Raw genomic sequence first — 41,710 nt, forward strand, 5'->3', positions numbered from 1 at the left:
GCCCTCGTACTGGACGTACTTGGATCTGTGCCTGGTGCGGTGAGAGTGCGTGCATGGCGTCGCAGGGCAGACGGGAATTTGACGACAGGGCCTAGTGGATCACGGCCTTCACCAACGATGAGAACACCACCGTCGGTCCGGCAACCGCGTTTCGGCTGAGGTCCTGGCGGAGCGGCTGCTGGAGGCATTGCCGTAGGCGGCAGACGCCCCCCGGGAGGAGAGCTCGCACTTGACCTGCCGAGTGGGAACGGCTGCGGCCGTCAAGACGTGCAGGCTGTCGGGTCCAACTGCACGATCTTTGCGGACGGACCCTGGGCAGCCATGGTGAGAGGCGGGCTGGGCCGATCGGCGTAACGATGAGGGCGGAGGTGTTTTCGAATGCCCAGCGGTGACGTGCTCGTACTCGTCGATGAGAGTGGCCGGGTGATCGAGTGGGGGCGTCCGGCCGAGGAGCTGTTCGGTTGGTCCGCCGAAGAGGCCGTCGGCCGGTCCGTGACCGCACTCATGCGTGAGTTCGCCGCTGACGGCGAATGGCGGGGGAAAAAGTTCTCGGATGCGACCGCGGTACTGGTCAAGCCGGTATTGCGAGGTACCTCCGTGGTGTGGCAGATGCGCACAGCGGGGGACACCATGTCGGGGCAGGATCCGGCGATCTTGAAGGCCGTGTTCACCCATTCCCCGGTGGGACTGCACGTCCTCGACAATCAGCTGCGAGTGGTCCGCATGAGCGGCGCCACCGGCGGGATGCACGACACGCCAGTGAGACACCTGCTGGGCAAGCACTTCACCGAGGCGTGTGAACTCGCAGACCCCGAGGAGGAAACCGCCGTGGCGCAAAGGGTCCTGGAGACCGGAGAACCGGTCGTGAACCGGATCGTCCAGCGCATCAAGGCACCAGGCCGGCCCGCGCGCCGTATCCACTCCGTCTCCTACTTCCGAGTGGAGGAATCTCACGGCAATGTGGTCGGACTGGTGGCATTCACGGTCGACATCACCGAGCGAGAGAACGCACAGAACCGCCTGGCCCTCCTGGACACGGTCCGCACACGAGTGGGGCACCGGCTGAACGTGATGGATGTCTGCCGGGAGCTGGTGGAGGCGGTAGTGCCCGCCTTCGCCGGCATCGCCGACGTCGACGTGATCGAAGACGTCGTCCGCGGAGAGGACCCTCCCCTGGTACCCGTCCACCGGGACGTTCCACTGCGCCGAGCAGCATTCCAAGGCCGAATCGTGGGTCACCCGCTCGGAGCCGTACGTCCCCTGCCGGTCGGCACCCCCTTCTCGGACGTGCTGTCCGACCTTCGGCCGCGTCTCGTGGCGATCGAGGAGGGCAGCTCGTGGCTGGCCGCCGACCCGGCCCGAGGCGACGTCATCAGGCGATCCGGTGCCCACTCCCTGATCGTGGCACCGCTGGCGTTGCGCGGTCATGCCCTGGGCGTGGTCAACTTCTACCGCCACCAGCAAGAAGACCCCTTCGAAGAGGAGGACGTCGCGCTGGCGTCCGCCGTGTGCGCCCATGCCGCGCTCTGCATCGACAACGCCCGTCAGTTCATGCGCGAGTGGATCATCGCGCGAACCGTCCAGCGCAGACTTCTCCCGCACCAACCAGCCACACATGCCACCGTGGAGATCTCCCAACTGCACCTTCCCGCTCCGGAGGGCGGCGGCGCGTGGTCCGACGCGATCGCGCTGCCCGGTGCACGGACCGCGCTGATAGTTGGCGACGTGGCAGGGCAAGGCATCACCGCAGCCATCACGATGGGACTCCTACGGACGGCCGTCCATACTCTCGCCGCCTTGGACCTGCAGCCCGACGAGTTGCTGGCCCGCCTCAGCGACACCACAGCCCGTCTCGTGGCCGCGCGCGCAACGCTTCCTCCCATGGATCCCCTCAACCGCGAGCCGTTCACCGCCAGCTGCATCATCGCGATCTACGACCCGGTCGATCTCACCTGCACCATCGCCCGCGCCGGCCTCCCCAAGCCGGTTGCGGTCCTTCCCGACGGCACCTCGGCGAGCTTGTCCGTTCCACCAGGCCCCCAACTCGCCGAAACAGGAAACGCCCCATTCCCCGCGACCACCGTCGACCTCCCCGAAGGAAGCACTCTGGCGATGGGCACGGCCGCGATCGCGGACGCGGTCCTGGCGCCATCCGGTCCGCTGCGCCCGCTCCTGGACGGCGCCGGCACAAGGCGCCTGCCGGACCTGTGCGACGACATCGCGCACGCGCTCGCAGACGACCACCCGACCGGCGAGACACAGATGCTGCTCGCCCGCACGAAGGCGCTTCCCCAGGATCGGATACTGACCCGCGCCCTGCCTGCGGACCCCGAGGCCGCCCCGATCGCCCGCGCAGCGGCCCGCCGCCAACTGGAAGCCTGGGGCATAGACGAGGATACGGCGTTCACCACCGAGCTCATCGTCAGTGAGCTCGTCGGCAACGCTGTCCGCTACGGCGCCCCGCCCCTGCAACTTCGCCTCGTCCTCGAGCGGAAGCTCACCTGCGAGGTCAGCGACACCGCGACCAGCGCTCCGCAGGTGAAACATGCCCGCACCATCGACGAGACAGGCCGAGGGCTGTTCATCATCGCGAGCGTCGCGGAACAGTGGGGCACCCGCTATCAAAACCAGGGAAAGACCGTCTGGGCAGAGCAGCCGACAGGGGTGTCTGCAGAGCGCCGGAACGGTGCCGAGCGTCCTACGTGAGCGCGGCAGGGGCTGCCTGCCACGCCGGCCGGCTCGGCGAAAAGGCCGCAATACGATGGAAAAGAATCGTTTGCGTCATTGCTCAAGGATTGTCAGGGAGCGGCAGATGGACACCTGGGACGAATTCCTTCGCTGGGCCACCCCATCGGCTCTTCTGACGCCAGAGGGCACCATCCACTCCCTCAACGCCCCGATGGCCGCGACGCTGGGCAGGCAGGCGAAGCAGTGCGTAGGTTACGACTTTGTCGGCTTGCTGCCCGAAACCCAGCGAGCCTCGGCCGAGAGCCTGCTGATACACGGGGCCACGACGAAGACGGTCGCGATGCGTGTGCTGGAGTTCTCCGGACCGGACAGAGCGTCCGTGGTCAGCCTCATCGAGGCCCGGCCAGTGAAGGATCCCGCAAGTCGCGAGCGGCTGGTGTGGGTGCACTCGGTGGACGCGCGAAATGACCCGGGCGGGCTGCTGATCCCGTTCCGGCTGGCGGCCGCAGCCGCGGACCTCGGCCTGTGGATGTACGCACCCCGGATGCACCGGCTGGACTGGCTGGGTGGCGCACCCGCACTGGCCTCGCTGTTCCCGCATGCCTCGACGTCCTTGGCCAGAGTGGTCCGGAGAGTCCACCCAGGCGACCGGGAGACCCTGAGACGGCTCGTGCGCTCGACCGCAGCCCAGTCCCCCTGGATCAGCCTGCGGTTCCGTACCGAGAACGATAGGTGGGACCACATCGCCTGCCAGATCCGTCGGATCCAGCTGGGCTATGGCGGCCCTGAACAGGTCTTCGGGGTGATCCGCGACGACACCCTGCTCGAGGAGGGCCGACAGAAAGCGCTGGCCACGCTGGCTGCCGAGCGGCAGCGTGCCGACGAGATCGCCGCCTTCTCCGCCGCCCTGATCCGCGCCGCCACCGAGCAGGAACTGCAGCAGGTCGTCCTGACACGGGTCGCCGCGACTTTCGGCGGCACGGGCGCCATGCTCACCCTCCTCGACAATGAAACGGGGCTCCTGCACGCCTCCTCCGATGCCAGGGTCGACCCGCGGCAGATCGACGCCATGGAAGGCCTGTCTCTGGCTGAACCGCAACCGCTGACCTGTGCGATCCGAACCGGCACGCCGCAGTTCATCTCCAACCGCGAGGAACTCATACGCGAGTGGCCGCAGGCAGCCAGTGTTCTGCGGCTTGGCTCCTTCACCGCCATATCGATCGCCCCCCTCAGTCCGGTCGGCGACCAGCCGCTCGGGGCCTGGGCGGTGACCTACGACCACGAGCACCACTCATCCCCGGACGAACGTGCCCTCATGAGTACTCTGGCCGACCTGGCAGGCCAGGCACTCAGGCGCATCCGATTGCAGCAGGCCCGCGTCGAGCTGGCCGCGGCACTCCAGCAGAGCATGCTGCCCACGCTGCCCGATCATCTCCCGGGCCTGGAGGTCGCCGCTCGCTACCGGCCCAGCCGCGACGGGCTCGACATCGGCGGGGACTGGTACGACGCCTTCGTGATGCCCGGCGGTGCGGTGGCCCTGGAGATCGGCGACAGCCAAGGGCACGACGTGGATGCCGCTGCCTTCATGGGACAGGTACGCACCTCCATCCGCGCGATCGCCCCACACGAACCGGCGCCGGCAACCGTGCTGACGCGCACCAACGAACTGCTCGTCACCATGAACGCGGCACGATTCGCCAGCTGCACCATGCTGTACGTCGGTCCACGCGAAGGGCAGGTCACCGGCACCAGCGCGGGTCATGTGCCGTTGCTCTGCCTACGCGAGGACGGCAGCAGCGACATCCGCGAGCTGCCGGGCGGTCCGGTGCTGGGAGTCCTGTCAGGCACCGACTACCTCGAGGAGACCTTCACCCTGGAGGAGGGCACCGCTCTGGTCATGGTCACCGACGGTGTGGTCGAAGGGCCGGGCCTGACGCTGGACGCAGGCCTGGAGCGGACCGGAACACTGGCCGCCCAAGCCCTCCACGACGGGCTGAACGCCGAGGCGATCGCTGACCGAATCCTCGACGCCGCGGTCGCGGTGGACCACCTCGACGACGTGGCCGTGCTGGTCATCAGGCGCACCTGACGGCGCCCTTCGCCGGTTGTCGCCGGCGTTCCGGTCGGTTCTTCTTCGGCTTGTTTCTTGCGAGGAACCCCGGGCGTTTACGCCCGGGAGCAATCGCACCCTTGGTGGGGCGGCGTGGAGCGCCGCCGTGTCGTGGCGGCGGAGCCGCTGATGGTTCACCCGGGACGTTTCCGGTTCTCGATGTATTCCTCGATGACCGTGAGGGCTGGGCCGCCTGCCGAGGCGGCGAAGTAGGACGGGGACCAGAAATCGCCGCCCCACAGGTAGCGGCGGATGTGGTCGGGGAATTCCTGGCGCAAGCGGCGTGCGGAGACGCCTTTGAGTGAGCCGACCAGCCGGGACAGAGCGATCTTGGGCGGGCAGTGGACCAGCAGGTGCACATGGCCCTTCGCGCCGTTGAACTCGTGGAGCTCAGCGCCGAAATCCGCGCACACGTCCCGCATGATCTCCTCGCAGCGCGTGAGGATCTCGTCGGTGAACGGACCACGCCGGTACTTCGGGGTGAAGACCAAGTGCGCGTGCAGGGAGGAGACGACGCTGCGTCCCCCGCGACCTCGGTCTGACCCCGCAACCGCGCTGGCACCTCGTCCCGTCGGGACCGGACACCCGGATCAGCCAGCACGTCGCGGTGCGCGAGGCGGTGACCGCCGCCTACGGCAGGCCCGACGCGCTCGCGGAAGGTGCTGGCCGTCGGGGTGAGCAACACCCCGGCCCGGGTGATCGCCCGCTCCCAGGCCATGGTCTGACGCCCGCGCGGGTCCCCCTCGCCTGGGTGCTGCGCCAAGGGCTCCTGCCGGTGCTCGGCACGCGCACCGTCGCCCGTTGCACGACAACCTCGGCGCACTCGCCGTACGCCTCGACGGCAAGCAGCTCGAACGGCTCGACGCCGCCACCCGGGTCCGCCGCGAGTACCCCTACGACTTCCTGCACGACCGCCGCGCCGCGCTCGCGCCACCGGAACCAGAACAGGGGCATCAGGAACGCTGAACACCGGTGGCGTTTACGGAACGCCGAGTTCGAACAAGGCGTACCCCGCGTATGAGCCGGAGGCGAGCGCGGCGATTGCGAGGACGGTGCACAGCACCGGCGTGCTGAGCCGGCGCATGGCGACGGCGCACGGGATGAACAGGGGGAAGGCCGGGAGAAGGTAGCGGGAGATGTTGCCGAAGATCTGCTGGCTTCCCAGGACGAGCGCGATCGTCAGGAGGGTGTGGACGACCAGGACCGCGGGCGGCCGGAGCCGGAGCAGCAGGGGCAGGAGGATCAGGGCCAGCAGGACCGTGCCGACACCGATGAGGTCTTCGTAGGGGTAGGCGAAGAGGTAGTCGAAGTGGCCCACCGGGAGGGACGTGAACACGTCGAGGGTGTGTTTGCCGTAGTCGAACGTGTGGGCCCAGGCGCCTTCCTGGAGCTTGAAGTACCCGCTGTAGTCGCCCATCCGGTGTCCCACCCAGCCGAGGTAGCCGAACAGGCCGAGGGGGGCGATCGCCACGGCGACCAGCGGGCGCAGAACCGTGGACCGATGCCTCTTACCGTCCGGGCCGGGGGCGTCTCCCCAGCGGCGGACCTCCCGCCGTTGCCGGTGTATGGCCAGCAGCGCCGCGACGGTGAGCGCCGCGATCAGCGCGGTGGCCGTCGGACGAGTGAGACCCGTGGCGCAGGTCAGGATGCCGGCGGCGAGCCAGCGGTGGCGCATGACGGCGTAACAGGCCCAGGCTGCGAGGGCGACGTAGAGGGACTCCGAGTAGCCCGACCACTCCATGCCGGATCCGGGCCACACCGCCCAGAGGCCGGCTGCGGCCAGCCCGGCCCGCCGACCGCCGATCCGTGCGGTGACGGCGTGGATCGCCAGGGCCGCGACGAACGAGGCGGTGACCGAGACCAGCAGGCCGGCGCCGAACAGACCCAGGCCGGTGCAGGAGGAGACCACCCGCATCAGGGCCGGGTACAGCGGGAAGAACGCCGCGGAGTTGCCCTCGATGGTGATCAGGCCGCCCGCACCGGGTACCGGGACGAGCGCGGGGTGGTAGCCGTGCGCGGCGATCTGCTGGTACCACCAGCCGTCCCACGTGGCCAGGACGTCCCAGGCGTGGGCGCCGCCGCCGAAGCGGGGGTGCTTCTTGCGGAAGTCTCCGGAGGAGTCCAGCAGGTACATGAAGACGCAGAAGCCGATGAGCTTCAGCGCACCGTACAGCGCGAGCATCGGACCGTGGTGCTCGGCCGCCCGGCACAGTCGCGCCCACCGTTGGCGGGCGGCGGAGGCGAGGGAGGTGAGGGAGGGAGAGGGGGCGGGGGGCGAGCCGGTGTCGTACGAGGGTTCCGTGGCGGGCGAACGGCCTTCTGTGTGGGGCCCGTTGCTCTCGTACGACGGAGCGTTCGCGAGGCTCGGCTCGTTCATCGGGACTCGGCTCCTGTTCCGTTGCCTCGGGGGGCGGCGGTGAACACCCAGGCCCGCAGGAGCAGAAAGCGCAGCAGTGTCGCGACCAGATTGGCGACGACGAGCACCGCGACTTCCGTGGGCCGCGCGGGCCCCGGCACCCAGCGGTGCAGCGCGGCGAGCGAGCCGCTGGTGAGCGCCAGGCCGAGGCCGAAGACAGCAAGGCCCTTGACCTGCTGGCGCAGCGCGCCTCCCCGCCCGCGCAGCCCGAAGGTGAGGCGCCGGTTCGCGGCCGTGTTCGCGACGGCGCAGACCAGCAGCGCCCACGCGTTGGCGCCCTGCGGCCCCGCCACCGGGCGCAGGGCCGAGTAGAGGAGGACGTACCCGACCGTGCTCACCACGCCGACGGCACCGAAGCGCAGCAACTGGGCGGCCAGTGGGCCCGGTGGATCACCTCCGGTGGCGCGCCGCAGCCCTGCCGTCGGGAGCGTGCCGCGGGCGAGCGACCTGCCGATCCTGACGATGCCGCGCAGGTCGGCCACAGCCGTCGAGACCAGATCGACCCGGCTGTCGGGGTCGTCCACCCAGTCGACGGGCACCTCGTGGATGCGTAGCCCGGCCCGCTCGGCGATCACCAGCAGCTCGGTGTCGAAGAACCACTCCGAGTCCTCCACCAGGGGCAGCAGCCGCTCGGCGACGTCACGCCGGACCGCTTTGAAGCCGCACTGCGCGTCGGAGAAGCCGACGGCGAGGGTGGAACGCAGCAGGACGTTGTAGCAACGGGAGATGATCTCCCGTTTGGGACCCCGTATCACCCGGGAACCGCGGGCCAGGCGGGTGCCGATGGCTATGTCGGAGTGGCCGGAGATCAACGGGGCGACCAGCGGGAGCAGCGCGTTCAGTTCGGTGGACAGGTCCACGTCCAGGTAGGCCAGCACCGGGGCGCGCGAGCGCGACCAGGCGACGCGCAGGGCTCGGCCGCGCCCCTTCTCGACCAGCCGTATCCACTCGGCCTCCGGCAGTTCGGCGGCCAGCCGGGCCGCGATCCGCGGGGTGTCGTCGGTGCTGGCGTTGTCGGCGACGGTGATGCGGAACGGGTACGGGAACGTCTCGCGCAGGTGCGCGTGCAGCCGCCGCACACTCGGCTCCAGATCCGTCTCCTCGTTGAACACGGGGACGACCACGTCCAGTACGGGTTCCGGGTGGTCCGCCGGCAGCGGCAGCCGGAGCGGCAGTCGGTCCATGGGCAGTCCCGTCGCAAGGTTCGTCGGAGCGGACCGAACGGTCTTGGTCATGGTTCATCCAGGTTTCTGTGCTGTCGCAGGGCATGCCGGAGGTGCTCACGGCGGAGCTGCGATGAGGGAGTAGGGATAGCGGAGTAGCAATGAGGAAATAGGGCGCGGTGCGGAAGTTCAGTGGGGGAGTGGGCAGGACGGTGGTGCGGTTCGGCGGCGAGCGAGCGTGGCTAACCGGTGACGGTCGCGCTGATGAACGAGGAGGGCTGGAGTGTCGTAGTCGGTGGCGACGACGGCGTGATGTTCCCGCTCGGCGTGGCCGGGATGGTGGCCGGTGGACTGGCGGTAGCGGTCCCGGAGGGAGCCGTGGCTACCGAGTTCGAACTCTCCGTCGAGCTCCCTGTCGTGACAGGTGCCGTGGGCGTGGTGGGGGCCGACTCGGTGGAGCTTCCGCTGGAGGGTCGGGTCGGGGACGGCGTGATGGTGAGGGAGGAGAGGCCGGTTGAGGGCCGCGGCACAGGGGCCTGGGGCTGGTCGCGGTCCGGTGCGTGCGGCAGCAGGAACAGACCGAGGCCGAGCCCGGCGGCCACCAGTACGGAGCCCACGGCCTTCTGCGCCGCGCGGACCCGGCGGCGCACGAGCACTCCCGTCCTGAGCCGGTCCTGGTGTGCGGGCTCAAAAGGGGTGTACTCCTGGGCGTCGCGCATCATCCGCGCCAGCTCCAGCTCGAAGTGATCCATGCTTCCCTTCACCCCACCGGCTCGATGACATCGCCCAGGATCTGACGCAGTCGCGCCACACCGCGTGACGCGTGGGACCGGGCGGTGCCCAGCGGGCATCCCAGTACTTCCGCGACCTGTTTCTCGGGCAGGTCCTGGTAGTAACGCAGCACCACGGCGGCCCGCTGCCGGGCCGGCAGTTGGGCGAGGGCAGCCTCCAGCCGCGACCGCTCCACCACGGCGGCGGACTCGTCCCCGGTCTGCGCCAGGTCGGGCAACTGCTCCACGGGCCGCTCGCCCCACCACCGCCGGCGGGCGGAACGGGCGGCTGCGCGTGCCAGGACCTTGCGTACGTACGCCTCGGGCGCCTCGTCCGCGACCTTCGGCCAGACGAACCAGAGCTTGACCAGGGCCTCCTGGAGCAGGTCCTCGGCGCGGTGCCGGTCACCTCCGCAGAGCAGACGGGCGAGGTGGAACAACGCCGACCAACGGGCCGCAACGAACCCGTCGAAACTCTCGGCCTGAGCCTGATCCATCCGCACCGTCCCCGCACTTGCCAGCTTCGTACACCTGGAGAAAGACGTTGGTGAGCACCTCGCTATGCACTTGCGGCACGTGATGCGGGTCACGTCCGGTGGGGAGGCCGCAGCGCGGGGCCGCCCCGACTTCCCGGCAATCCGGCCGGCAGGGCACGGATGCGGCGTGGTTGCCCGTCGTGCGGCCTGCGTACCGCGCCAACGGAGTGGAGCGGGACGCGTACTTGAAGGACGTCCATCGACGCGTGCCGGGCAGCATTCACCCAGTAGCCGTCACCTCACCTGCTCCATCCGGGAGTCAGACCAACTGTCGTCTCAGCCAGGAGTCGAGAGCCGCATAGTCGTGAACGGTCAGTCCCGGCGGGGATCGACCCGGTGGAGCAGGGCGTTCGCCGGGGGGTGAGCGGCGCCCCAGGCCCGATCGGTGTCGGTGACCTCGTCGTCGACCCAGACGAAGGGGCGCCCCGCCGCCCGTTCGGCAAGGGTGCGGGTCTTCCAGTGCGGTCCGTTCCACTCGTCCTGATCATCGACGTCGGACGGTTCTGGCCAGACCACCACGGCCAGCTGCGGCAGACCAATGAGCGGGGCGATGCAGTCAAGGCCCTCGGCGCGGAGAGCGGGATCTCGAAGTCGGAGGTCTCGCGGATCCGTGGCGGCCTCGACGGGGAGCTGGTCGCGTTCAAGGAACGGCTGCTAGACCACACCGTCTTCCCCTACGTCTTCCTGGACGCCACCTACTGCAAGGACCGGGTCAACCACCGAATCGTCTCGCAGGCCGTGGTCATCGCGACCGGCATCTCCGCCACCGGACACCCCGAGATCCTCGGTCCGATGGTCGGCGACAGTGGATCGAAGCCCTTCTGGACCAGGTTTTTGCGCTCCTTACGAGCCCGTGGCCTGGAGAACGTTCAGATGGTGATCTCCGACGGCCACAGCGGCCTGGTCGCCGCGATCGGCACCGTCTTCCTCGGCGCGGCCCGGCGAAGGTGCCGGGTTCACTTCGTCCGAGACGTCCTCGGCGTGATCGACAAGGGTCAAGACGATGCTGCCGGCGTCCGCGACGGACATCACCGCATTCGCGGACTTCCCGCCGGCGCACTGGAAGAAGATCTGGAGCACCAATCAGCTGGAACGGCTGAACCGGGAGATCGAGCGCCGAGCCGACGTCGTCCAGGTCTTCCCCAACCCGGCGGCCCTGGACCGGCTCGCCGCTGCGGTCCTGGCCGAACTCCACGACGAATGGCAGGTCTTTGACCGCCGCTGCCTATCGGAAGCCTCCATGGCCCAACCGTTCGCCGACAAACCGAACGACACCGCCGAGCAGGTCGACTCAGCTAAGCCCTGTCAACTCGACCAGTGACTGCACCACTCGCCGGGACACGATCCATCGAACGGTTCAAGGCAAGAGGCATGGGCCGGATATTGCTCGGGCGCCGCGCCGAACGGGATCAGCGGTCCGTCGACATCGAGAAACGGCAGCGGAGGCTGCGGAGAGCCGGTCACGGCGCACGAGAGCGGCAGACCACAACGGGGACCGGACCTGAGCCGGGTCAGGCCTGGGCCGCTATGGATGATTCCGATCCGATCGAGGTCTGCCGGTCGTCCGTCAGAGGGAAGCAGGCTCACGATCAGGTGTCCCTGAGTTCCCGCACTCCAAACCGTGGATACGTTGCGTGCGCAGCCGGCAGGCGGGCCTCGGTCATGCCACGGCCCCATGGAGTACCGCACGAGAGCGGACACGGAATGGCAATCCCATGCATCAGAACGGCCGCACGTCTGGCCCTGTGTGCCGTCATCGCGACCGCCTGGCCATTGGTGCCGCTGTCTGCCGAAGCGAACGCGTCGCACGAGCTGGTGGTCCCCAACTACCCCACGATCCAGGCCGCGGTCGACGCCGCCCAGCCCGGGGACCGGATCCGTGACATCCGGGGCGCCGGTACGTACCTTCGAGCGCTGCGGCTTCACCGCCAAGGCGACCTTCCGGCCGTAGAACCGCGGTCGGCCGGGTCTCGCGAGGTCGGGCGGTGCCTAGTTGCTTGCAAGGTGTCGGATGGCTTGTCGGGATACTCGAGGGCGTGGCGGGATAGAGGCTCTGTGTCGTTCAAGCTTCGGAGGCTGTGATGATCGTCCCGTTCGGGGTCCGTGATTTCCTGGACCGTGCCGTCACTGTGTATGCCGACCGGGCTGGTGTGGTCGACGAGCCGGACCAGCCGGCCGAGGTCTGGGAGGGACTGACGTACGGGCGGGTGGGGGAGTTGGCGCGAGCTCAGGCTGCCGGGCTGGATGCGCTGGGCGTGCCGCTGGGCGCTCGGGTGGCGGTGGTCTCGCCGAACAGCGCACGGCTTCTGACGTCGTTCTTCGGCGTCAGCGGCTACGGGCGGGTGCTGGTCCCGGTCAACTTCCGCCTGACGGCGGACGAGGTGAGCTACATCGTCGGTCACTCGGGGGCAGATGTGCTCCTTGTCGATCCGGAGTTGACGGAGCGTCTGGCCGGTGTCAGCTGCAGGCACCGTTTCACGCTCGGGGCCGCCGCCGACGCCGAGCTGTACCGCTTCGGCACCGCCCCGCAGGTCTGGGAGCCGGACGAGAACGCCACCGCGACCATCAACTACACCAGTGGTACGACGGCCCGTCCCAAGGGGGTGCAGATCACCCATCGCAACATCTGGGTGAACGCGGTCACCTTCGCGTTGCACGCCGGCGTGACGGACCGGGACGTGTATCTGCACACACTGCCGATGTTCCATGCCAACGGGTGGGGCATGCCGTTCGCGATGTCGGCCCTGGGCGTGCGACAGATCGTGCTGCGCAAGGTGGACGGGGCCGAGATCCTGCGCCGGGTGGCCGAGCACGGTGTGACGGTGATGTGCGCGGCGCCTGCGGTCGTGGGGGCGGTACTGGCGGCCGCCGAGTCCTGGGAGGGAGAGATCCCCGGCCGCGATCGGGTGCGGATCATCGTTGCGGGCGCTCCGCCGCCGACCCGGACGGTCGCGCGTGTGGAGTCGGAACTGGGGTGGGAGTTCATTCAGATCTACGGCCTGACCGAGACCTCGCCGCTGCTGACCGTCAACCGTGCCCGCTCCGAATGGGACGACCTCGGCGCTGCGGAGCGGGCGGAGAAGCTGGTGCGGGCCGGTGCTCCCGCCCTGGGCGTGACACTCAGGACGGATGCCGAGGGTGAGGTTCTCGCGCGCTCGAATGTGGTTCTGGAAGGGTATTGGGAGCAGCCGGAGGAGAGTGCGCGAGCGTTGTCCGGGGGGTGGTTCCATACGGGGGACGGGGGGTCTATCGGTGAGTACGGCCATCTGACGATCAGTGACCGTAAGAAGGACGTGATCATCACGGGCGGGGAGAACGTCTCGTCGATCGAGGTGGAGGACGTGCTCTTCAGCCATCCTGCGGTTGCCGAGGTCGCGGTGATCGGGGTGCCTGACGAGAAGTGGGGCGAGACCGTGAAGGCGCTGGTGGTTCTCGCTCCCGGCGCGCGGGTGACGCAGGACGAGCTGATCCAGTTCTGCAAGGAGCGTCTTGCCGGCTTCAAGGCGCCGACTTCGGTGGAGTTCCGGGAGGAGTTGGCGCGTACGGCGACCGGAAAGCTCCAGAAGTACAAGTTGCGGGAGCCGTATTGGGAGGGCCGCGAGCGGGGCATTGGCTGATCTGTCTGCCGGGTGGGTGCCGATGCTGGTGGTGAGGTGTTCGGTGACGTAGATGGCGGGGATCGGCTGCCGCCGCCGCTGCCGGCCCTTGAGCGGCCCGGCATCCGCGGACGCAAGGGTCGCAGGGGCGGTCGTCCGCCGGGCTTCAACTGTGAGTCCTACAAGCAGCGGAACACCGTCGAACGATGCTCAACCGCCTGAATCAGTGGCGCGGCCTGGCCACCCGCTACGAGAACACCGCCACAGTGTTTCGCGCTGGACTTTACGGGTGGAGAACGGCGTACGAGAGGCATCGGCGCTGGTCGGCGGACGGCACATGGGACAAGCACTTCGAGGCCGTCCTCGCGAACGCTGACGCGGAAGGCCGTATCGACTGGTCGACGGTGATGGTGGGCGTGGACTCCACCTCCTGCCGGGCCCACCAGCACGTTGCGGGAGCGCGCAAGTCAGCCCGCGGGTGCCAGCGAAGGACGCACGCTCGGCAGCACCGCCCCGACGAGGGATTGGGACATTCCCGGGGCGGCCTCACCTGCAAGATTCCACCTCGTCGGGGAAGGCGGATGCCGCCCGCAGGTCCTGCTGCTGACGCCGGGCGAGCGGGGCGACGCCCCCGCTCGTATCCGTCCTGGAACGCATTCGTATTGGTCGGCTCGGCGGCGGGCCCGCCGCAAGACACACGGCCCTCGCGGGGGAAGACCCACCGGGTGCCCCGGTAAGGCGATCTACAAGCGCGGCAACGAAGTGGAACGCACCATCAACGCGCTCAAGAACTCCCGGGCCGTGGCCGCGCGGTTCGACAGGCGCGTCTACGTCTTTCACGGCGCCGTCGCCGTCACGGCGATCCCTGTTCTGGCTCCGGGCGTGATGGACTGCACGGCGCCCTCAGCAGGCCGGCGTCTTCTGAGTGGCCTGACGCGTCACGCCAAGCTTCCGTGCCGTATCGGCCTTCGACACATCCTGCTCGATGAGGCCCTGCATCAAGTCACGCCGCTCGGCGGCGAACTGCTGGACCAGGAAGACACGCCGGACTGAGCCTAGGGGGTGGGCCGGCGGATCGTGGCTCGGGTGATCGTCAGACGTGCACTGGTGCCCGCTCGTCCAAGAGGCCTTCGCTTCGCAGATCGTCCCAGACCCGAGCTGGGATCTTCGCATCGAACGCCGAGATGTTGCGGCGTACTTCGTCGGCGGTACGCATGCCGACCACGATGCCCGAGACGGCTGGGTGGCGGAGCGGAAAGGCCATCGCCAGCTCCGGGAGCGTCACACCGTGTGTTTCGCAGACATCGGCGATGCGATGCGCGCGCTCCAGCATCCGCGGCGCGGCGGGCGCGTAGTCGAAGGTGGCACCTTCGGCGGGTCGGGCCGTGGCGAGCAGCCCGGAGTTGAAGATCGACGCCGCGAGTACCGAGACCCCCCGGTCCGTGCAGGCAGGCAGCAGTTCGTCGAGGGCGCTCTGGTCCAGAAGCGTGTAGCGGCCGGAGAGCATGACTACATCGACGTCCGACTCCTCGACCAGCCGGGTCAGTTTGCCGGGGTGGTACATCCCCGCACCGATCGCGCCCACCACCCCCTGGGCGCGTAGTTCGGCGAGGGCCGGACAGCCTTCGCGCAACGCATCCTCGAAATGCTTCTCAGCGTCGTGCAGGAACAGCACGTCGATTCGGTCGACGCCTGTCCGCCCGAGCGAGTCCTCCACACTGCGCAGAACACCGTCCCGCGTGAAGTCCCACACTCGACGGTGTGTGGCGGGCACCATGAAGCTCTCGTCCATCCGGCCCGCCGGGTCCTGCGGGACCAGCAGCCGGCCGACCTTCGTCGACAGTGTCACCTCCTCACGCGGCTTGCCGCGCAACAGACCACCGGTGCGGCGCTCGGAGTGTCCGATGCCGTAATGCGGAGAGGTGTCGAAGTAGCGGATCCCGCTGTCCCAGGCAGCCTCAAGGGCTCCCGCGGCGGTCTCGTCGTCCAGCGGCGCGAAGAGTCCCCCGAGCGGTCCGCCACCGAAACCCAGTTCCGTGACCTGCACCTTGCTCTTCCCAAGCCGGTTTCGCCTCATCCACCGTTCCCCTCATGTCGCTGGTGACGCGACCATCCTTCCGTGACCCGTGCCACCTTCCCAAGGGGATTGGCAGGCTTGCGGTCCGCTGCGCGGCAACCGTGCTGGTCGCGGCCATCAACGAGGGGATATGACTGGCCCCGCCACGCGCCCGGTCGCTGACCTCGGCCCTCATGAACCAGCGACAGCAGAAGAAGCTCCCCCATCATCTCTTCGAAGCAATTCCGGTGGGTGACACCGCCCGCGTGAAGGCGGTTCTGAGGGCTGGGGCCGACCCAGAACGAGCCGGCAGCGAGGGCATCACCCCGCTCTACGAGGCATCCGTGAACGGGGAAGCGGAGATCGCCCGCCTGCTCCTGGCGGCCGGGGCCTCCCCGGACACCGAGAGCAGCGGACTCGGCGCGGACGGCACACCCCTGTGCGCAGCCGCATGCTGGGGGCACACCGCGACAGTGCGCGAACTGTTGGCGCACGGCGCCGATCCGAATCTCCGAGAAGATCACGGCACAGGCTGGTCCCCACTGGACTGGGCGCTCAACGGCCCTCATCCCGAAACTGCCGGTCTCCTCACCATCGCGGGCGCGACGCCCAGCGGGAGAACCCGTCTCGGTGTGTAGGTGGTCTCGGGCGTAAACCGCCGATGAGCGGGCGGTGGTCGCGACACTCGTTCTGATGGGGTATCAGGCGCTTCAGGAGGCAGGCCAGAGCCTGGCGGCTCGACGATTCGGCGGGCCGGGCTCAGGCACAGGTCCTCAGGAATTCGATGAGCGCCGCGTTCACCTCGGCCGGGCGTTCCTGCTGAGTCCAGTGTCCGCAGCCGGTCAGTTTGAGGGGCTTGTGCCAGAGGTTGGGCATGAGGTCGGGGAGGCGCTCGATGAGTTCGGGAGTGCCGGGGAACGCCGGGACCAAGTCGCGGTCGCCGTAGATGTACAGGGCGGGCCGGGTGACGACGGCACCGTGCCAGGGAGCGGTCAGTTCCCAGTTGCGGTCGAGGTTGCGGTACCAGTTGAGGGCCCCGGTGAACCCTGTGGAGAAACTCTCGGTGAGCGCGTCGAGATCGTCCTCGGTGAACCACTCCGGCAGTACCTCGGGGTCCGGCATGGTGGCGAGCCAGCCCCGCTCGGGGTCGACCAGTGGCTGCTTGCCCTCGCGGGCGCCCGGAGCGTCGCCGGAGGCCGAATAGAAGAACTTTCGCAACGCGGTGCGGGTGTCCTTGGCGAACTCGGCGTCGGCGACACCAGGGCGGTTGAAGTAGTTCCAGTAGAAGCGGCCTTCGAACCTCTTCTCCATGGCGGCCAGCGGAGGCTCCGTCCCCCGGAACGGGGGCGGCACGCTCAGGCCGGCCACCCCGAGCACCATGTCCGGTCGCAGCAGCGCGGTGTGCCAGGCGACCGGCGCGCCCCAGTCGTGCCCGACGACGTACGCCTTCTCCTCGCCCAGGGCCTGGATCAGTCCGACGACGTCGCCGACCAGGTGGAGGATGGTGTACGCGTCGACGTCGTCGGGATGGTCGCTGCGTCCGTATCCGCGCTGGTCGGGGGCGACCACCCGGAAGCCCGCATCGGCCAGAGGGCCGAACTGGTGGTGCCAGGAGTGCCATGACTCGGGGAAGCCGTGCAGGAGGACTACCAGGGGGCCGTCGCCTTGCTCGGCGATGTGCAGCCGAACGCCGTTCACGTCAACCATTCGATGCTCAACCATGTGCACAAGCGTACGTGCCGTGATCTTCCGGCTGGGCCTACCCGCAGCCCGCCTCGCTCGTGTCGCTGGCAGCCGACGGAGCGACTCGGATGGGAGGCCTGGTCTCTACCGGCCGCGCTGCATATGGTGCTTGCCGATCCAGCCAGCCACGCAGGGGATGTGGGGACGGCGGCCAAGGGAATGCCGACAGTGCAGCCGAGGGATCTTCGAAGATTGCGCTGCGGGGCGAGGCCAAGAGAGGATGTTCTCCTGATCCAGGGGGCAGACCCCAAGACGGCGTGGCTCAGGATGCAGCGGCTACCTTGCCGGCGACCACGCCCACAACAACTCCGAGCCCGAGGACGGGCAGTTCCCCGTCCGAGCCATGGGTTGAAGCCCGTCTGCGTCTACCGGCAGACCAGCTCGGCAAGCAGGCCGGAACGGAGAAGGCGATCCTCGCTGCGCGCCGCGTATACCGCCTCATGCCGAAACGGAATGCCGACGCCGACGGCTACCGGCGGATGATGTGCCCTGCCGAAGCGGGCAACGCCCATTGCCCCATCTAGCCCCACCACGGACCGCGGCGTCCACCTCACCGTCGTCGACCCGCAGCCCACCCCAGGGGTTCGGTCAAAGGGTGCCGCCGGCAGATGAGTGTGCCCCCAAGGCCGAGGCGTTTCTTCGCGCTCTTCGCTTCGGTGGGTCAGGCGCCCGCTGGCGCCGCAGGCCGGCTCGGGCGGGGAACGAGGAGCGCTTCTCGCGCGCAGCGATGTCGATGTCAGGTATCGACAAGTACGTGTCTTTCGCCGGGCGGAGCGTGTCGGCGGCGGACGGCTTGGGTGCCGGTCCTGGGTTCTGCCACAATGCACGAAACGGAACCTCGCTCCGAAGATGATACGGAGCACCGTTCCGCTTCGCAAGTCTCAGGGAAGGATTTCCGCGGTGAACGACAGCGGTCAGAGCACGGGAAGCGCAGCGGGATCCATGCGCAAGGACGCCCGGCGTAATCGACAGACCTTGCTGGATGCGGCCGCCGCAGTCTTCGTCGCCTCGGGTGTAGAGGCGCCGGTACGCGACATCGCGGCCAAGGCCGGCGTCGGCATGGGCACGATCTACCGGCACTTCCCGACACGGGCGGATCTCATCATCGCGGTCTACCGTCACCAGGTCGACGCCTGCGCCGAGGCCGGCCCGGCCCTACTGGCGAGCTGCGCCACTCCTTACGCCGCGCTGGGGCAGTGGATCGACCTCTTCGTCGACTTCTTGGTCACCAAGCACGGACTCGCTGCCGTGCTGCAGCCCGACAACGCCGGTTTCGACACGCTGCACGCCTACTTCCTCGACCGGCTCGTCCCCGTGTGCGACGAACTGCTCGACGCCGCGGCCGATCGAGGCGAGATCCGCTCCGGCCTTGAGGGTCTTGAGCTGATGCGAGGCGTGGGCAACCTCTGCGTCGGTGCGGACAGTGATCCGCGCTACGACGCACGGCGACTGGTCGGCCTCCTCATCGCCGGACTGCGCCAGCCGCAGTGACGATCGGCAGGGCATCTGACACAGGGCGCTGACCGACTCCCTGCCGCGAAGGAGTCGCCGGCCCCCAAGTGGCTCTCTTGACCGAGGACTTCGGCATAGATGAGGCCATGGCGCTCAAGGCGTACGGAGTCACCCCAATGTTCGCCTTGTCGTCCTGGACGCGGACCCACTCGGGGTCCGCGTGTGTACCTCAAGCCATCCATCACGTACACATCCCGCCTCGTGGCGCCGTGTGCCACCTTGTGACCCGGGATGACGGAGTCGACGTCGACGCGCGAGGAAACGGCTCCGCAGCTGTCCTGGTCGTCTGGCTGCGGACATAACCGTCTGGACAGGCTTCAGAGGTTCTGTCCGTCGGAAGCCTCGATGTTCTGGGCAGTGATCCAGTGACTTTCCTTGGAGACCAAGGTGGCGATCGCCAGCCCGATGTCGTCGCGTTCACCGACCCGCCCGATTTCAGCTACTCAGCCGCTGCCACGGGCGGAAACGGCCGGTCACGTATCCGAAGAACAGCGTCGGCGGCGCGGACGAAGGCCGTCAAGTCTCGTTCCCGCGGGACCGTCGGCTTCGGTCAGGTCCTCGCGCGCCCGGCTGCCGAGTGCGACGGCGACCGCGTCGATGCGCGCCCACTGCGCGTGGGTGAGTTCGGGAATTGAATCCCGCGTGCCGGGATGCCTCACAGGTCGGTCGCCCGCTCATGGCGGGGCTCGTACAAGCCCACCTCACCGCCGCCCGGCAGACGGAACCTGGTCAGCCGCCCCCAGCGCGCGTCGGTGACTGGCTGTGTGAACTCCACTCCCTTCGCGGTCAGGCTCTTCACGGTTGCGTCGATGTCGTCGCACATCAGATAGAGCTCCTGTGTCTCCGGGCCGTCCGTGGGATGCACGGCGATCTCCGTAGGCGGAAGATGCATCCTGCTTTCTGCCTCCTGCTTCGGGCCCAGACGCCTCTGCCCAGGGCGTCTGCGCTGGGGGATGAGTGCGCCCGTGCCCTGATAACCGGCAAATGCCCGGCAGCCGTTGCGGTTTCCGGTCCCGGATGGGCACCTGCGTGCCGTCGAAGATGTACACGGTGTCCTTGCGTGGCCGGCGGGCTGGTGAGATCGCCAGCAACGGTGCCAAGTGGTCCAGGACGTGCTCGGCCGCGGACTTCGAAATCCCGAAGAAGGGCGCCACCTGCCGCCAGCCGCGATCTAGGGCCGCATCGGCAACGGCTCCGCCACTCGCGGGAACCAGCTCCGGTGCGACACGCGCTGCGTGCACCTCCGCCCCGCCAACCGACTTTGGCGACGGAACCATCCAGCTCCTGGACCGCGACACCACCGGATACGCGCACCATCGCGTCAACGACGCGCAGGACCTCCTGAGCAACGACGCGAACGCGGTGCGCGGATCGTGGAGCTGGCAGCCGCCACCCGGCAGGCACACTCCGCCCTTTGGCGTTTCCTTGCCGGGATCGACCTGGTGCCGTTGATCGAGTACGAGGCCGCCGTCTGCATTGGTGCTGGTGGCGACGCCGCCACCAGCACCAATGCCACGGCCTGCCACTGACGCTGGAACGAGATCACGGCCGCGTCGGCGAGCGGGCGCTCAATCCTGGGTCAGCCCTGCGGCGGCCGTCTTCTTGGTCTTGGCGCGAGTCGGTGCGCCCAGTGCCCAGAAGATCACGCCCGTGACGATGAAGACGGCCAGTGGCACCGCCTCCGTCAGCAGATAGGTCCAGCGCTCGCTGTAGCTCCAGCCGTCCGGTCGGAAGTCCGAGCTGAACCAGTCGAAGGGCGCGCCCGGGACCAGCAGTTGCACCGAGGCGAACAGGATCAGCAGCGTCAGCACGATCGTGATCGGCCAGGCAGCGGGAGCCCGGTAGGCACGCTCCACCTGCGGGTACTTGCGGCGGAGCACCGGCAGCGCCGGGAAGATGCCGAGGTAGCTGATGAGTGTCGTGGAGACGGCGAGTCCGAGCACGGCGCCGAAGAGCTTGCCCGCGTCACCACCGGTGAGCTGGTGGGCCAGGATCAGCACGCCGGTGGAGAGCACTCCGCTGAGCAGGTTGACCCGGACCGGCGTGCCGAACCGCTCGGAGATCACACCCAGGCCGCGGGGCGCGGCGCCGTCGTACCCGGAGACCGCCAGCGCACGGTCCGAGCCCATGATCCAGGTGACGCCCGAGGAGAGCACGGTCAGGATGAACATCACTGCGGCCAGATCGCCGAGCACGGTCCCGGCCCCGCTGAGGGTGACCGTGCCGTCGGAGGCGACGTGGCCGCCGTAGACGGTGAAAACCTGGCGGATGGCGTCGAGGAAGCCGCCGAGACCGGTGATGGCCTTGACCGGGAGGACCAGCAGGATGCCGAGAATCGGCAGGCCGTACAGCAGCACGCCGAGCCCGGCGGCGCGGAAGATGCCGTACGGGATGTCCTTCTGCGCGTCGGTCATCTCGTCGCCCGCGGTGTTGGGCAATTCGAAGCCGACGTAGTTGAACATCAGGACGGGGACCAGGCCGACGAAGCCGGCATACGTCGGGGAGAAGTCGCCGAAGCCGAAACCGTGCAGGCCGTGCTTGAAGGCGTAGATGACCACGGTGAGCGTGAACAGGCCGAGCAGCACGAAACGGGACCACGCCCCGGCGGTGGGGATCCACTTGCCGACATCGAAGGAGAGGATCGCCGCGAGCACGCCCACCCAGATGAATATCAGGGTGAAGACGTAGAAGGCGGGGGTGCTCAGGTCCTTGCCGTCATTGAAGAAGGTGGTGAACGCGGCGACGGCCGAGACGGAGAGAGTGCCGCCGAGCCAGACCGGATTGGTCACCCAGTAGAGGAAGTTGTTGACCGCTCCGGCCAGCCGCCCGAAGGCCCGGCTGGTCCAGATGTACGGGCCGCCCTCCTCCGCGAAGGCCGTGCCCAGTTCCGCGGTGAGCAGTGCTGACGGCACGAAAAAGATGACGGCCAGCACGATCAGCCAGGTGAACGCCTCCGCTCCGGAGGCGGCCACCGTACCGATGGTGTCGAGGCCGACGAGGGTGCAGACCAGGAAGAACAGGATGTCGAAGCGGCCGAAGTGTTTGCGGAGTTTGTTCCGCTCGGACTCCGCTGCGAGGGTGGTGGTGTCCACCTCGATTTTGGACAGACCAGCGGACACCCGGGCCTCCTGCAGATAAGCGTCGATATGTTCGGCACATGGTGTGTCGGTGTCCCGACGGGCGACAAGGGTTGAATCCCATTCTTGACCAAATCCCAAGTTCGGCACACCGCCGGAAACGCCTTCGAAATGTACTCGCTACGTTGCGGGGAAAGTCAGTGACAGTGTGAAGCGACCGCCCGAATCGTTCCGCCGACGGCGGAGTGCGATCCCGGCGGCCGCCGGCTCCACGCGGATGCCGTCCTGTCGGAATTGCGCGGACAACTCGGCGCAGTTCCTCGACCGAGGCGAAGTCGACAGTCAGATCGGGCGCGGGGATCTCGGCGGTAGGGCGTAACGGGCGCTCGGTCGCATTTCGACCCACTCTTGCTCGCGGTCCCAGAGCACCACCTCGCCATGTTGACCACTCAGTACGCCAAGCGGCTGAAGGACATTCGCGTCAACGCCGCAGGATCCCTGCTGTAGGGCAACCAACTTCAGTGGCCACAGCGGACCTCAGTCCGTCATCGCCCGCACCAGCCCGATCGACTGGTCCTGGATCCGGGTCCGTCCCCCTACCGCGGGGTGTCGTCGTATGCCAGGTTGCCGCCCAGTCCGCGGGATGCCTGGGCCTGGGCGAGCCCTGGGGGCCGCCGCGGGCCAGAGCCTTCTCACACACACCGCCGAGCCCGGGTCACCTTCGCAAGAGGACCTGAACCTGTTGGCCGACTGGGCCGCGGCTGACCAGGACATCGAGCGGTCCGCGCCGACCGACGACTCCGAGCCGGCCGAGCCGGCCGAGACACCCGACTGATCGACGGGCCGGGCGTGTCGGTTCGCGGGAGTCGTCAACGGCGGCTCACAGGTGCGGGCAGCCGTCCGCGCGGTCCTGTCGGTCACATGCGGAACGCGCCTGCCAACGTACTCGGCGACTTCCTGCGCGCCAGCCGTTCCCGCCTGGAACCGTTCCGACGTCGGGCTGCCCGTCGGCGGCGGCACCCGCAGGGTGAAGGGCCTGTGCCGGGACGAGGTCGCCGTGCTGGCGGGCGTGAGCGCCGACGACTACATCCGCCTGGACAGGGCCGCGAAACCAACCCCTCACCGCAGGTCGTCGACGCGCTCGGCAGGGCACTGCGCCTGGGCGCCGATGCGCGCACTCATCTGTTCCGCCTCGCCGGCATCAACCCCCGCACGAAGGCCGACAGCTTCCGCGACCAAGTACACCCCGCCCTGCTACGGCTGCTCGACGCCTTCCCGACGGCCGCGGCCTGCGTCATGGGTCCGGCGTTCGGCATCCTGGCCACCAACACCAACACCAACACCAACACCAACACCATCGCCGACGCCCTCCTGCCCCCTCCAAGGGGGAGACCAGCATGCCGCGGATCCTGTTCACTCACCCGCGGGCCCGCGAGGTCTTCCCCGACTGGCAGTTGATCACCAGCGCGACCGTGTACGCGCTGCACCTGAATGCGGGCCGGTTCAGCGGCGCCCCCGAAATCGGCGACCTGGTCCAGAGACGGAGCGAGGTCTTCCAAGATCAGCAGCGACCAAGCAGCAGAATTTGGAGAAGGCCTCGCGTGCGTGACGGTACTTGTGATCGAGGCGAAGACGGTCCGGGCTGCCAAAGCCGTCCAAGGCCATCCTCGACTCGGGCGCGCCGGCAAGGGTATGGGGGACTCGTCGATATGGGTGGGGCCGGATCGCGAGAGACGAAACGGGCGACCCGAGCCACTCGTTCGAAGGGCCGTGACACGAGGCGCATCAAGGACTCGGCATGGACGCGCGACGGCATTCTCCGCGCAGCGTCGCGACGGTTCACCGAAACGGGCCGGTAACCCTTCAGGAGATCGCGGACGATGCAGGTGTTACATCGGCCCTGGTCAATCGGTACTTTGTGTCCGAGCGAGCGCGCCTTGAGCTGGTGGCAGCCAGGGCTCGTACGGGCTGGACATGGGATCGGACAGAACTGCGCGAGCACCTCGCGGACGGAATCGTCGACTTATGGAAAGGCGCCGACGCGAGAGATCCCGCGCTGGCTCTTGTGCGGCACACCTGCCCACTGATGAGGGCGAGCAGGATTGGGCTCTCGCCGAGTTGAGCCTGGAGAGCCTCGGGACGTCACGTCAGCAGGTCGGCGGGACAGTAAGTACCGTACTCAGGCCGGAACCCGAGACGCAGAGGGGCGGTAGGCATGCCACCAGCCGCTGATTGGCTCTCGCTCCGGAACGGTGCGCCAGGCAGACTGACGATCCGATGCCGTACTTGAAGGAGTGGTGATGCAGGTAGCCGTGGTCACCTTCGACGGGTTCAACGAGCTCGACAGCTTCATCGCTTCCGCGCTGATCAACCGGTGCCGTAAGGACGGCTTGGAGGCCTTCATCACGACGCCGACGACGGTGGTCACATCGATGAACGGCGTCGAGGTGACCGGGCAGCGCCCGATGGAGTTCGTGACCGAAGCCGACGTCGTGCTGATCGGCAGCGGAGTGAAGACGCGAGACGTGGTCGCCGACGACCGGCTGATCTCCAGGCTGCCACTCGACCCTTCGCGACAGCTGATCGGTTCACAGTGCTCCGGCGCACTGGTGCTTGCGCGGCTCGGTCTGCTGGGCGGCATGCCGGTTTGCACGGACATGAAGAGCCGGCCCTTTGTCGAAGCCTGCGATGTCACCGTGCTGGACGCGCCGTTCCACGCAGAGGGGAACATCGCCACAGCGGGCGGTTGTCTGGCGTCCCAGTATCTCGCCACATGGGTGATCACCCGGACGCTCGGGGAGGACGCCGCGCGCGACGTCATCGGGTACGTGGCTCCGGTCAGCGAAAACCAGGAGACTGTCGAGCGCGCCATGCGTGCCGTCCACGCGGGCGAGGTCGTACTGGGCTGATGCCCCGCGATCAGGCAGCACCTGGCCGAGACATCGCTTTGACCTGCCTCTCGCGCCTGCGCCGCTACCCGCCACCGGTCGTTGTTCCAGGCCACAGCCACGAAATCGATGATCATCAGCCGGAACGGGCCGCCATGCAGCTACAGCTGCACCGCTGCCGCCGTCGACAGACAGAGAGGCGAGAAGCCCGCTGTGTACGCCGGCTTGATGCCATAGAGCGTCAATTGCTCGCAGGAGTCTTCCTCACCCTCCCGCCGTGACGGAAAGCTGGAGATTGTACGAGCGGGCGCTTCCAGGACCCTCCCGCTGCTGGGCCGGTTCGGCCACGCCCGCGTAGGTGTGCCCTCCTCGGGCGCGTTCGACCTGCCGGCCCACCGCCTCGCCGAGCGGCTGATGAGCTGCCGAGTTCGGTATGACGACTCCGGGGGCCGCCACGGTGTTGTGCGAGAGGCCGCCCGGGCCAAGACGCCCGAACAGGACGCCGCCCGCCTGAACCGACAACAGGGTGCCGTCGCGAGGATGACCTAAGCCTTCGCGCGTGCCGTTCGGACGGCGCCCTGACAGGTCGGCACCAGGGTCGTGAGAACGTCGACGGCCTCGCCGATACACCGGCAGGCGGTGGTACCTCGATGTCGAACCCGGTGGCGAGCTGGAGGTAGGTGTGGCCGCAGCGCAGCTGGCCAGGGCGAGCGAGCGGGGTCTCGCGGCCGGTGGTCAGGCGGTGCCATACGGGTGCCACGGTCGCGGTGACGGACGAACAGGTGGGCGGACACCAAGCGCAGGGTGGAGCTGGAACGTCGCTGCCGGGCGGGTGGACGAGCACACGAAGTCCCCGGTGGAGACGGGTTTCTTGATCGAAAACCCGTCTACCAGGGGATTCGCTGTCCTGTCAGCTCGACTGGCAAGCGCACGTGGGAGGTTACGAACCGCTCACGGGCCTACCCGGGAGTGGTGAAGCGGGCCCGCCACAGGTCGCGGAGCAATGCGATCTCGGCCATGTGATGGATGAATTCGAGGTTGGCCCCGGACAGCACGGCAATGTATGGGTCGTCGGGGTCGGAGGCGTACGGGTACTGCGAGAAGCCGACCTTGTCGAGCTGCTCGTCGGTGAGGGCGGCGACACTGTCGCGCCAGCGGTCGATCAGCGCCCAGAACCGCTCGAGTGCCACGGCGGCGGAGGGAGTGAAGTCGACCAGCGTTTTCGGTTCCTGCCGACGGTCACCGAAGGTCCACTCCCATCCCCCCGCGAAGTGGAAGTGCAGGTGCCCCAGCCGCCACGCGATGGTCGAGACCGGCGCTGAGTCGGGCTCCGGCATACCGCTGTGGGCGAGGATCTGCTCGACCCGCTCGGTACTCACGCTCCAGTCATCGGCGATCTTGGCGATGGTCATGCCGCCGGCGGCCTGCCGGGCAACCTCGGCGTACTCGCTCGCCGGGATGTCCGCCTCGCCCAAGTCGAGCACCCACTCGCCCGGCCCGAACGCCCTGGGCGTCGCCGCCTCGCCCCGGCGCCGGATCGACCAGCAACCAGGCACCGGCTCCCACAGGTACTCCTCGTCGCCGAGCCCCGTCAGCCGCACCTGGGCCATCTCCCTGGCCTGGTCGAACTGGTCGAGCAGCAAGCCCAAACGGTCGGTCCGCACGCCTTCAGTCTCCACGCATTGCTTCCCTTCGCCGTCGAGTCTCGTACTTCACTGCGCCCAGGCGGAAGTTAACGGCTCACCTCACGAGGTGCCACCGATTTCCTCGCCCACGAAACGGTGCAGCACCACCCGCATCACCGTACTCGTTCAGGCCGTCCCCGCTTGCTCAGCGATGACGACGAGGACTTCGTCATCGGGACGGCTATCGCCCGCCCGACCAAACTCGGCCGGCTCTTCACTCGTCGGTCGATCCGCAAACTCACCGCCTGGCTGCGCCGCGTCCACGGACGCGTGATCCGCATCGGCCGTGAGGCCTTACGGTGCCCGCGACGCCAAGCTTGACCGTGTCGGGTAGCTGCTGGAACGCATCCCGGACCGGGTCTTGGCCTTCGACGAGTTCGGGCCCCTGGGTATCCGGACCACCGCAGGCTCCTTCCGGGCCTGAGAGGGCAAGCCCGAACCGCCTGCCGGCGACTGACCGCCGTACCCACGGCATCCCGAGCTGCACCACGTTGGACAACGTCTGTGGATACGCCCCTGGGCGCGCCGGGATCCGGGCGCTTCGATGTGCAAGTGACGTTGGGTGGGCCGCAGCCATGTGGCTTGCCAACGACGTTGGGGTGGGGTTTGCACCCGTGCGGTTGGGCCGGTCAGCCGGACACCACGCCGAGACCGCGTCGAAGATCATGATTTCCGGAGCTGACAAGGCGAACAGGAAGGCGCGACCGTGCTCAGCAGGAACTCACCGGTCAAGGAAACCAGGGGGCTCACGGGGCGAACAGGGAGCGATACCGCCCATAGGCCTACGACGGAATGCCCGACACCGAGCTCTTCGCCCTTCTGCGGGAGATGGTGCTGCCGCTGTACGACGCGCATATGGGTATCGGCGCCGGTGACACCGGGGGCTTCGGGCAGAGTCGCCCCGGCACCATGATCCCCGGCCCCGGACTTGACCGGCAGGCCCAGGCGCTCGTCGAGCAGCGCGACCTCGCCGGCACGCGACTGCGGACCTTCGCGAACGGTCGCAACGGGTGCGCCCGGTTGCCCGACGGAACCAAGCCGCGGGTCACGTAGCACACGATCTCACTCGGAGGCCGCACGGTGGGCGACGCCGCAGGCGATTCAGGTCGTTTCGGCACGGAGAAGGGCGAGTCCCGCGCCGGCCGGACCGCTGGTACTGCGGCAAGGTGTATGACTGCTCCACCCATTCGCGCCGGCAACGGCCGCGGACGACGTAGTAGACCGCGCACGCGGACTCGCCGCCGAGGTTGGCGGCCCGCTCACGCCGACCGGGCCGCTCCGTGGAGAGTGTGTCCTGTTTCGAGCACGCGGAACACGCATCGTGGGGCCGCGCACGCTCCGCGAGTTGCCGTACAGGGTGCGTCTCACTCGGACAGGGGAACTCTGAACGAGCGTCAGCGGTCGCCCGCCCTCATCGGCCAGCTACTCGCCCCCGCCGTTGAGCCCGGGGCAGGTGCTCGTACGAGGGGTGGACGAGGATGCTGCTGCCACTACGGCGCGTGCCTGCCGGCACGCCGTGAGACGTGACCGGCAGGCACGCGCTGAGGTCGCGTCCCGCGAAGTGCTGTTACCACAGTGCTGTGGCCTCACGGAGTTCATGACTGTGCAGGGCAACGGGGCGGCGCAGCCACCTCCGTGCCGGATCGTGCTGCTGACGCCTGTGAGCAGCACGGACAGCCTGGACGTCGTCCCCGTGCCCCCACCTGAAGGGCTCGCATCGACCGAGCGAGCCGATGCACTACCCCATCAGGCCCGGCGCGATTCAGGCGTTCCTACCAAGTCACCGGCAGCTCCAGCGGGAACCGCCGGATCGTCTCCGTGTCCCACCGCACTTCCTCCGGCGGCACGGCAAGTCGCAGCCTGGGGAAGCGCTCCAAGAGGCGCCCGATCGCCACTTCCAGCTCCGCCATGGCCAAGGGCACCGCGATGCACCGGTGTCCGCCCCAGCCGAACGTCATGTGCGTCTGGTACGGCCGGTCGGGGTCGAGGACGTGCGGGTCCGGGAAGCGCTTCGGGTCACGGTTGGCCGTCAGGTACGACACGTGGACGAAGTCGCCCGCCCGGATCCGTACGCCGTCCAGCTCCACGTCCTCCAGGGCCATTCGGGGGATACCGACCCCCTTGCGGAACGGGATGTGGCGGAGCAACTCCTGCAGGACGTCAGTCAGGGTCTCCGGCCGACGCCTGACGTGTTCCATCAGCTCGGGACGCGTCAGGAGCAGGTATGCGATGTTGCTGATCTGGCATGTCGCCGTGTCCTGGCCGCTGAGTGTCAGCGTCAGTGCCATGACCGCCAGTTCCCTGTCGTCGAGCTGGTCCTCGCCGTCCCGCGCTGCGGCCATCGCGCTGATGAGGTCCTTGCCGGGGGAGTTCCGGCGCTGCTCGACGAGTTTGGCGAAGTAGGCCGTCAGATCGGCCTTGGCGCTCGCCGCGGCCTCTTTGCTGTCCGCGCCGACGACGAGCAGCTGGCGCACGGACTCCTGCATCTGGGGCCAGTCCTCCCGTTCGACGCCGAGGAGGTCCAGGATGGTGTCCTGGGGAAGCGGGTCGGAGAGGTGCTGAACCAGGTCCGCCGGCGAGCCGTCCTCCTCCATCTTGTCCAGCAGGACGTCCGCGAGCCAGGTGATCCGGCTCCGCATCCCGTCGACCTGCTGCTGGGTGAAGGCCTGCGACGCCAGCCGGCGGACGCGGCTGCTGTGCGGCGGGTCCATCACGTTGATCGATTCGGGCGAGACGATGGGCTCCGGAGTCAGCCGGGGGTAGTCGTGGCCGATGATGGCGGCCCGGCTGAGCCGGTGATCGGTGGTCACCTGCTTGACGGAGTCGAAGCCGGTGATCAGCCAGACGTCCGTGTCGCCGTAGGGAAGCCGGATACGTGCAGGGGAATCGCGGTCCATCAGGTCCGCGAGCGCAGGGTCGAACTCCAGGGCTTCGCTGAAGTCGAACGGGCAGATGTTTGTCTCGTTGTCCGCGGTCATCAGGCGGCTCCTCCGGGCATGGGTACGACGTTGGTGGTGTCCACAGCCCGGCGAATGGCCTTGGCGAGGGTGACGGCATCGCCGACGGCCCAGTAGTGGACGAAGAACAGGCGTGGCTCGTCGGTGCGGTTGTGGTGGTACCTCTCGACGAGTTCGACGCCACCGCGCGGCAGGGCCACGAGGGCGGGGCGGACCTCCTTGCCGATCATGACCGGGTCACCGCTGAGTGCGGCCCTTCCGCCGCCGAGCGGCTGGAAGTTGACGGAGGCGGTGGAGCCCGGTCCCGGAGGCAGGCTCACAGGGCCGTCGGCGACGGTCTCGCGGCGGACATCCGAAATGCTGCACTTCGCGCTCGGTGACCGCGGCGTCGCCCATCAAAAGCGTGCTGTGGTCCACGTAGCGGACGAAGGACAGGTGCGTGCCCAGGACTAGCGCACGGTTGATCCGGATGCCGCGAGAGAAGGCCGTGAGGCCCCGGCGCGGCAAGCGCGTGTGGTGCATGAACCGACTCAGGTCACCGGGCGGGCCGAGAGCCTCGCCCACGTCCGTCCGGTCCGCCAGTTCGGTCATTGCAGGTTCGGCCCGGGAGTGGGCCTCCGGCCCGGCGGACAGGGCGCGGGCCCCGGCAGGCACACTGGTGAGTACGGGCACAAGGGTCGCCGCGGCCGGCACATGGCGCCGGGACGTGGTGAGTCGGGAGCGGGTGTCCTGCTGTCGCTTGTCAGCCATGTCATATGCCTCCTTGCGCGATGGAAGCACAGGAGACCTCGTGGACCGTTGATCGGCACAGCTACATCCCGCCAGGTGGGCTAACTGGCTGCCGCCTATGGACCGCGGCTGTACAGCAGCTCGCCGCGCGAGACATCAAGGCAGTCCCCATCGGCGCCTGCCGGACATGCCGTGGTGGCCGAAGGGTGACGCGTCGCCGAGCGGTGTGGTCATGCGGACCGCGCGGATCCGCTCAGGATCGTGGCTGAAGACGCCTGTCTGCCCGCGTCCAGGCTGTCCGTGCCGCCGCCACGATTTCTACGACGAGGTCGCCCCGGGCGGGTGTAGGTGTGGCCGGCCTTCGTCGGCGACATGCGTCACCTGTATGACCTACGCGTGCGGGCCGGTCGCTGCCGCGCTTCAGTGGGAAGCGGCGCAGCCGTCCAACCCGCCCCAGCCGTACAGGCCCGCCGCTCGCCCTGAGCGACGAGGGAAGAAGGCCGCCCATGGTGGGGCGGGCGGGCGATCTCAGCGTGAACGATGTCGATGAGTTCGGGAGGAACTGCGGCTCGTTCCTCTCGCCCTGAGCAGCAGCCGCGCACTGGGTGAAGTGCTCCAGGCCGTCTGACTGGAAGATGCCGTCCAGGCCCCGGTGCCCCGGATGGCACACCAGGGAACAGGTAACCGTCAGCAGGTTCTGGGGGCGACAAGGCTTCGGTCTCCTGGCGCACGGTGCAGGTAGCGGCCGAGGCACACTCAGAACAAGCACCGTTGCAGTATCAGCGGGCGTCGATGAGTTCTCGCTCGGCATCGGTCCGTCCCCGAGCCCGGCCAAGTCCCGCGGGGACGGAGCCGGATTCTGCGGATCAGGCAATGGCGTCCCGGGGCGCCCCCTGCCGCGGTGAAACGATGCCCGACCCGGCCATCGACCCTACGGTGATGACATGACGGTGCTCAACGGTTGGAGGCGGCGAGGGCGAGCCCGTAGCCGCGCGGTCGACGCCTTGGGCGTGGCTGTGCTGTGCGTGCTGTCGGTCGTAGCTGCCTCGGTCGACCCGCACGAGCACGAGTTCGTGTTGCGCTGGTCCGCCGTGGTGCTGGCCGCCGTCGGCTGCTCGGCGTTGCTCTGGCGGCGCCGTCACCCGTTCGGAGTACTGGCCATCACCATTGGCTGCGGGGTGATGTTTCAGATGCTCGGCTTTCGGGAGAGCCCGCTGGTGACAAGCCCGGTTCTGGCGTCCATCTACAACGTGGCCCTGCGGACCGACCGGCGTACCGCCTGGACCGCGGCAGCTGTTTCGGCCGCCGTCCTGGTAGGCGCCGACGCGGTGTGGACCTCGAATTCGTGGCTGGACCCGGACAAGGCTGCGATGGTGGCCTGGACGGCCTTGCCGGCCGCCGTCGGGGACGGACTGCGCTCACGGCGCGCCTACGTGGCGGCCGTGGTGGAAAGGGCGGAGCACGCCGAGCGCACCCGCGAGCAGGAAGCACAGCAGCGAGTGGCGGCCGAACGCGTCCGGATCGCACGCGAGCTGCACGACATCGTCGCGCACCACATCGCCTTGATCAACGCTCAGGCAGGCGTCGCCGTCCACCTGGTGGACCAGCGCCCGGAACAAATCCTGACGGCTCTGGAGAACATCCGGGACACCAGCCGCTCCGCGCTGGACGAACTACGGGTGACCGTAGGCCTGCTGCGGCAGTCCGACGAGCCGGTCGCGCTCCGCGACCCGATGCCGGGCCTTGCGCAGGTACCAGCACTTCTGGCGTCGTTCGAACGCGCCGGGCTGGCCGTGAGCCACACGCGGCGGGGCACCACCGAACCGCTGGAGCCGGCGGTCGACCTGGCGGCATACCGCATCGTGCAGGAGTCCTTGACCAATGTGCGCAAGCACGCCGGGGCCGACCATGCCCGGCTGTTCCTGCACTACCACTGTGAACGGCTGACGATCACCGTCGAGGACGACGGGTGCGCCGGACCGCACGATCCTCACCCGGGGGCCGGTCACGGGCTGATCGGGATGCGTGAGCGGGCTTCCACGATAGGGGGCACGCTGTATGCCGGACCGCGCCCCGAGGGCGGTTTCTCAGTGACCGCGGAACTCCCGCTGCGCCCCAGTCCGGCAGGGAATCGGAGGCATGAGCATGACGATTCGCGTACTGCTTGCCGATGACCAGGCCCTGCTGCGGGGCACTTTCCGTATGCTGTTCGACGCCACGGATGACATGGAGACCGTGGCCGAGGCGTCCAACGGCCGTGAGGCGGTCGAGCTGGCCGGCTCACAGCGCCCGGACGTGGTCCTGATGGACATCCGCATGCCGGAGATGGACGGCCTCGAGGCGACACGGCTCATCACCGAGTCCGAGGACCTCGCAAGTGTGAAAGTGCTCATCCTGACCACCTTCGAAGACGACGAGCACGTCGCCGACGCACTGCGTGCGGGTGCGAGCGGCTTTCTCGGCAAGGGTGCGCGGCCCGAGGAACTCCTCGATGCCGTCCGCACGGTCGCGGACGGCGAGGCGCTGCTGTCCCCGTCGGCGACGCGAGCACTGATCACTCGTTTCCTGGCCCAGCCGGACCCATGCCCGGCAGCCGTACATGAGCGGCTGGAGAGCTTGACGCCGCGGGAACGCGACGTCACGAGCCTCGTCGCACTGGGCCTGTCCAACGACGAGATCGCCGAGCGTCTGTTCGTCAGCCCGCTGACCGCCAAGACCCACGTCAACCGGGCCATGACCAAGCTGGCGGCCCGTGACCGCGCCCAGCTCGTGGTCATCGCCTACCAGTGCGGGCTGGTCAGCCCGGCTGCGGAAGCAGATCAGTCTCAGCAACCCGCGTGATCGCCGGCGCGGTGCGTCCACCTTCTGCCCCGGCCGCAGGCCGACGTGCCGCGTACTGCAGCCGTGGTAGCCGGAAGTCGCTGCGTGGGGACGACGCGCTGAGGGCCGCTCCTGGGCCAAGGTGGAACCCTGAATGGAGGTTTCGCCATGACCGAAGCCCACTGCCTGACGAAGTCCGACGAGAAGACGGCCGCCGAGCAATGCCGCGCGATCCGTGAACTTCTGGCCGCAAACGAACGCGAGACCCTCGCAGCCAATGAGGCAAGCACGGTGCGGGCTCACCTGGCAGCCTGCAACACATGCCGGGACGAGTACGACCGCCTCGCAGCCGTGCCCGCACACCTGTCTCTTCTCCGCGACGCCCTGGCCTGCGGCAAGGGCCGAAACACGCGAACGCACGCTGCCACCCGGCCAGGGCGCAGCCACGCGACGCCCCGCCACCGCGGGCCACGCCGAGGGAACCTGACCACGCAGCTCACGCTGTCCCAATGGGTCAGCAGGACCACGTCGCCCATCACGTGAGCAGACCTCGCGGAAGCGACGAGGTGGCCCGGGGCGGAACGACAAGGGGACCCTTCTGAGGCGTCTCACCGCCGACCGGCGCAGAGCACTCGTACGGTTGATGAAGAGACGGACGGCGGAGGGGTCCACCGCCCCACGACCGGGCGTGAGGTCTGTTCATCGCGATCGGCCGCAACCCGCGGACCGAACGTCTGACTTTCCGTATCCGTCGGGCGTCGTAGCCGGTGCCTGGATCATCGAGTCCACGTCCGGCACTCTCGGTCTCGGCCTGGAGGCATCGACAACGACGGTCACGGGAATGGAGCCGTCGGCCCGGGCCGTGGGCCTGGCGATCGCCTCAGGGGAGTACTCAGGGGAAATACAGTGACGCCTTTTCCGGGACGTGACTCGTGAACATCCCGCTGTATGCGACGCTGCCCCGGTACATGGTGACTCGCGTCCGTCGGCCGTCAGCCGCTCACGGAGTGCCTCCACGTAGGCGTTGTCCGCGTCGGCGGACGGCGCGCCCCATCGGTTCGCTGCTGAGTCATCCGATCCCTCCGTGGATACTCCGCCCTTCAGTGCGAAGAGGAAGCGGACTCCTGCGGAGCATGGCAAGGAAAGACGATTGGACGTGCTTGTTGCAGGACCAGATCCGGCGCGTTGGACAACGAGGGCCTCGCACATCACACAGCGCACGGCCACCGCGCGGCCTGTGCCGTGGGCCGTACGGACGCGGCCCACGAGCACGTCGAAATCCAGGAGTCCGGAGCCCGCGAGGACGCGTTTGTACGGCCCGACGCTCGGCGCGCCACTCGCACGGAGGGGCAGGTCCAGGGTGGCGTCCGTGACCTGCGCGATGCCCAGGCAGGCCAACTGGCTCCCGAACGGCGGTAGTTCAGGCGGCGCGGCGTCGAGCCTGCGGAAACGGAGCCGGTCATCGAAATGCCACAGCCGGGCGGTCGGAGCGCAGGCCGGATCATGCTCCTGAACTTCCTCGTCGACTCCCTGGGCCGGCTGCGGCGGCCCGCTGCTGGCTCGGAAGCCCAGGTCAGGTCCACTCCGACCTGGACTTTCGCACGGTGTGGCTTGCCGCGCGGGTCAGTTTCGGGCGGCTCAGGACGTCGGTGCTGTCGAGGAACTGGTCCACGGAACCGACGGGCAGCAGATCGCGAAGCGTCTGGTCCGTGATGCGGGCCGTGAGGGCCTTGGTGAAACGGTCGGCGCGCAGGACCTGGAAGGGACGGGAGTGGTACGGGCGGGTGGCGGGGTCGACGCGGTCGGTCAGGCCCAGTTGGTTGTGCAGGCCCGCGACCGTCTCGTAGGCGTGCGCCAGATGCCGCTCACGGTCCCGCCAGTCGGTGGCGGCGAGGGCGGCGGTGAGGTCAGGGGTGAGGCGAGAGCCCATGGGGGTGCGGGCGAACGCGCTGCCGAGCCACTTGCTGTAGGGCGGATAGCGGCGGTCCATGAGGAGGCACAGGCGCATCAGCTCGCGCACGAGGCGGGCGGCGACCAGGGCGGATCCGAGCTCGTCGCCGACCTCGCCGCAGCGGCCGACGAAGGCCTCCTCCTGGGATATGCGCTGCCACTGGCAGGACAGGACATGGAGCCAGAGGTCGTGCGGGTACCAGCGGAGGGCCGTTCGTAAGGGAGCGAGTTCACCGAGGCCGTCGTGGAAGACGGCTCCGCCGGTGACTTCGGCGAGCAGCTGGGTGGGGGTGGCGAGCCAGTCCGTCGGGGTGATGCCGGAGGAGGGGTCGAAGCCGAGTGCGTCGGTGAACCAGCCCGAGAGGTGGGTGACTTCGACGCGGTGGTGGACGGGGCGGTCGGTGGCCCGCATGATGCGGACGTCGCCGTCGCCGGTGGCGGCGAAGTGGGTGGGGTAGCCGTGGAAGGTCTTCGGGAGGTGCTCGGCGAGTACGTGTCTGATGCGCCCCGCGTGCCGGGAGACGTCCTGGCGGCGGAGGAAGAGCTGGAGGCGGGGTCCCCATTCGTGGTCGGCGGAACGTGGGGTGTCGAAACCGAGCACCTCGGAGCCGCTGCCCAGGCGTGCTGCGGAGTGAGGGATTCCGGGGGAGGCTTCCTCCAGCAGGGGGCGTACTGCTTCGGTGTAGAAGCGGCGGGAGAGTTCCAGGCCGGGAATAAAGGCTGGCATATTCGTGACGCTCATGCCAGCAAGCCGTGCCCATTTTATGGCGGGGCATGCGTGGTGTCTTCGCGTCGTCTTCCACTCGTGAGGAAGTCGTAGGTTTGAGGAGCGGCGGGCCAACTCTTGCAGGGCGGCTTCGAGTTCCTCGACGTCATCTCGGTCCATGCTTCGGCGTCGCCCGGCGGCAAGGTCCTGCACGGTCTCTCTCAACGATCGCGGACCAGCAGGCAACCGGTGCCCGGAGCTCGTGGCCTCGCCCCCGAGGTCCCGGTGGTGGTCGAGCCCTTGCCCGAGGCTGCCGCTCGGCACCGTATCGGCAGGGGACCGAGCCGCGGGTGCGGCTGGTCGGCAGAGGCTGGCCGCGTCATCTGCGCGAGCGATCGGACGGCCGTACAAAGGCGCCGGCCCGGCGAGCGACGGCACCGACGCGATCTTCGACATGGTCGGCCTTCATCGCGCGCTGACCGATGAGGTGCGCCTTGGGCCGGAGTGCCGTCTGCACGTGCCGTACCACCGGAAGGCGGCCCCCGCTGGGGCGGCTTGACGCCAAGAAGCGATCAACGCGGGACGGCGCCACCACGATGAGAGCGTCGGCCGCTGGTCATGTCTGCGGCCGTTCACGAGGCCGCCTTCTCGTCAAGGACGTCGAGCGTCCACGCGGTCGTGACCACCACGATGAGAGCGTCGGCCGCTGGTCATGTCTGCGGCCGTTCACGAGGCCGCCTTCTCGTCAAGGACGTCGAGCGTCCACGCGGTCGTGCGAGGACTGAACCCGTCCTCGGCCCCGTACGCCGCCATGCGGGCGTTCCGCGTCTGGGACTCAGGCCCGTCCGCCAAGTGGCAGGCCTCGGCCGACGTGGCACCCGCGAGGGCGTCGCCGAGCACGGCCGCGTCCAGAATCGCCTGCGCCGCACCCTGGGCCTGGAACGGCACCATCGCGTGGGCACTGCCGCCCACCGGGGTCACCCCACGACCACGGTGCTCAGGCGAACTGACCGGGGTGGCACCGCAGCGGCCAGGGCATGGTGCAGATCGCCCGATGCACCTGCCGATAGGGCGCTGCGAACTCGTCCTCGCGTGCGAGCGCATAGCGGCGGATCTCGGCCCCGTTGGACCAGGCGCGGAAGCTCACGTGGGCGCGTCCAAGTGCTCGACCATCATCTCGGTGCGGGCATCGAACGGAACTCCGGTGCTGTACAAGGCGTTTCTGGCGCCCGACAGGGGCTGCGTTGATGACAGTCGTCCGCCAGGCTGCGGCGTGGACGGCTGACTCCCGGGCCGGTCGACGGCCAGGCGAGCCCTCCAGGCGCGGTGCCACCCACTCCCTGCTCCGGGCGACGAGCCGGCCGCCGCGCCCTTGCACGAAACCCAGACTGGTGTGCACGAGCACGGCGGAGGGTCCCCAGGGACGGTCGCGCTCCGGCTGCTCGCGGGTCACACCCAGGCGACGAGGTCGTACCGCTCGTGGCTCGCCGCCTCGTCCCACAGGAGCGTCGTCTGATTCCGTGCAGCGACACAAGGCCTGGGAACAGCGTGACTGCTGCTGACTCCTCCAGGGGTGACGGGCCCGGGCCGGACGTTCCAGTGGTCACCACACAATGTGAGGGAGACCGCCGACAGGGGTGGTACATCGAAATGCCAGAAGGCCGTCGGCGGTGCGGACAGAGCATGGACGAGCGCGGCCCGGATGATCGCCGCCTCGGTGATGGCCAGTGCGTCACCCGTGCCAGGCGGTACTCTGCTCAGCCAGTTGGCGGTTCGGCGACAGAGCTGGCGTACCGACTCGCCTCCGTGTGGCGCGGCATCCGGGTCTGTAAGCCAGGCGCCGTACCCGTAGGGGTCGTCCGCGGTGACCTCGCCGACTGAGCGCCCGCGCCACGTGCCGTAGTCGAAGTCGCGCAGTGCGGGTTCGAGCGTGGCGTTCAGGCCGAGAGCGTCGGCGATCTGCGCACAGCGGTTCGACGGTGCCCGGATGGCCAGCGAGTACGAGGGGAGTGTTGCGCCGACGACGCGTGCCTCGCGCAGGCCGCGCTCGCTGAGGAGACCGTCACCGAAGACTGCGTTCCTGCTGGTGTCCCCGGCTGTCGCGCACATGAATGTCAGGCGGACCGACATCGGCTTACCTCTTTCCTGGGCCGGCGTGGCGCCGGATGGTGTGTGACCTTCGGAAACTTTGGGCGCCCCGGAATCGGTGACGGAGGTTGTGGCCTGGAAGGGCTTTGGCCGACCACAGTCGGCTAGCTGATCAGGCGAGCGGGCGTGGTGGCGGCGTGCAGCATGTATTCCAGTGGTCCTCGCCGGAAGGCCCGCGTCCAGGCGACGGCCAGCAGCATGGTGGCCGCGGCCAGGCAGGCCAGGGCCGGCAGGGCAGCGGACGCCGGCAGGTCGTCGATGCCCAAGGTCTTGATGGCGACGATGTGGCCGACGTACGCGGTCAGGGAGACCGAGCCGACCGCGATGACGGGCGTGGCAAGCCGCTGAAGGCGGGCCGACCGGTCCGTGGCGATGAGGCAGGCGGCGACGACCAGGAGGCCGACGCCGGTGTTGCCCAGGATCGACCATGTCGTCTGGCTGTGCGGCGCGGCCACCAGCAGCCAGTCCGGGGTACTCGTGGTGGGGTCGCCCACGGCGTCGGACCACCAGGCCGATGTGGCCGACTCGCCATCCGCCGTCGCGCTCACGGCTGCCTGCGCGCCAGGGACCAGGTTCAGGGCCAGCCAAGAGCCGCCATAGCCGAGTAGGGCCAGTGCGCTGCCGACGAGAGCGACCTTGGCGCGTATGCCGGGCCTGGCGAGGTCGAGCCGGCCCACCGCCATTCCGGCGATGACGAAGGGCAGCCAGGTCAGTACCGGGTACGCGCCGGTGATGAACAGTTCAACGATCCCGTCCGAATCGGTGATCCGGGCCAGCGGGTCATGGGCGATGACGGCATCGGCCCAGCTTCCGCCCTCGACCGCAGCCCGAAGCACATACAGGACTTGGGGCAGCACGAGCGCGGTCGCCGCGGCGATGACGGCCAGGGTTTCGGCCCGCAGCCGGTACAGCGGAAGGGCGAGGAGGAAGACCATTCCGTAAGCGGCAAGGATCACGTCGACCGAGGTGTCAAGGCAGGTCAGGGCATATCCCAGGGCAACCAGGACGGCGCAGCGGATCAGCACCCGGCCCATGGCCTGCCGCCCGGCTCGCCCCGTCCGTGGCTGCGGCCGACCAGTGAGAAGGACCAGGGTGAACCCGGCAAGCAGGGCGAACAGGGCAGAGGAACGGCCACGTGCCACTTCCATCAACCAGCCCAACGGGCCGCCCACCGAGGGGTCGGGACCGATGTGGGCCGCGTACATGCCGAACACCGCCAGGCCGCGGGCCAGGTCGAGGCCGATCAGCCGTCCTGTTGACGCCGTAAGAGAGGGGGCGGGACCTGCCCTCACAGCGGGTGCCGCCTCGGACGGTGCGACCTCTGTTACGACGTGCGACATGTGATCCAGGATCGTGGACGGTGTGCGTCACAACCATCCGGCAGGTGTCCGGAACCGCCCCCGCCGACCGGCCGATGCAGCCCCCGCCGACTGGCTGGATTCGGTGACTCAAACCGCCGGGAGTGTCACGGCATGGTACGAATCGGACAGTGGTCCGATGGCGAGTGGAGCACCCGTGATCCGAGTATTGGTGGTCGACGACGACGCCCTGATTCGTAAGGGTTTTCAGCACATCCTCGACGCGGCGCAGGACATCGAGGTCGCGGCGGCGGTTCCTGGCAGCCAGGCGCTTCAGGCGACGCGGGAGATGTGTCCTGACGTCGTGCTCCTGGACATCCGGATGCCGGACGTCGACGGCCACACCGTGCTGGTCGGCCTCTGCCGGCTGTCCCACCCTCCGGTGGTGGCCATGCTCACCACACTCGACATGGACGAATACGTGGCAACGGCACTGCGCTCGGGCGCCGCGGGCTTCCTGCTCGAGGACGCCGACCCCGAGCAGCTTCCGTTCCCGGTGCGGACCCTGGCCGGCGGCGATACCGTACTGTCGTCCAAGGTCACCCGGACGGTCGTGGACGTCCACCTGAAAGCCGGACCCCAGGGAGCCGCTGCCCGCAGCCTCGCCCGACTCACTGACCGCGAGCGCGCCGTACTCGTCCTCATCACCGAGGGACTGTCCAACACCGACATCGCCACACGGATGCATCTGAGCACGAGCACGGTCACGGACCATGTGAGCGCCATCCTCACCGAACTCGAGGTGGACGGCCGCGTCCAGGCAGCCCTGCTCGATGAACGGGCTTGCCTGCTCAAACCACCGCGGGACCAGGAGGGGGGATGATCCCTCGCCGCCTGCATGCCCCGCTGCTGGACGCCACCCTCGTCGGAGCCTCGCTGATCGACGTCTGGGTCAAGGTCCACATTGACGAGCCGCTGCGCCTGAGTTGCGCCCTGGTTGCCGCCCTCTCCCTTCTCATACGCCGTCGTCGGCCCCTGCTTACCTTCCTGCTCACTCTGCCCGCCGTCCTGGTCTCCGACGCGGTCTTCGCCGCGCTGGCCGCGCTGTACACCCTCGCCTCATTCACCCGACACCGCACCCTGCTGGCGGTCTGCGCGACGACATTCACGATCTGCGACATGACCTCGTGGCCGTCACTGCACCTCAACGTCGCGGCCACCTCGACCATCGTCACATTGGGCTACACCGCGGCGACGGCGGCCGCTCCGGTCTTCCTGGGGCAACTCGTCCAGACCCGGCGCGATCTGTCGCAGCGGCTCGCCGAGATCTCCGAGGCGCGCGACCACAAGCGGCTGCTGACCGCCCAGGCAGTGCTGGCCAGGGAACGGGCGCAGCTCGCCCGGGAGATGCATGACGTGGTCTCCCACCAGGTCAGTCTGATCGCGGTGCGGGCCGGAGCCCTTCAGGTCGGCACCAGGGACGCCGAAGCCAAGGAAGCCGCCGCCACGATCCGGCGGCTGAGCGTACAGACCCTGGACGAACTGCGGCACATGGTCAGCGTCCTGCGCGCCTCCGGGGGCCGCCCCACGGAGCTGACACCACAGCCGTCCCTGGCCGACCTTGAACGGCTGGTCGACAACAGTGGCATCCAGGTCGAGCTGCAGACCGACGTGTCTGACGGCCTTCCGCCCACCGTTCAGCGCGCCATCTACCGCACCGTCCAAGAAGCGCTGACCAATGTACGCAAGCACGCCCCCGGGACCAGCGCGACAGTTCGCATCCGCCACGAGGGCGGCGCTATCCGTGCCACGGTCACCAATACCGCACCGACCCGGCCTCCCCTCCCTCTGCCGAGTGCGCACCATGGTCTGGTCGGCCTGGGACAGCGCGCCGCCCTCCTCGGGGGCACCGTCACCTCCGGCCCAACGGCCGACGGCGGCTACGAACTGCACCTGGAGCTTCCGGTCGAGGGCGCGTCGTGACGGACAACTGGCCGCCGCCACGTCCTGCAAAGATCACCTTTCTCAACGGGTCCGGTGACTTCTGCGGGTGCCCATGGTTGAACGGTTGGTGCCTGACGGCGTGCGGGAGATGTTTCAGCGGGTGGTGACGAAGGAGTCGACGCGGCCGCGGGGCGGCGGCCGGAGGCGCTATGGGGATTGCGAGGTGCTGACGGCGATCTCCATTACCCAGCCCCTGCGGCGGCTCGACAGCGTCTACGGCCACGACAGGTATCGCAAGTTGTAAGCACAAAGGGAATTTGCTGGAGGCCCCGGACTGTCCCGAGTTGGGTGAGCCCGAGTTGCTCGTCCCTGTTGACGGGCTGTTCAGTCATCCGGGGTTGCCGACGTCGTGGTGAGCGGAGTGCCTGATGAGATGTGAGGCGAGACCGTGAGGGCGCTGGTGGTTCTTGTTCCCGGCGTGCGGGTGACGCAGGACGAGCTGAGCCGGTTCTAGACGGAGCGTCTTGCCGGTTTCAAGGTGCCGGCTTCAGCGGAGTTCCGGAAGGTGCTGGCGCGTACGGCGACTGGAAAGCTCCAGAAGTACAAGTCGCGGGAGCCGTATGGGGAGAGGCACGGGCGGGGCGTCGGCTGACGAGTCGTCGTCTGCCGGTCGGGGGTGCCGTAGCCGTCCTGCCGCGGGGGCTGCCGTGTCACGTTGCCGGTTGGTTTAGGTGGTGGTGGGGGTGTGGGTGGTGAGTTGTGCGGTGAAGACGGTGGTGTTGTTTTGGTGTGCGGTGATGTGGGTGGTGGGGGTTTGGTCGTTGTCGTTGTCGTTGTGGCTTGTGCTGGTGATGTAGGTGGGGGTGTGGTGTTCGGTGTAGCGGTGGAAGGTGGCGTGGAGGGTGGTGGGGTGGGTGG

At 68.6% G+C, this 41,710-nt stretch carries 34 protein-coding genes and 9 pseudogenes; 22 read left to right on the plus strand and 21 right to left on the minus strand.

Annotated elements, in window-relative coordinates; all coding sequences use genetic code 11:
• The first annotated feature begins 378 nt into the window (after positions 1-378).
• Together ABZ656_RS28235 and ABZ656_RS28240 are read left to right on the plus strand one after the other, a co-directional pair.
• Positions 379-2,706: a SpoIIE family protein phosphatase gene (locus ABZ656_RS28235; protein WP_360271262.1), complete on the plus strand. Its 2,328-nt coding sequence runs from the start codon at positions 379-381 to the stop codon at positions 2,704-2,706.
• Between the two features lie 106 nt (positions 2,707-2,812).
• Positions 2,813-4,777, plus strand: a complete 1,965-nt coding sequence (locus ABZ656_RS28240; protein WP_180362284.1) for a GAF domain-containing SpoIIE family protein phosphatase — start codon at positions 2,813-2,815, stop codon at positions 4,775-4,777.
• A gap of 155 nt (positions 4,778-4,932) precedes the next feature.
• On the opposite strand, the pseudogene tnpA reads toward ABZ656_RS28240, so the two are convergent.
• Positions 4,933-5,349 (minus strand): annotated as a pseudogene (tnpA, locus tag ABZ656_RS28245) (IS200/IS605 family transposase); the annotation flags it as partial.
• 250 nt (positions 5,350-5,599) lie between these two features.
• Here tnpA and ABZ656_RS28250 point away from each other — a divergent pair.
• Positions 5,600-5,764 carry a hypothetical protein gene (locus tag ABZ656_RS28250; protein WP_180362285.1) on the plus strand — a complete coding sequence of 55 codons (165 nt, stop codon included), beginning with the start codon at positions 5,600-5,602 and terminating at the stop codon, positions 5,762-5,764.
• A 13-nt stretch (positions 5,765-5,777) separates the two neighbouring features.
• On the opposite strand, the gene ABZ656_RS28255 is transcribed toward ABZ656_RS28250, so the two are convergent.
• The 5 genes and pseudogenes from ABZ656_RS28255 to ABZ656_RS28275 all read right to left on the minus strand — a co-directional run.
• The gene (locus ABZ656_RS28255; RefSeq protein WP_101404088.1) at positions 5,778-6,980 is read right to left on the minus strand and encodes a hypothetical protein; all 1,203 of its coding nucleotides are present in this window, start codon (positions 6,978-6,980) and stop codon (positions 5,778-5,780) included.
• Between the two features lie 191 nt (positions 6,981-7,171).
• Entirely contained in the window at positions 7,172-8,398 is a 1,227-nt protein-coding gene (locus tag ABZ656_RS28260; protein ID WP_101404089.1) for a bifunctional glycosyltransferase family 2/GtrA family protein, read from the minus strand.
• 221 nt (positions 8,399-8,619) lie between these two features.
• Positions 8,620-9,129 (minus strand): hypothetical protein, encoded by a 510-nt coding sequence (locus ABZ656_RS28265; RefSeq protein ID WP_360271265.1) that lies wholly within the window; start codon positions 9,127-9,129, stop codon positions 8,620-8,622.
• 8 nt (positions 9,130-9,137) lie between these two features.
• Positions 9,138-9,644: a SigE family RNA polymerase sigma factor gene (locus ABZ656_RS28270; RefSeq protein ID WP_101403140.1), complete on the minus strand. Its 507-nt coding sequence runs from the start codon at positions 9,642-9,644 to the stop codon at positions 9,138-9,140.
• Between the two features lie 298 nt (positions 9,645-9,942).
• Positions 9,943-10,241: pseudogene (locus ABZ656_RS28275) on the minus strand (hypothetical protein); the annotation flags it as partial.
• Here ABZ656_RS28275 and ABZ656_RS28280 point away from each other — a divergent pair.
• The 4 genes and pseudogenes from ABZ656_RS28280 to ABZ656_RS28295 form a co-directional block, all read left to right on the plus strand.
• A pseudogene (locus ABZ656_RS28280) lies at positions 10,233-11,004 on the plus strand (transposase); the annotation flags it as partial. The pseudogenes ABZ656_RS28275 and ABZ656_RS28280 overlap by 9 nt on opposite strands.
• Positions 11,005-11,764: 760 nt before the next feature.
• Positions 11,765-13,300, plus strand: coding sequence for an AMP-binding protein (locus ABZ656_RS28285; protein ID WP_101403141.1), 1,536 nt, complete (start codon positions 11,765-11,767; stop codon positions 13,298-13,300).
• Between the two features lie 111 nt (positions 13,301-13,411).
• A pseudogene (locus tag ABZ656_RS28290) lies at positions 13,412-13,524 on the plus strand (IS5/IS1182 family transposase); the annotation flags it as partial.
• A 45-nt stretch (positions 13,525-13,569) separates the two neighbouring features.
• Positions 13,570-14,128: pseudogene (locus tag ABZ656_RS28295) on the plus strand (IS5/IS1182 family transposase); the annotation flags it as partial.
• 244 nt (positions 14,129-14,372) lie between these two features.
• Here ABZ656_RS28295 and ABZ656_RS28300 read toward each other — a convergent pair.
• A complete protein-coding gene (locus ABZ656_RS28300) occupies positions 14,373-15,356 on the minus strand; it encodes an aldo/keto reductase (RefSeq protein WP_101403143.1) in 984 nt (327 codons plus the stop codon).
• 173 nt (positions 15,357-15,529) lie between these two features.
• On the opposite strand from ABZ656_RS28300, the gene ABZ656_RS28305 reads away from it, so the two are divergent.
• Positions 15,530-15,973 (plus strand): ankyrin repeat domain-containing protein, encoded by a 444-nt coding sequence (locus ABZ656_RS28305; RefSeq protein ID WP_360271268.1) that lies wholly within the window; start codon positions 15,530-15,532, stop codon positions 15,971-15,973.
• 121 nt (positions 15,974-16,094) lie between these two features.
• Here the strand turns inward: ABZ656_RS28305 and ABZ656_RS28310 are convergent, their stop codons facing one another.
• Positions 16,095-17,057: an alpha/beta hydrolase gene (locus ABZ656_RS28310; protein WP_101403145.1), complete on the minus strand. Its 963-nt coding sequence runs from the start codon at positions 17,055-17,057 to the stop codon at positions 16,095-16,097.
• Between the two features lie 963 nt (positions 17,058-18,020).
• Here ABZ656_RS28310 and ABZ656_RS28315 point away from each other — a divergent pair.
• The gene (locus ABZ656_RS28315; RefSeq protein ID WP_360271295.1) at positions 18,021-18,569 is read left to right on the plus strand and encodes a helix-turn-helix domain-containing protein; all 549 of its coding nucleotides are present in this window, start codon (positions 18,021-18,023) and stop codon (positions 18,567-18,569) included.
• A gap of 676 nt (positions 18,570-19,245) precedes the next feature.
• Here ABZ656_RS28315 and ABZ656_RS28320 read toward each other — a convergent pair.
• Both ABZ656_RS28320 and ABZ656_RS28325 read right to left on the minus strand, forming a co-directional pair.
• Positions 19,246-19,482: a VOC family protein gene (locus ABZ656_RS28320; RefSeq protein ID WP_180361947.1), complete on the minus strand. Its 237-nt coding sequence runs from the start codon at positions 19,480-19,482 to the stop codon at positions 19,246-19,248.
• Between the two features lie 118 nt (positions 19,483-19,600).
• Positions 19,601-19,750 (minus strand): annotated as a pseudogene (locus ABZ656_RS28325) (IS5/IS1182 family transposase); the annotation flags it as partial.
• 213 nt (positions 19,751-19,963) lie between these two features.
• Between ABZ656_RS28325 and ABZ656_RS28330 the strand changes: the two are divergent.
• Positions 19,964-20,119 (plus strand): hypothetical protein, encoded by a 156-nt coding sequence (locus tag ABZ656_RS28330; protein ID WP_360271271.1) that lies wholly within the window; start codon positions 19,964-19,966, stop codon positions 20,117-20,119.
• Between the two features lie 39 nt (positions 20,120-20,158).
• Here ABZ656_RS28330 and ABZ656_RS28335 read toward each other — a convergent pair whose 3' ends face one another.
• The gene (locus ABZ656_RS28335) at positions 20,159-21,709 is read right to left on the minus strand and encodes an APC family permease (protein ID WP_360271273.1); all 1,551 of its coding nucleotides are present in this window, start codon (positions 21,707-21,709) and stop codon (positions 20,159-20,161) included.
• A 996-nt stretch (positions 21,710-22,705) separates the two neighbouring features.
• Between ABZ656_RS28335 and ABZ656_RS28340 the strand changes: the two genes are divergently transcribed.
• The 4 genes and pseudogenes from ABZ656_RS28340 to ABZ656_RS28355 form a co-directional block, all read left to right on the plus strand.
• The gene (locus ABZ656_RS28340) at positions 22,706-23,125 is read left to right on the plus strand and encodes a hypothetical protein (protein ID WP_360271275.1); all 420 of its coding nucleotides are present in this window, start codon (positions 22,706-22,708) and stop codon (positions 23,123-23,125) included.
• On the plus strand, positions 23,065-23,526 hold the full coding sequence (locus ABZ656_RS28345; protein ID WP_360271277.1) for a hypothetical protein: 462 nt from the start codon (positions 23,065-23,067) through the stop codon (positions 23,524-23,526). Before ABZ656_RS28340 ends, ABZ656_RS28345 begins: the two co-directional genes overlap by 61 nt.
• Positions 23,527-23,967: 441 nt before the next feature.
• Positions 23,968-24,576, plus strand: a complete 609-nt coding sequence (locus tag ABZ656_RS28350; RefSeq protein WP_101403149.1) for a DJ-1/PfpI family protein — start codon at positions 23,968-23,970, stop codon at positions 24,574-24,576.
• 267 nt (positions 24,577-24,843) lie between these two features.
• Positions 24,844-24,972: pseudogene (locus ABZ656_RS28355) on the plus strand (allophanate hydrolase subunit 2 family protein); the annotation flags it as partial.
• A gap of 542 nt (positions 24,973-25,514) precedes the next feature.
• On the opposite strand, the gene ABZ656_RS28360 reads toward ABZ656_RS28355, so the two are convergent.
• Positions 25,515-26,234 (minus strand): DinB family protein, encoded by a 720-nt coding sequence (locus tag ABZ656_RS28360; protein WP_101403151.1) that lies wholly within the window; start codon positions 26,232-26,234, stop codon positions 25,515-25,517.
• Positions 26,235-26,369: 135 nt separating this feature from the next.
• On the opposite strand from ABZ656_RS28360, the pseudogene ABZ656_RS28365 reads away from it, so the two are divergent.
• Both ABZ656_RS28365 and ABZ656_RS28370 read left to right on the plus strand, forming a co-directional pair.
• Positions 26,370-26,661 (plus strand): annotated as a pseudogene (locus ABZ656_RS28365) (IS630 family transposase); the annotation flags it as partial.
• 371 nt (positions 26,662-27,032) lie between these two features.
• Positions 27,033-27,293 carry a hypothetical protein gene (locus ABZ656_RS28370; protein ID WP_101403152.1) on the plus strand — a complete coding sequence of 87 codons (261 nt, stop codon included), beginning with the start codon at positions 27,033-27,035 and terminating at the stop codon, positions 27,291-27,293.
• A 719-nt stretch (positions 27,294-28,012) separates the two neighbouring features.
• Here the strand turns inward: ABZ656_RS28370 and ABZ656_RS28375 are convergent.
• From ABZ656_RS28375 to ABZ656_RS28385, 3 genes are read right to left on the minus strand one after another with little or no spacing between them, the layout of a single operon-like run.
• Positions 28,013-29,218: a cytochrome P450 gene (locus ABZ656_RS28375; protein ID WP_101403153.1), complete on the minus strand. Its 1,206-nt coding sequence runs from the start codon at positions 29,216-29,218 to the stop codon at positions 28,013-28,015.
• On the minus strand, positions 29,218-29,517 hold the full coding sequence (locus tag ABZ656_RS28380; protein WP_360271280.1) for a DUF1259 domain-containing protein: 300 nt from the start codon (positions 29,515-29,517) through the stop codon (positions 29,218-29,220). The genes ABZ656_RS28375 and ABZ656_RS28380 overlap by 1 nt, the downstream gene beginning before the upstream one ends.
• Complete coding sequence (locus tag ABZ656_RS28385) at positions 29,435-29,947, minus strand: DUF1259 domain-containing protein (protein ID WP_360271282.1); 513 nt, start codon at positions 29,945-29,947, stop codon at positions 29,435-29,437. The genes ABZ656_RS28380 and ABZ656_RS28385 overlap by 83 nt, the downstream gene beginning before the upstream one ends.
• Positions 29,948-30,870: 923 nt before the next feature.
• Between ABZ656_RS28385 and ABZ656_RS28390 the strand changes: the two genes are divergently transcribed.
• The 4 genes from ABZ656_RS28390 to ABZ656_RS28405 all read left to right on the plus strand — a co-directional run bounded on the left by ABZ656_RS28390 (position 30,871) and on the right by ABZ656_RS28405 (position 34,165).
• A complete protein-coding gene (locus tag ABZ656_RS28390; protein ID WP_360271284.1) occupies positions 30,871-32,100 on the plus strand; it encodes a sensor histidine kinase in 1,230 nt (409 codons plus the stop codon).
• Positions 32,072-32,767, plus strand: a complete 696-nt coding sequence (locus ABZ656_RS28395; RefSeq protein WP_101403154.1) for a response regulator transcription factor — start codon at positions 32,072-32,074, stop codon at positions 32,765-32,767. Before ABZ656_RS28390 ends, ABZ656_RS28395 begins: the two co-directional genes overlap by 29 nt.
• Positions 32,768-32,914: 147 nt before the next feature.
• Positions 32,915-33,289 carry a zf-HC2 domain-containing protein gene (locus tag ABZ656_RS28400; protein WP_360271286.1) on the plus strand — a complete coding sequence of 125 codons (375 nt, stop codon included), beginning with the start codon at positions 32,915-32,917 and terminating at the stop codon, positions 33,287-33,289.
• 642 nt (positions 33,290-33,931) lie between these two features.
• Positions 33,932-34,165, plus strand: coding sequence for a hypothetical protein (locus ABZ656_RS28405; RefSeq protein WP_101403156.1), 234 nt, complete (start codon positions 33,932-33,934; stop codon positions 34,163-34,165).
• Positions 34,166-34,319: 154 nt separating this feature from the next.
• Here the strand turns inward: ABZ656_RS28405 and ABZ656_RS28410 are convergent, their stop codons facing one another.
• The 5 genes from ABZ656_RS28410 to ABZ656_RS28430 all read right to left on the minus strand — a co-directional run bounded on the left by ABZ656_RS28410 (position 34,320) and on the right by ABZ656_RS28430 (position 38,890).
• A complete protein-coding gene (locus ABZ656_RS28410; RefSeq protein WP_360271288.1) occupies positions 34,320-35,423 on the minus strand; it encodes a DUF4037 domain-containing protein in 1,104 nt (367 codons plus the stop codon).
• A 705-nt stretch (positions 35,424-36,128) separates the two neighbouring features.
• The gene (locus tag ABZ656_RS28415) at positions 36,129-36,374 is read right to left on the minus strand and encodes a hypothetical protein (RefSeq protein WP_129592217.1); all 246 of its coding nucleotides are present in this window, start codon (positions 36,372-36,374) and stop codon (positions 36,129-36,131) included.
• A 25-nt stretch (positions 36,375-36,399) separates the two neighbouring features.
• The gene (locus tag ABZ656_RS28420; RefSeq protein WP_180362286.1) at positions 36,400-36,549 is read right to left on the minus strand and encodes a hypothetical protein; all 150 of its coding nucleotides are present in this window, start codon (positions 36,547-36,549) and stop codon (positions 36,400-36,402) included.
• A 302-nt stretch (positions 36,550-36,851) separates the two neighbouring features.
• On the minus strand, positions 36,852-37,532 hold the full coding sequence (locus ABZ656_RS28425; RefSeq protein WP_360271290.1) for a histidine phosphatase family protein: 681 nt from the start codon (positions 37,530-37,532) through the stop codon (positions 36,852-36,854).
• 122 nt (positions 37,533-37,654) lie between these two features.
• Positions 37,655-38,890: a DUF418 domain-containing protein gene (locus tag ABZ656_RS28430; RefSeq protein WP_360271292.1), complete on the minus strand. Its 1,236-nt coding sequence runs from the start codon at positions 38,888-38,890 to the stop codon at positions 37,655-37,657.
• 175 nt (positions 38,891-39,065) lie between these two features.
• Between ABZ656_RS28430 and ABZ656_RS28435 the strand changes: the two genes are divergently transcribed.
• Positions 39,066-39,731: a response regulator transcription factor gene (locus ABZ656_RS28435; protein WP_101403160.1), complete on the plus strand. Its 666-nt coding sequence runs from the start codon at positions 39,066-39,068 to the stop codon at positions 39,729-39,731.
• Positions 39,728-40,831, plus strand: a complete 1,104-nt coding sequence (locus ABZ656_RS28440; protein ID WP_101403161.1) for a histidine kinase — start codon at positions 39,728-39,730, stop codon at positions 40,829-40,831. Before ABZ656_RS28435 ends, ABZ656_RS28440 begins: the two co-directional genes overlap by 4 nt.
• A 688-nt stretch (positions 40,832-41,519) precedes the next feature.
• On the opposite strand, the pseudogene ABZ656_RS28445 reads toward ABZ656_RS28440, so the two are convergent.
• Positions 41,520-41,710, minus strand: a pseudogene (locus tag ABZ656_RS28445) (transcriptional regulator); the annotation flags it as partial.

The sequence above is a fragment of the Streptomyces sp. NPDC007095 genome, from assembly GCF_040634475.1.
Taxonomy (GTDB): domain Bacteria; phylum Actinomycetota; class Actinomycetes; order Streptomycetales; family Streptomycetaceae; genus Streptomyces.

Excerpts from the sequence above, each read along its gene's own strand:
- ABZ656_RS28385 (WP_360271282.1), bottom strand. The coding sequence starts at position 29,947 with ATGGCTGACAAGCGACAGCAGGACACCCGCTCCCGACTCACCACGTCC.
- ABZ656_RS28440 (WP_101403161.1), top strand. The coding sequence starts at position 39,728 with ATGATCCCTCGCCGCCTGCATGCCCCGCTGCTGGACGCCACCCTCGTC.
- ABZ656_RS28255 (WP_101404088.1), bottom strand. The coding sequence starts at position 6,980 with ATGCTCGCGCTGTACGGTGCGCTGAAGCTCATCGGCTTCTGCGTCTTC.
- ABZ656_RS28270 (WP_101403140.1), bottom strand. The coding sequence starts at position 9,644 with ATGGATCAGGCTCAGGCCGAGAGTTTCGACGGGTTCGTTGCGGCCCGT.
- ABZ656_RS28375 (WP_101403153.1), bottom strand. The coding sequence starts at position 29,218 with ATGACCGCGGACAACGAGACAAACATCTGCCCGTTCGACTTCAGCGAA.
- ABZ656_RS28240 (WP_180362284.1), top strand. The coding sequence starts at position 2,813 with ATGGACACCTGGGACGAATTCCTTCGCTGGGCCACCCCATCGGCTCTT.
- ABZ656_RS28395 (WP_101403154.1), top strand. The coding sequence starts at position 32,072 with ATGACGATTCGCGTACTGCTTGCCGATGACCAGGCCCTGCTGCGGGGC.
- ABZ656_RS28300 (WP_101403143.1), bottom strand. The coding sequence starts at position 15,356 with ATGAGGCGAAACCGGCTTGGGAAGAGCAAGGTGCAGGTCACGGAACTG.
- ABZ656_RS28345 (WP_360271277.1), top strand. The coding sequence starts at position 23,065 with ATGCCGCGGATCCTGTTCACTCACCCGCGGGCCCGCGAGGTCTTCCCC.
- ABZ656_RS28310 (WP_101403145.1), bottom strand. The coding sequence starts at position 17,057 with ATGGTTGAGCATCGAATGGTTGACGTGAACGGCGTTCGGCTGCACATC.
- ABZ656_RS28390 (WP_360271284.1), top strand. The coding sequence starts at position 30,871 with ATGACGGTGCTCAACGGTTGGAGGCGGCGAGGGCGAGCCCGTAGCCGC.
- ABZ656_RS28350 (WP_101403149.1), top strand. The coding sequence starts at position 23,968 with ATGCAGGTAGCCGTGGTCACCTTCGACGGGTTCAACGAGCTCGACAGC.
- ABZ656_RS28265 (WP_360271265.1), bottom strand. The coding sequence starts at position 9,129 with ATGGATCACTTCGAGCTGGAGCTGGCGCGGATGATGCGCGACGCCCAG.
- ABZ656_RS28235 (WP_360271262.1), top strand. The coding sequence starts at position 379 with ATGCCCAGCGGTGACGTGCTCGTACTCGTCGATGAGAGTGGCCGGGTG.
- ABZ656_RS28410 (WP_360271288.1), bottom strand. The coding sequence starts at position 35,423 with ATGCCAGCCTTTATTCCCGGCCTGGAACTCTCCCGCCGCTTCTACACC.
- ABZ656_RS28305 (WP_360271268.1), top strand. The coding sequence starts at position 15,530 with ATGAACCAGCGACAGCAGAAGAAGCTCCCCCATCATCTCTTCGAAGCA.
- ABZ656_RS28260 (WP_101404089.1), bottom strand. The coding sequence starts at position 8,398 with ATGGACCGACTGCCGCTCCGGCTGCCGCTGCCGGCGGACCACCCGGAA.
- ABZ656_RS28400 (WP_360271286.1), top strand. The coding sequence starts at position 32,915 with ATGACCGAAGCCCACTGCCTGACGAAGTCCGACGAGAAGACGGCCGCC.
- ABZ656_RS28285 (WP_101403141.1), top strand. The coding sequence starts at position 11,765 with ATGATCGTCCCGTTCGGGGTCCGTGATTTCCTGGACCGTGCCGTCACT.
- ABZ656_RS28320 (WP_180361947.1), bottom strand. The coding sequence starts at position 19,482 with ATGCATCTTCCGCCTACGGAGATCGCCGTGCATCCCACGGACGGCCCG.
- ABZ656_RS28425 (WP_360271290.1), bottom strand. The coding sequence starts at position 37,532 with ATGTCGGTCCGCCTGACATTCATGTGCGCGACAGCCGGGGACACCAGC.
- ABZ656_RS28370 (WP_101403152.1), top strand. The coding sequence starts at position 27,033 with ATGCCCGACACCGAGCTCTTCGCCCTTCTGCGGGAGATGGTGCTGCCG.
- ABZ656_RS28315 (WP_360271295.1), top strand. The coding sequence starts at position 18,021 with ATGCGCAAGGACGCCCGGCGTAATCGACAGACCTTGCTGGATGCGGCC.
- ABZ656_RS28430 (WP_360271292.1), bottom strand. The coding sequence starts at position 38,890 with ATGTCGCACGTCGTAACAGAGGTCGCACCGTCCGAGGCGGCACCCGCT.